Raw genomic sequence first — 55,316 nt, 5'->3', positions numbered from 1 at the left:
GATCGCGACGACCGGGAGGAGCAGCCACCACAGGGTGACCACCGGGTGCGGCATGTCCCCGGTGCACGGGCGGCACAGCGCCCGACCGCCCAGGCTGCGCATCTGGTCGTCGACGGCGATGTTCCAGCCGAGGCCGCCCTGGATCTCGGAGGCCCTCCGGAGCCGCTCCCCGAGCCCTCCGTACCAGGCGTACGCCTCCACCGCCCACTCCCCTCCCCCGGCCGCCAGACCGCCCGCGAGGGCGAGCAGCAGGGGCCAGTGGCGCCGGACGAGGACCAGGACCAGGAGAGGGAAGCTCACCCAGACGGCGTCGGTGGGCCGCATCAGCGCCATCAGCAGGGCCCCGGCGGCGACTGCCCACAGCGCGCCCCGGGCGGAGCGCCCCCGCCGGGGCCCCGGGGCGCCGAGGGCCCGCAGGGCGCAGCCCACGGTGATCAGGGCGCCGATCGCGACCCAGTAGTTGGGCATGGCCTGCGGGCCGTAGAAGAGGGTCACCCACAGGGTGGCGAAGAACGCGCCGGCCGTGGCGAGGACCCGGGACGGGAACAGGCCCTTCCAGGCGCGCAGGGCGAGGTACAGCCCCAGGCCGGAGAGCACGGCGAGGTAGACGCGCAGCAGTTCGGTGGAGGCCGACCAGGAGGCCACGGGCGCCACCAGCAGGGAGACGCCGCGGGAGCGGGGCGCGCTGAAGAAGGCGGCGGGGTGGTGGGTGGTGACCTGGCTGGTGTAGACGATCTCGTCCCAGCCGAGCCCCATCGAGGGGTGGACAAGGATCAGTTGGGCCAGGGTGAAGACGCCGGCCACCGCCGCGACCGGCGCGTCGCCGCGCAGCCGCCGCGGGATGCGGGATGCCTTCGCCGCCTCGTCACTGCGTCCGTCGACGAGAGTGGCGTCCACGCCGTCGGCCATCGTGCACCCCTCATCCCCCGCTCGTCGCGGGGCCGCTCGTTTCTCACCTCCTGCCGCCCGTGGCGGGAGCCCGGGTTCCCGGAAAACATGGTCAAACTAACCCGCGTGCCCCGGACCCGCAGGGCAGAACTCGGCCAGTCAGTACTCTCATTCCTCGCCGGGCCCCGGCCGGTCGGCGACGCCCGGGCGGCGGTGCGGGGGCTGCTCGGGCGTGGGCCGCCACTTCGGCGCGGGAATTTCGAGGGTGACGGGCTCGTCCCCGTCCACACGCACCTCGGTCCCGTGGTGATGGATCGTCAGCGGTGGTCCGGCCAGCAGCGAGTACGAGGCCCGGTGGGGGCCGATCTCCACCCGCAGGCACCGGCCGCGGAACTGGAGCCGAAAGGCGAGGCGGCTGAGCTTCTCGGGCAGGCGCGGCGTGAAGCGCAGCCTCTCGCCGTCCCGCCGGGTGCCGCCGAAGCCGGCGACCAGCGCCATCCAGGTGCCGGCCAGTGAGGCGATGTGCAGTCCGTCGCGGGTGTTGTGCTCCAGGTCCGCCAGGTCCATCAGCGCGGCCTCGGTCGCGTAGTCGTAGGCCAGCCGCAGATGCCCGGTCTGCGCGGCGACGACGGCCTGGCAGCACGCGGACAGGGAGGAATCCCGGACGGTCAGCGGCTCGTAGTAGGCGAAGTTGGCCGCCATCTGCTCCTCGTCGCAGTGGGCGTCGAACCAGCTGCCGCAGGTGTACATGGCCAGCACGAGGTCCGACTGCTTGATCACCTGTTTGCGGTAGATGTCGAAGTAGGGGAAGTGCAGCATCAGCGGGTACTGGTCGGCACCCGTGTTCGCGAAGTCCCAGCGCTGGTGACGGGTGAAGCCGGCGTGCTGCTCGTGGACCCCGATCTCCTCGTTGTACGGGATGTGCACGGCCTCGGCGGCGTCCCGCCACGTCGCGCTCTCCTCCTCGTCCACAGCCAGCCGGGCCGCCTCCTCGGGGTGGCGTTCGCACACGTCGGCCGCGGCGAGGAGGTTGGAGCGTGCCATGAGGTTGGTGTAGGTGTTGTCGTCGACGACGGCGCTGTACTCGTCGGGACCGGTGATGCCGTCGATGTGGAAGACGCCGTGGGGGTCGTGGTGGCCCAGCGAGCGCCACAGCCGGGCCGTCTCGACCAGGAGTTCCAGGGCGGTCTCGCGCTCGAAGTCGGTGTCGCCGGTCGCCGCCGTGTAGCGCACCGCGGCGTGCGCGATGTCCGCGGCCACGTGGAAGGCGGCCGTGCCGGCGGGCCAGTACGCGGAGCCCTCCGAGCCGTCGATGGTCCGCCACGGGAACGCGGCGCCGCGCAGCCCGAGCTGGGTGGCGCGGTCCCGGGCGGCGGGCAGGGTGGCCTGCCGCCAGCGCAGCGCCTCGGCGACGGCCTGGGGGGCGGTGTAGGTCAGCAGGGGCAGCACGAACATCTCGGTGTCCCAGAACGCGTGACCGTCGTATCCGGAACCGGTCAGTCCCTTGGCCGGAATCGCGCGCTGCTCGGCGCGGGCCCCGGCCTGCAGCACGTGGAACAGGGCGAAGCGGACGGCCTGCTGGACCTCCTCGTCGCCGTGCACCTCGACGTCCGCGCGGGCCCAGAAGTCGTCGAGGTAGTCCCGCTGTTCGGCCAGGAGTCCCTCCCAGCCGCCGTGTGCGGCGGCGGCCAGCGCGGCCTCGACCTGGTCACTCATCGCGGGGCGGGAGCGGGCACCCGACCAGCCGTGGGCGACGGTCTTCTGCACCCGCAGCCGCTGTCCCGGGTCCAGGACCGAGGTGATGGTCAGGCGGGAGACGTCCGTGTTGCTCTCGCTGCTGGTGGTGATCTCCCCGGGCGCGTCGACGACGTGGTCGGCGGCGACGGCGACCCTGAGGCCGCTGCGCCGGGTGCTGTGGACCAGCCGCAGCCGCGACCCGACGGCCAGGTCCTCCTCCGGCTCTAGCGGGGACCGCAGGGCCTTGGCGGTCCGCGGGTCGCCGTCGGAGGAGGGCAGGCTCTCGTTGGCGACCAGTTCCGACTGGATGACCACCCGCGTCCGGGCGTCGAGGGGCTCGACCTCGTACTCGACGGCGGCGATGGCGCGCTGGGTGAGCGAGACCAGGCGGGTGGAGCGCACCCGGACGGTCGTGCCCGCCGGGGAGGTCCACTCGCAGGTGCGTTCCAGCACGCCGCGCCTGAGGTCCAGGGTGCGTTCGTGCTTGCCGAGCCGCCCGTAGCGCAGGTCGAAGGGCTCGTCGTCGACCAGCAGCCGCAGCAGCTTGCCGTTGGTGACGTTGATGACGGTCTGGCCGGACTCCGGATAGCCGTAGCCCGCTTCGGCGTAGGGCAGCGGGTGGAGTTCGTGGACGCCGTTGAGGTAACTGCCGGGCAAGCCGTGCGGTTCGCCCTCGTCGAGGTTGCCGCGCCAGCCGACGTGCCCGTTGGACAGGGCGAAGACGGACTCGCTCTGGGCGAGGAGGTCGAGGTTGAGGGCGGTCTCGCGCACCCTCCAGGGCTCCACGGTGTACGTCCGGTTGGTGATCACGCGTGGCCCCCCAGCTCGGCGAGGTCCTTGACGACGCGGTCGGCGCCGTGGGCGTACAGGGCGTCGGTCTGGCCCACGCGGTCGACGCCGACGACGTAGCCGAAGTGTCCGGAACGACCCGCGTCCATGCCGGCCAGCGCGTCCTCGAAGACGGCGGCGCGGGACGCCTCGACGCCGAGGTCGCGGGCGGCGGCCAGGAAGGTGTCGGGACGCGGTTTGCCCGGCAGTTTCCGCTCCCGGGCCACCACGCCGTCGATCCGTACGTCGAACAGCCGCTCGGCGTCGATGGAGCGCAGCACGTCCCGGGTGTTGGCGCTGGAGGAGACGATCGCGGTGGCGAGGCCGGCGGCCCGGACGGCGTCGATGTAGCGCAGCGTGCCCTCGTAGGCCTCCACACCGTCGGTGCGGATCTTCTCCAGGAGGAGTTCGTTCTTGCGGTTGCCGACGCCGTTGACCGTCTGTGCGTCCGGGGGGTCGTCGGAGGTGCCCTCGGGCAGTTCGATGCCGCGGGAGGCGAGGAAGGATCGCACGCCGTCGGCGCGGGGGCGGCCGTCGACGTACTGGTCGTAGTCGGAGTCGGTGAAGGGACGGAAGCCCGCGCCGTCCCGCTCGCGCAGGAAGGCGTCGAAGGTCGCCCTCCAGGCGGCGGCGTGCACCACCGCGGTCCTGGTGACGACCCCGTCGAGGTCGAAGAGGCAGGCCTGGATGTCGTCGGGAAGTCCGAGCTGCGTCGTCATACCCCCCACAGTTCCCCGTCGGGGCGGCTCCGATCAGGTGACACACTGTGGGATGTGCCGCCGACGTTCGAGGACCTGCTCGCCCGTGCCCGTCGCCTGTCCCGGGGCCGGCGGCGCGCGATCCTGGGCATCGCGGGCCCTCCCGGGGCGGGAAAGTCGACGCTCGCCGGGAATCTGGTGCGGGAGCTGAACGGCACGGGCGAGCCCTGGGTGGCGCACGTGCCGATGGACGGCTTCCACCTGGCCGATGCCGAACTGGACCGGCTGGGCCGCCGGGACCGCAAGGGGGCGCCGGACACCTTCGACGCGGCCGGGTACGTGGCGCTGCTGGAGCGGTTGCGCGAGGAGGACACGGGGCCCGACGGCGACGTCGTGTACGCGCCCGGCTTCGAGCGGGTGCTGGAGCAGCCGATCGCCGGGGCCCTGCCGGTGCCGCCGGCCGCCCGGCTCGTCGTGACGGAGGGCAACTACCTGCTGCTGGACGGCGGGGCCTGGGCGCGGGTGCGGCCCCGGCTCGACGAGGTGTGGTTCTGCGCGCTGGAGGAGACGGAGCGCGTGCGGCGGCTCGTGGCGCGGCACGAGCGCTTCGGCAAGTCACCGGCGGACGCCGCCGCGTGGGCGCTGGGGCCCGACCGGCGCAACGCCGACCTGGTCGCCGCGACCCGGCACCGGGCCGACCTGGTGGTACCGGCGGACGCGGTGACCGGCCCGCCCCCGGGCGCGCGGGGACCGGCGCCCTCGACGCCCGTCTGAAACGGTCACGTAGGGTCGGTGTCCGAGGCGGTCACTTCTCGTCGTCGGTCAGTTCCCGTACAACGTCCGACGCGGTCACTTCCCGTCGACGGTCAGTTCCCGTACAACGTCCGACGCGGTCACTTCTCGTCGAAGTCGTCCGGGCGGACGTGGGCCTCCTCGAGGGCCTCGCGCAGGGTCCGGCCGGTGCCGCCGGGCGGGCGGGGTTCCTCCTCGCGGCGGCGTGCGGGTTGCTCGAGAACGTCGTCGGTGGTGTCGGTCTTCGGCCGGTTCTCTTCCGGGACGGTCATGACGTCGGCTCCTCGTCCGTGTCTGCGGGTCCTTGTGCCGCGCGGGTTCCCGGGCGACGCGGTGCTATCCCCGTCCGGGGCGGTGCGGTTCTCCTCCGGGCGGTGCGGCGCCGTCCGGGGCGTGCCGCGTGGGCGGTGGTCCGCCCTGGCCGGCGCGGGGGGTGAGCTATGTTGACCTCCGTGGGAGACATGGGAGACACCGGAGACGCACCCGTGCCATCGCCGCAGCAGGCACGCGCACAGGCGTCGGCGATCACGTCCGGACGGGCGGCCCCCGAGTCGGAGATCTCCCCCACCTCCCGGCTCAGGACGCTGTTCGACCGGCCCCGTCTCTCCCCGGGGCAGCGGCGCATCGCCCAGTACCTCATCGACCACCTCACCGAGGCGGCGTTCCTGTCGATCACCGACCTGGCCGACCGGGTCGGCGTGAGCCAGCCCTCGGTGACGCGGTTCGCCTCGGCGGTCGGCTTCAGCGGCTACCCGGCGCTGCGGGAGCGGCTCCAGGCGATCGCGCTCGGCGGCCGGGGCGGCTTCGCGGCCGAGGAGAGCCGCGGCAACGAACTCCAGGCGGCCGTGGACGCCGAGATCGAGAACCTGGAGAACCTGCGGCGCGACTTCGCCGACGCCGACCGGGTGATCGACGTCGGCCGCGAACTGGCCGCCTCCACGCCGCTGACCGTCCTCGGGCTGCGCATCTCCGTCTCGCTCGCCGAGTACTTCGCCTACGCGGCCCGCCGGATCCATCCCGACGTACGCCTGGTCACCCGGGGCGGCACCGTCGCCTACGACGCCCTGCTGCAGTCCAGGGAGGCCGGCGGCACCTGGGTGCTGGCCTTCTCCATGCCCCGGCACGCCCACGAGACGCTGGGCGCCGTGCGGGTGGCACGCGGTGCCGGACTGAAGGTGGCGCTGATCACCGACCTGGCGCTCGGCCCCGTCGTGGACGAGGCCGACGTCACCTTCGCCACGGGCACGGGGTCCCGGCTGGTCTTCGACTCCTACGCGGCGCCGGGCGTGATGTGCGCGGCGCTGCTCCAGGCCATGACGGACGCCGACCCCGAACGGACGCAGGCCCGGCTGGAGAAGTACGAGCAGGTCGCCGACCAGCACCAGTTCTTCCTGCGGGACTGAGCCGGCCCCGCCGGGACGCTCGGCGACGGCGCCGGGCGGTGCGCACAAGGGCTTTCCCGGTCAAAGCGGGAATGAATGTTTTCATACGCCTTGCAAAGCGGATGGCATATATAAATACTGCTCACGGATCGCGCCCCGGCCGCCCCGGAGCGCGTCCGCCTCTGCCGCGAACACTCGGCCGCCGACTCCTACCCGCTCCGGCGCCCCGGGTGTTCCGGTCGGGCATCGCCTGCGCGAGCGCCCGCGGCGGTCCCGGTCGTCCCCTGGACCGGGACCGCCCCCACCCGTCGCCCACCCCGTCGACGCCGCACCCCCGGAAGCGATGATCATGCCCCTGACGACCACGCGCACCAGCCCGGACTGGCCCTGCCAGGTCAAGACACCCGGCAGCTACGACTGGGAACGCTCGGCCACCAGGTGGCTGCGCGAGCTGGTGCCGGCGCGCTACGCCGGCTATCCGGCCCTGATCCGCCACCCGGTGCTGCTCGCCCGGCATGCGCAGATCCAGGTGCAGCACGAGATCCGGGTGGCCCGTACCGCGCTGCAGACCGCCCGCGCGGACCTGCCGCGGCTCGGGCTGCACGAGGCGGCCATCGAGCACACCATCAAGCTGTACGCGGCCGAGGTCCTCCAGTTGCAGCACATCGCGCGCAGCGTGCGGGCGGTCACCGAGGCACTGGCCGAGCGGGGCACCGCCGGACGCTGACCGGGCCCGGCCGCCTCAGTCGATTGGGTGTCCCGGCCTGATGGTGCGGGCGTCGGCGAGCCGCAGGAGGGGACCACCGCCGGTCTTCTCCCGCCCGCCCCACTCGACCGGCTCGAGGACGAAACCGGTGTGGTCGCCCCCCGGGACGCGCTCCAGGACCCGGCCGACGAACCACGCCTCGGCGTCCCCCAGCACGACGGCCCCGCCGTACGCCTCCCGCCAGTGGACCCGCCGGAACTTGTCCACGCCGTCGCCGCTGCTCCCACCGAACAGCTCCGCCGTCTCCCGCCGGTCGCGGGCGAGCAGATGGACCGCGAGGATATCGGCGGACCGTGCGACGCGGAAGGTCCGGTTGACGTCGGAGATCCATTCGACGTACCGCACGGGCCGGATGGAGCACTGCGAGGAGAAGCCGACCAGGCAGCCGGCCCGTTCCCCGTCCGCGGCGGCCGTGACGACGCACATGTCCGGGTCGAGCCGGTCCAGGAACACGTCCATGGCGGCCATGTTGGGCACGCCGGGACGGCACGGGCGGCTCAGCCGGCTCAGGTGGCGAGAAGGCGGCGCAGGGCCGCGCGCAGGGCGGTGACGAAGGCGTCGCGGACGGGCTCGTCGAGGGCGTCCAGGGACAGGTAGGGATTGAGGTCCTCCAGTTCGACCAGCAGCAGCTCACCGCCGGACGCACGGCAGGCGTCGACGCGCTGGATGCCGTGGTCGACGCCGTTCCACTCGATGAACCGCCGCGCGAAGTCGAGGTCGGCCACGGTGGCGTCGTACGGCTCCAGCTGCCAGCGGCGGTCGGGGTGCGGCGCGTGGAGGGCGTACTGGTAGTCCTGGTCGACGAAGTAGAAGGAGACCTCGTAGGCGAAGGCGACGCGCGGCTGGACGAGCAGGTCCCCGACGTCGCCCAGCGCCTGGCGCACGCCCGCCGCCGGGACGATCCGCAGCCCCGCCGAGTCCGCGCCGAGCCCGGGCTTGACGACGTACTCGTCCGCGACGGGCAGCAGGTGCAGGTCCTCGGCGCGGTCGACGGTCGGGATGACCGGGAATCCCGCCGCGGTCAGGTCGAGCAGGTACTGCTTGCCGAGCATGTCCGCCCGGCCGGTGAGCTGGTTGTAGACACGTGTTCCGCGCTCGGCCGCGCGCTCGCGGAAGGCGTCGTGGGCGGCCTTGTACTCCCGCACCGGACCGCTGTTGCGCACCACGACGGCGTCGAAACCGTCCAGCAGCGCGGCGGCGTCCCGGGGATGGCACAGGGCCAGGTCGAACTCCTCGCGGAGCCGGGAGGTCAGGAAGATGTCCTCGTCGCAGTAGCGCCGTCCGCGCGCCCGGTAGGCCAGGTCGGTGACGTACAGGATGCGGGGGCGGGCGAACGGCATGCGGGACTCCTCCGGGGCTGACCGGAAGTGATCGTATGCGATCGACGATGAGCGGACACGAGTGCACTCGGTTCCCCCCTATCGCTGCACTGAGTGCCACCAACCTGGCCGGGCTGCTACGTTCCCCTTCATGAGCACCAGCAGTGCGGCGCCCCGCCGCGGGGACGGGACGGATGCGGCACAGGTCCGGCCGCCGATGCGGGACGCACTGGTCGCGGCGGCGTTCCGGTTGTTCCTCGAGCGGGGGTACGAGCAGACCACCGTGGACGACATCGTCGCCCTGGCCGGCGTCGGACGGCGGTCCTTCTTCCGGTACTTCCCGTCGAAGGAGGACGTGGTCTTCCCCGACCACGAACGGTGCCTGACGGACATGAAGGCCTTCCTGGCCCGCTCCCCCGAGGACGCCGACCCGGTGCGGCGGGTCTGCGACGCGGCCCGGCTCGTCCTCGGCATGTACGCCGAGAACCCGGCGTTCTCGGTGCAGCGGTACCACCTCACGAAGAAGGTCCCGGGGCTGCGCGCCTACGAGTTGTCGGTGGTGTGGCGCTACGAGCGAGCGCTGGCCGAGTACCTGCGGGGGCGGCTGGGCGGTCGCCCGGACGGGATCCTGCGCGCCGACGTGATCGCGGCGGCGGTGGTCGCCGCGCACAACAACGCCCTGCGGTCCTGGCTGCGTTCGGACGGCCGCGACGACGCGGGCGCAGCGGTCGACCACGCGCTGGCCTACGCGCAGTCCGCGTTCGGCGACGTACCCGTGGCGCCCCGGCGCGAGTCGCCCGAGGACGTGGTGGTCGTGGCCGCGCGGCGCGGGACACCCCTGTGGCAGGTCCTGCGGGAGATCGAGTCCGCGTTCTGAATCCGGGGTACCGAGTGCCTTTACTGGTGACACTCAGTGCCATACGCTGAGGTGCGTGCACGGCGGCACGGTGAGCCGCGCACACGCGTGCCCGGTGACCGCGCACGCGGGATTCCGGCCCGAGTGCAGGGAGTTGACCAGCGTGTACCACTCAGGAAACGTCGCTCAGCAGGCGGCCGGCCCCGCGACGGGCCTGCTCGACCCGGGAGCCAAGGGTCGGAGCCCGGACACCGAGGCCGTCTTCTACCAGCGCTGCACCTGGTGCGGCACCGCCATGTACCACCGGGTGCTGTGTCCGGTCTGCCGCGGCAGCGAGCTGCGGACGGAACGGAGCGAGGGCACCGGGACGGTGCGCCACGCCACCGTGGTGCACCGCAACACCCCTGCCGCGCGCAACGTCTCGCTCATAGAGATGGCCGAGGGTTTCGTGCTGCGCGGCCGGGTGATGGGTCCGCTCATCGGCATCCACAGCGGTGACCGCGTCCGGCTGTCCACGGCCAAGGACCCGGTGCGGGGCGAGCCGGTCTTCCAGCTGGTCGACGAGCCCTACCGGGCCTGGACCTGAGCACCGGTCAGTCGTCGGCCACCGGTGCGGACGTCAGCGTGATGCGGATTCCCACGGTGCCGTCGAGTCCCCGGCGCAGCCGGCTGCCGAGGAGGGTGAGCAGGCCGACGAGGCCGTACTTGCCAATCAGCAGCTTGCGGTAGCGGGCCGTGGTGGCCGGGTCGCAGATCTCCGCCGTCCCCGGGACCCCTTCGCCGGTGGGCCGGCCGCGCACGTCGCAGGGGCCCACCAGGACGTCGGCGCGGTTGCGGACGCGTTTGACCTTCCAGGAGTCGGTCACCGTCCAGATCCCGAGCGCGTCCCCGTCCCGCACGACCCACACCGGGGTGGCGACCGGGGTGCCGTTCTTGCGGTAGGTCGTGACCAGCAGGTACTTGCCGGTGCCGAGCCTTTCCAGTGACGCGTCGTCGTCCATGATCCGGAAGTCTAGTCCCGTACGCGGACGAGCCGCGGCGCGTACGTACGGCCCCGCGGCGCCGCGCGTCACCTCAGGGCCGCCGCCATCCTCCCGACCGCCTCCGTGAGCACCTCCGGCGAGGTCGCCAGGTTGAGCCGTACGTGTCCGGCTCCGCCGCTGCCGAAGGGGAGGCCGGAGCTGAGGGCCACCCGGCCCCGGTCGAGGAAGACCTCCGCCGGGTCGTCGCCGAGATCCAGGGCACGGCAGTCGAGCCAGGCGAGGTAGGTCGCCTCCCCCGGGCGGTGGACGACCCCGGGCAGCCGCTCGGCGAGCAGGCCGGTGAGCAGCCGCCGGTTCCCGTCGAGCCCGGCGAGCACCGCGTCCAGCCAGGCGGTGCCGTCGCGCAGGGCGGCGGTGTGGGCGAGGACGCCGATGTGACTGGGTCCGTGCCCGACCTCCTCGGGCATCCGCGCCAGGTCGGCGGCGGCGCCGGGTCCCGCGAGGGCCAGGGCCGCCTTGAGGCCGGCCAGGTTCCAGCCCTTGGAGGCCGACATCAGCGCGAGGCCGCGCTCGGCGCCGGGCACGCTCAGGTAGGGCACGAACCGCGCGTCGGGCGCGGTGACGACGGGTGCGTGGATCTCGTCGGCGACGACCCGGACACCGTGGCGCTCCGCGAGGGCGGCGACGGCCGCCAGTTCGTCGGCGGTGTGCACGGTGCCGGTCGGGTTGTGCGGGCTGCACAGCAGGTAGGCGGCCCGGCCGCCGTCCGCGACGGCCCGCCGGAACGTCTCTTCCAGCACCCCGAGGTCGATCCGCAGGCCGGCGTCGAGCGGCGCCTCGACGACGCGCCGGTCCATATGGGTGACGAAGGCGTAGAACGGCGGGTACACCGGCGGGTTCACGATCACCGGGTCGCCCGGGTCCGTGACCAGTTTGAGCATCTCGACGACGCCGAGCATCACGTCGGGCACGATCGCCGTGCGCTCGACGGCCAGGTCGTCCCAGCCCCACCGCTTGCCGGCGAAGGCGGCCAGCGCCTCGGCGTAGGCGGTGCCGACGGGGTAGCCGGTGTCGCCGAGTTCCATGGCCCCGGTGACGGCGCGCACGACGGGCGGGGCGAGCGGCACGTCCATCTCGGCCACCCACAGCGGCAGTACGTCCGCGGGATGGGTGCGCCACTTCATGCTCGTACGGCGGCGAAGCTCGTCCAGGGTGAGCGCGTGCAGGGGGTTCGGTTCTCCGGACTGGTCCCGCGGGGTGCTGGTCATGGGCCCAAGATAGGACCCGTCGACGGGCGGGGTGAACACCGCGCGGCCCGCCGCCGTATGGGAGGAGGGCGCTCGACGTCCGGAGGCCCCCGCGGCGGCGACGCCGCGCGGTCGGGTTCGGGAGCGCACGCATGAGGCACGCACGACGACGCATCGTCCGGCGAGTGGCACGACTGGCGGCCGTCGGCGGGCTGCTGCTCGGGGGGACGATGGTCACCCGGGCGGTGGCGAGTGAACCTCCCGGTCCGTCCGCCGCGCCGCACACCCTCGCGCGGACCGCGTCCGGCGCCGGTGCCGGTCTCGTGGCCGGGCTGGGCGGCGACCGTACGGCGGGGCACTGGGTCGACGCCGACGGGCGGCCGGTCGTGGCGGTCACGGACCAGCCCTCGGCCGATGCGGTACGGCGGGCCGGTGCGAGGGCCAAGGTGGTGCGGCACAGCATGTCCGAGCTGAGGTCGGCGGCCGCGACGCTGCGTGCGGCGCCCCGGGTGCCCGGTACCGCGTGGGCGCTGGACTACCGGTCGAACGAGCTGGTGGTGCGCGGCGACCGCACGGTCTCCGGGGCCGACTGGTCGCGGCTGACGGGCGTCGCCGAGCAGATCGGGGAGTTCGTCCGCATGGAGCGCGTCGAGGGGACGTTCACCACCCGCCTGAACGGGGCGGAGCCGATCCTGTCCACGGCGGGACGCTGCTCGGCGGGGTTCAACGTGACGGACGGCACGAGGGACTTCATCCTGACCGCGGGCCACTGCGGGCCGACGGGCTCCGTCTGGTTCGCTGGCGGCGGGGGGAACCGGCAGGTCGGCGAAACGGTCGCCGGGAGCTTCCCCGGGGACGACTTCTCCCTGGTGGAGTACGCGGGCGGCAAGGCGGGCGACGACGCCGATGTGGTGGCGGTCGGCGACGGCAAGGGCGTGCGGCTCACGGGGACGGGCGAACCGGCGGTGGGACAGCGGGTGTTCCGCAGCGGAAGCACCAGCGGACTGCGGGCAGGCCGGGTGACGGCGCTGGACGCGACGGTCAACTACCCGGAGGGCACGGTCACCGGACTCATCGAGACGGACGTGTGCGCCGAGCCGGGGGACAGTGGCGGGCCGATGTTCTCCGAGGGCCTCGCGCTCGGCGTGACGTCGGGAGGCAGCGGTGACTGCGCCAAGGGCGGGACGACGTTCTTCCAGCCGCTGCCGGAGGCCATGAAGTCGCTCGGGGTCCGGCTGATCGTCTCCGGCCGGGAGGGTGCCGCGGCCGGTACGCCGGCGCCCTCGGCCTCGGGCGCCGCGGGAGCGGGGGCGTCGGCCCCGGTGGCGGGCGCGGACGGCACGCCGCTCCTGGCCCGGCTCACGGACCGCCGCAACGTCGGGCCGGGGCTGCTGGTGGTGGCGGGCAGCCTGGTCGCGCTGGTGGCGACGCGGTGGATCCGGACGGAACAGGACCGCAAGGCCTACCGGCGGCAGTACTCGGCGACATGGGGCTGACCCGGACCGGTACGAGGGCCGGCCGCGCTGCTGTCGGCGGGCCGGGGGCGAGGAGACCGCTGGCGCCGGTCAGGCGGCCTTCACGGACTCCGGGGCCGCGTTGGCCCACTCCATGACGAGCCGCTGGTACTCCGCGCGCTGCTCGACGCTCAGTGTCCCGCCCGACCGGAGCCACAGGGCCCGGATCTCCTCGTTGACCTCGGCAGCCGATCGCTCGGAGGAGGGTTCAACAGTGGTGGACATGATGTGAAGCATACGGCGCCCAGCGTGAAGACGATGTGAGTAATCGCGAGCCAATCGGACATATCGGACCGTGTTACTGATCACGTCGATCTTGCCATCTGTCAAGACCTGCGGGCGAGTTCGTTCTCCCCGATGTGCCCTGCCGCACACGGGCCGCCTGTCCGCCCCTCGCGCCTTCATCCCTGCGCCGCCCCCGGCACCAGCACCCGGATCGCCGGCACGGCGGCGCCGCGCGCCCAGTCGTGGAAGTCGGACACCCGGGTCTTCAGACCGACCGGCGCGGCCCGCGGAGGCCGGTTGTCGTGGACGGCCGCGTCCACCACGTCGGCTCCCGGACCCTGCCGTCCGTGAACGCGTGGGTCGCGGCCCGCTACACCCTGCCGGGCGTCGTCGCGCACGAGTCCGCCCGGCAGGGCGGGGTCCGGCTCGAGATCCCGGACTTCGGGGACGCCCCCGAGCTGCGAGGCGCCGCGGCGCGAGCCGGGCGCCCCGCCTCCGTCAGGTGCCGGGCTTACGGCCGTACACGTAGACGTCGTCGCCCTTCTTCAGCAGCGACCAGTACTTCTTGGCGTCGGCCTTCCGCATGTTCACGCAGCCGTGCGAGCCCGGCGGGTTCCACATGCTGACGCCGACGGAGTGGAAGGCCTGGCCGCCGTCGAAGAACTGGCTGTACGGCATCGGCACGTGGTAGATGGTCGAGACGTGGTCGATGTTGCGCCAGTAGACCTTCTTCAGGCCGGTGCGGGTCTCGTAGCCGTTGCGCCCGGTGCGGACCGGGACCGGCCCGTACACCAGCTTCTTGCCGTCCTGGATCCAGCTCAGCTGGAGGCTGAGATTCACACAGGCGATACGGCCCTTGTTGGTGGGGCACTTGCCGGATTTGTTCGGGTTCTTCCCGACGGCCTTTTGCTTCGTCATCAGGTCCATCACTCCCCAGGTGACGGGCCCCGCGTAGCCGGCGTTGGGCGTGATGCCGTGCTTGGTCTGGAAGGCGCGGATGGCCTTGCAGTCCGCGGTGGACTGCTTGCCGTCGGCCTTGCGGCCGAGGAACTTCTCCACCTTCTTCTGGTACGGGCCCGCCTTCGCGCCGCAGCCGGCGGCCTGCGCCGGTGCTGCCGTGAGCGCGAGCGTGAGCGGGGCCACCAATGCCGTGATCCCGAGTGCGACGGCTGCCCGTCTGCGTGTGTCCCCCATGGCCGGTCATGCCTTTCGCGTCGCGGCGGTGCGCCGAGTGGAGGGTCGCCTTCGTGCGACCCCGGCCTGCTAGACCGGCGTCCGGCGGCTTTGGTTGCGCGCCGCCCGCCGCCGCGACGCAACCGTGACAAACACCACCGGAGCGCCCGTGACCGTCAGTGCGAGCCCTCCGCCTCCGCGAGCGCCCGCCCGAAGCCCGTGTTGACCGCGGTCAGGCCGCCGTCGACGGCGAGGGCGGTGCCGGTGATCCAGGACGCGTCGTGCGAGGCGAGGAAGGCGACGGCCGCCGCGATGTCCTCGGGCTCGCCCACCCGCCCCAGCGGGTACAGTCCCCGCACCGCCGCCAGCTCCTCGTCCCGGCCCTCCCAGGCCGTGGTGCGCACCGTGCCCGGGGTCACGAGGTTGACGCGGACGCCGCGCGGAGCGGCATGCCCGGCGAGGGTACGGGTCAGCGAGGCGAGGCCGGCCTTGGCGGCGCTGTAGGCGTGGTTGCCGAAGTCCTGGACCCCGTTGACCGAGCCGACGCCGACGATCGCGCCGCGCCCCGAGGCGGCGAGGTGGGGCAGGGCGGCACGGCAGCAGCGGTAGGCGCCGGTGAGGGTGACGTCGAGGTCGCGGGCCCAGACCTCGTCCGGCTCGTCCTCGAACAGCGGGGCGTCGGGCGTGCACGCGTAGGCGTTGTTGACCAGGACGTCCAGCCCGCCGAAGGCGTCCACTGCATGGGCGACGGCCGCCTCGACGGACGCCCGGTCACGCACGTCGCAGGCGAACGCCGCGACGGTGAGCCCCTGTTCCGTCAACCGTGCCGCCGTGTGCCGCGCCGCGGCGAGGTCCACGTCGGTCAGCAGCACCCGCGCCCCCTCCGTGGCGAGCCGGCGGGCGACGGCCGCGCCGATGCCCCGGGCCGCGCCCGTCACGAGTGCCGTGTGGTCGGTGAAACGCTTGGTGTCCGTCATGGGCCGGACGGTAGTACCGCGAGGATCACCGGGGCAGATACCGTGCGGCCATGTCAGCGTTCCTGCAGCAACTCCCCGCGCTCCTGGGCGTCGTCATCGGCGCGCTCGGTTCCTACCTCGCCGTGGTCCGCAGCGACCGTGCCCGGTCCGACCGGGAGACGGCGGCCCGCTGGGAGGAGCGCAGGCTCGCGGTGTACGCGGACTACGCGCGGACTCTCAAGACGTCCATCACTCTGACGTACCGGGTGGCCGCCCACTTCGGGGCGATCCGCACCCGCATCCCTTGACCCCCCAGGAGGCCGCGCCGGCCCAGGCCGAGGCCACCGCCGCCCGGGACCCGGCCGGTGAGGCGTTGCTCCTGCTGGGCAGCAAGGAAGTGGTCGAGAAGGCGCGGGCCTGGGTGGTGGCGGTGATGGAGATGGAGCGCTTCCTGCGCGAGGAGACCCGCGACCCGGAGGCCTGGCGAGCCCTGCTGGAAGGCCAGCGCACCGCACGTGAGGGCTACTACGCGGCGATACGCAAGGACCTGGCCCTGCCGCCGGGGCACGGCGCCCGGTGGACAGTGCCGCCCGTCAGCGGTATCCCGTGACATCGGCCGGCTTGTCCGGGTCCTGTACCTCGACGAGGTAGCGCCAGGCGTCCGGGCGGCTGCCGTCGAGGTCGGTGAAGCCGTATTCCTGGGCGAGGGAGCCGCTGGAGAGGGACTGGCCGTTGAAGCGTGCCACGCGGGGGTCGGTGGCGAGTGCGGTGACCGCGCGGCCGACGTAGCGGGGCGTCTCGGAGATGGCGAAGTGCGGGACGCGGTCGAGGGCGTCGCGCCAGTTCTCCTCGCCTACGCCGAAGTGGTCGAGCATCATCTCCGAGCGCAGCCAGCCGGGGGTCAGCGCGACCGCCGTGGCGCCGCGGGGTCCCAGTTCGTGCCCGAGGGAGAAGGCCATGCGCAGGACGGACGTCTTGGCGAGGTCGTAGAAGAACGAGTTGCGGTAGTGGTCGCGGTTGTAGGCGTCCGTGCCGTCGGTCATCTCGACGACCAGTCCGCCGGCGCGGCGCAGCAGCAGCGGCAGGGCGTGGTGGCTGGTGATCACGTGGGTCTCGACGGCGAGCCGCAGCAGCCTCAGACCGTTGTCGAGGTCGTGCTCCCACACGGGGCTGTCCCACTCGAAGAGGTGCTCGCCGCCCCAGATGTCGTTGACGAGGACGTCGAGGCGGGCCTGTTCGCGGGCGATGCGGTCGACGAGGCCGGCGACCTGCGCCGGATCGAGATGGTCGACGGGTACGGCGATGCCGTGGCCGCCGGCTTCGGTGACCAGGTCGGCGGTGTCCTCGACGGTCTCGGGGCGGTCGTACTCCGAGCGCCGGGCGCGAGTGCTGCGGCCGGTGACGTAGACGGTGGCGCCGGCCGCGCCCAGTTCCACGGCGATGCCCCGGCCGGCGCCGCGGGTGGCCCCTGCGACCAGTGCGACCCTGCCCGTCAGCGGACCCTTCGGTGACCCTGTCATGTCCGGCTCCCGTTCCTCTCCCTCGTGCCGCGCACGGCTCACGCCCCGCACGGGCGATGTCGAGTTCGAGGGTGCCCGGGAAGCCGGACATCTTCTGTCACCTTTTACCGCGTGTCCGGAGCGTTCTTGAGGGAGACCGCCCCGGCCGCGGTCAGTGCCCGCGCTTGATCCACTCCTCCAGGTGCGGTGCCTCGGCGCCGATGGTCGTGGAGTCGCCGTGGCCGGTGCGGACCTCGGTCTCGGGCGGCAGGACGAGCAGCTTGTCGCGGATGGAGTCGATGATGGTCGGGAAGTGGGAGTAGGAGCGGCCGGTGGCGCCGGGTCCGCCCCGGAAGAGGGTGTCGCCGGTGAAGACGGTGCCGAGACCGGGGTCGTAGAGGCAGACCGCGCCGGGCGCGTGCCCGGGGGTGTGCAGGACGGTCAGGTCGGCTCCGGCGGCCTCGATGACGAGTTCGTCGGTCAGCCAGGCGTCCGGGTCCCGGTCGGGGTGGGTCTGCTGCCACAGAGGCAGGTCGTCGCGGTGCAGCCAGATGGTGGCGCCGGTGCGCTCGGCGAGCGCGGGCGCCGCGTTGACGTGGTCGTTGTGGGCGTGGGTGCACACGATCGCGGTGAGCCGGCGGTCCCCCACGGCCTCGGCGATGGCGTCGGCGTCGTGGGCGGCGTCGATGACGACGACCTCGTGGTCGTCACCGACGAGCCAGACGTTGTTGTCGACGTCCCAGGTGCCGCCGTCGAGGCTGAACTGCCCGGACGTGACGAGGCGTTCGATGCGGGGGGCCATCAGAGCACCACCACCGAACGCAGTACGTCGCCGGCGTGCATCCGGTCGAAGGCCTGCTCCACCTCGTCCAGGCGGATGGTCTCGGTGACGAACTTGCCGAGGTCCAGGCGGCCCTGGAGGTGGAGGTCGATGAGCATCGGGAAGTCCCGGGAGGGCAGGCAGTCGCCGTACCAGGAGGACTTGAGCGAGCCGCCGCGGCCGAACACGTCGAGCAGCGGCAGTTCCAGCTTCATCTCGGGGGTGGGGACGCCGACCAGGACGACGGTGCCGGCCAGGTCGCGGGCGTAGAAGGCCTGCCGGTAGGTCTCCGGGCGGCCGACGGCCTCGATGACGACGTCGGCGCCGAAGCCGCCGGTCAGTTCGCGGATCGCCTCGACGGGGTCGGTCTCGCGGGAGTTGACGGTGTGGGTGGCGCCCATCCCGCGCGCGGTCTCCAGCTTGCGGTCGTCGATGTCCACGGCGATGACCTTCGAGGCACCGGCCAGGTACGCCCCGGCGATCGCCGCGTCACCGACGCCGCCGCAGCCGATGACGGCGACGGTGTCGCCGCGGCCGACGTTGCCGGTGTTGATGGCGGCGCCGATGCCGGCCATCACCCCGCAGCCGAGGAGACCCGCCACCTCGGCGGAGACGGCCGGGTCGACCTTGGTGCACTGCCCGGCGGCAACCAGCGTCTTCTCGGCGAAGGCGCCGATGCCGAGGGCCGGGGACAGTTCCTGGCCGGTCGAGGCGAGGGTCATCTTCTGCTCGGCGTTGTGGGTGTCGAAGCAGTACCAGGGCCGCCCGCGCAGGCAGGCCCGGCACGTGCCGCACACGGCACGCCAGTTGAGGATCACGAAGTCGCCGGGGGCCACGTCGGTGACACCGTCGCCGACCGACTCCACGACACCGGCGGCCTCGTGGCCGAGCAGGAAGGGGAAGTCGTCACTGATGCCGCCCTGCCTGTAGTGCAGGTCGGTGTGGCACACCCCGCAGGCCTGGATCTTCACCACGGCCTCGCCCGGACCCGGGTCCGGCACGACGATCGTCTCGATCCGGACCGGCTCGTCCTTGCCCGGCGCGATCACGCCGCGTACTTCCTGCGCCATGCTCCTGACCCCTTCCTCGGCCGTACAGCGTTCCCCCAGACCCTACGCTCAAGTGATCGGAAAGGGGCAGGTGACAGGGCGGTTGCCGGGGTTCGGCCGGCCGTCCGTACACCGGCGGCCCGCCCGGCCGGGCCCCCACGTAGCCTGAGTGCCCCGCCCGCGTGCCGAAGGAGCGACGTGACCACCGCAGAGCCGGAGACCGGCACGCCCGCCTGGCGGCTGCTCCTGTCCTACATACGCCCGCACCGCGCGGCCCTGTTCGCGGGCGCCCTGCTCTCCCTGGTCACCGGCGCCACGGGGCTGTTGCTGCCGCTGGTGGCGCGGGAGCTGATCGACGACCTGGCGCACGACCGGGCCATCACCGGGGCACTGCTGGCCATGTCGGGGCTGGTGGTCGCCAACACGGCGCTGGGCGCGCTGGGTTCGTACGTGTTGCGGCGCACCGCGGAGTCGGTGGTGCTCGGCGCGCGGCGCACCCTGTCGTCGTATCTGCTGCGGCTGCGGATCACCGCCGTGGACCGCACGGAGCCCGGTGACCTGATGGCCCGGATCACCTCCGACACGACGCTGCTGCGCGAGGTCACCACGGACTCCCTCATCGGTCTGGGCACCGGCGGGCTGACGCTGGTGGCGACGCTGGTGATGATGGGCGTGGTCGACGCGGTGCTGCTCGGGGTGACGCTGGCGGTGGTCGTGGGGGCGGGCACGGTGCTGGGGCTGATCGTGCCGCGCATCAACCGCGCGAGCCGGCAGGCGCAGGACGCGGTGGGGCTGATGGGCGCCGCGCTGGAGCGGATCCTCGGGGCGCTGCGCACGGTGAAGGCGTCGGGCGCCGAGCTCCGGGAGGAGCGGGCACTGCACGACGCGGCCGAGGAGTCCTGGCGGCAGAGCGTGCGCGCCGCCAAGTGGTCGGCCGCCGCGGGCAACACGGCGGGCCTGGCGATGCAGATCGCCTTCATCACGGTGCTCGCGGTGGGCGGTGCGCGGGTGGCGACGGGGGCGATCGACGTGGGCACGCTGGTCGCGTTCCTGCTGTTCGTCTTCTATCTGATGTCCCCGATCCAGCAGGTCGTCGGCGCGATCACGCAGTACCAGACGGGCCGGGCGGCGCTGGACCGGATCCAGGACGCGCTGCGCCTGCCCGCGGAGCCGCCGGCCCGGCCGGTTCCGCTGCCGTCGCCCGGTGCGCGGCCGGCGTCCGTCGCCTTCCACGACGTCCGCTTCCGCTACGCCGACGACCTGCCGTACATCCACCACGGGGTGAGCTTCGAGGTGCCGGCCCGGGGGATGACGGCGTTCGTCGGCCCGTCGGGCGCGGGCAAGACCACCGTCTTCTCCCTGATCGAGCGGTTCTACGACCCGAGTGCCGGGAAGATCACGCTGGACGGCAGGAGCCTCGCCGAGTGGGAGCCGGCCTCGCTGCGGGCCGCGATCGGTTACGTGGAGCAGGACGCCCCGGTGCTCTCCGGTTCCCTGCGGGACAACCTGCTGCTGGGCAACCCGGAGGCGGACGAGGGCACGCTCACCGCGGTGCTGAAGACGACGCGTCTGGACTCCCTGGTGGAGCGGCTGCCGAGCGGCCTGGAGACGCTGGTCGGGCATCGCGGCACCAAGCTCTCCGGGGGTGAGCGCCAGCGGGTGGCCATCGCCCGTGCGCTGTTGCGTCGTCCCCGGCTGCTGCTGCTCGACGAGGCCACCTCGCAGCTGGACGCGGTCAACGAGGCGGCGCTGCGCGACACGGTGGCGGAGGTGGCCCGGACGACCACGGTGCTCGTCGTCGCGCACCGGCTGTCCACGGTGACGACGGCCGACCGGATCGTGGTGATGGACGCGGGGCGGGTGCGTGCGGTCGGCACCCACCGGGAGCTGGTGACCGCCGATCCGCTCTACGCGGAGCTGGCGGCCACCCAGTTCCTGGCGTCCGGCGGCTGACGCCGCCGGCGTCAGCCCAGGGCGGGGACGACGCCGAAGAGGGGCGAGACCAGGCCGGTGACCTGCTGCAGCTGCTGCAGGTCCTGGAGCCGGTTCAGCTGCTGGGACGGGAGCGGCATCTGCGCCCGGTCCTCGGCGGGCATGTCACCGACCGCGAGTGTGTCGAGGGTGTTCGTCACGCTGAGCTTCTCCGTGCCCAGCGGGCCACCGCCTGCCGCGCTCGCCATCGGGGCGGCGAGGCCGGTGACACCGGCGGCGAGCCCGACGACGGCGACGATACGTCGTGTTGAGATCATGTGCTGAGCAACGCCGTCGGGCCGGTGGCGGACACGGGCGGGCGGTGCCGGTCACCCGTGAGGACCATTCTCCCGGTCGGCGTTGCCCCGGGCGGTGAGACGGAGGAAGCTCGAAGGGAGAGGGCCGAGGCGGCCCGTCCCCGCTTTGGGCCGCGGCCTTCGACGTCCGAAGGAGGTCGTCATGAGCACCACGACAGGCCCCGGCTTCGACACCGAAGCCCTGCGCCGGGGCATCGAAGGAGAGACGGCGGCACCGCTGTTGTCGCTGTACGCGCAGGACGCGGAGGTCCGCATCGTCGACCGGTACGACCAGCCCAGCAGCCCGAAGGTCCTGCACGGCCGGGACGAGATCGCCGAGATGCTCGACGACGTCTACGGCCGCGACATGACCCACCGGATGGCAGGCTGCGTCGTCCAGGGCGACCAGGCCGCGTACACCGAGGAGTGCACCTATCCGGACGGTGTGCGGGTCCTCGCCGAGTCGATGCTGAGGCTGCGGGACGGCGAGATCGTCGAGCAGACCATGATCCAGGCCTGGGACGAGTAGTCCGGGGCCGTCACCGCGCGGGGGCGGTCAGCACCCCGGGTTCCAGCCGGGTGGGCGCAGCAGGGCGAGGAGCTGGTGGACCAGTTCCTCGACGACCTGGTCCAGGGTCGCGTCCACCCAGCCCGCGCTGTAGTCGTGCAGCAGGCCGTTGACCCCACCGATGAAGGCGGTGGCGGCCAGCCGGTAGTCACGGGGCGCCGCCTCCCCGCGCACCGCGGCCGCGTCGGCCTCGGCGCGGATGAGGTCCACCCAGCGGGCGCGGCGGGCCAGTCGCTGCTCCTCCAGGCGCGGGCTGACGCCGATGATCTCGACGAAGGTGATGCGGACGCGGCGTGGATCGGCGGTGACGTTGCCCGCGTAGGCGCGGAAGATCGCGGCGGCGCGGTCGGGAAGCGGCAGGTCGCGGGTGCCGTCGGCCGCGGTGCGGACGGCTTCCTCCGCCCAGTCGTTGACCTGGAGGTGCAGTGCGGCGAGCACGTCCTCCAGGGTGCGGAACTCCTCGTAGAACTGGCGAGTGGACAGGCCGGCGGCGTCGCTGAGGGCGGCCACCGTGGTGGCGCGGTAGCCGGGGGTGTCGCCGAAGAGCTGGAGGGCCGCGTCGAGGAAGCGCCGGCGGCGCTCGGCCTGGCGCTGTGCGGCCGACTTGCCGCCGTAGCGGCCCGTCGGTGCCCTGAGCCTGCCCGTCACCCGCTCTCCCTCTCTGCCTCTCTGCCTCTTCCGCGGCAACTCCTCACCGTGCAGCCGATTTTGTCGTGTCCGCGGCCTTGTGGAGAAGGGCGCTCTTTCCTTACTTTGCAGTAAGTTCACTCTGAAAGCGGCTGTGTTCAGATTGCGCGCTCCAGCACGCCACCGCCCCATGGCTCCAGCGCTCCATCGCCCCCACCACCCCCTTGCCGGAGGAGAGCAGCATGCCCGCCTTCACCACCAGGCACCTCGGCGCCGTCGCCGCCGCCCTCGCCCTCACCCTCGCCGCCCCCGCCGCCGCCTCGGCCGCCCCGGACGCCCCTGCCGACCTGCGCGAGGTGATGTTCGTGGGCAACAACTGGGACGGCACCGCGGACGTCATCCGGTCCACCGGCGACTTCGCGAGGATCGGCCGGATCGACGTCGTCCCCGACCGGGCCGAGCGGATGGCGGAGATCAACGCCGATCCGATCAGGTGGATCTACTTCCAGGCCATCCGCAACGGCGTCGGCGAGGGGCACGACCAGCTCGTCGACGACATGTACTCGACGCCGGACGGCACCTCGGTGGTCGTCTCCCGGCCGAGCTTCGCCGACGTGGTCTCCATAGACCTCGCCACCGGCGACATCGAATGGCGCTTCCCCGTCTCCGGATACCGCTCCGACCACATGGCGGTCTCCCCCGACGGCACCCGGGTCGCCGTCTCGGCCTCGACCTCCAACACCGTGCACGTCCTGGACATCGAGACGGGTGAGCAGGTCGGCTCCTTCGCCACCGGCGACAAGCCTCACGAGAACATCTTCACCCGCGACGGCAAGTACATCTGGAACATGTCCATCGGCGAGGTGAACACCGCGCTCGACGCTCCCTGGCTCGACTGGACGAAGGGCGACCGGCGCATCACGATCGTGGACGCGCGGACGTACGAGCGGGTCAAGGTGGTCGACATGCGCGAACGGCTCGACGCGATCGGCCTCGGCGACCACTCGGACGCGGTGCGACCCGCCGTCTTCTCGCCCGACGAGTCGAAGCTGTACTTCCAGGTCTCGTTCTTCAACGGCTTCTTCGAGTACGACGTGGCCACCGACCGGATCACCCGGACGAAGACCCTGCCGAAGAACCCCGCCACGAGCGAGGACCGCACCACGTGGGTCAACGACTCGCGGCACCACGGCCTGTCCATGAGCCCGGACGGCGCCAAGATCTGCGTGGCGGGCACGATGGACGACTACGCGACGGTGGTCGACCGCGACACCCTCCAGGAGGGTCCGCTGGTGTCCGCCGCCAAGCCGTACTGGGCCACGGTCAGCGGCGACGGCAGGCACTGCGTGGTCTCCGAGAGCGGCGCCGACCGGGTCACGGCCATCGACTTCGCCACCGGCGAGAAGTCGGTCTCCGTCCCCGTGGGCGACCACCCGCAGCGGGTCCGCATCGGTCATGTGGCGGCCGACTGGACCGGACCGTCGGCCCGCTGAGGCTCCGTGCCGTCCGGGCCCGTCACGTCGCGGGCGCACGCAGGTGTGCGCCCGCCCTTTCCCACCCTTCTCGTCAGCGCGGCGGCAGCCGGTGCAGCTCGACGCCCCCGAGCCGGCCGTCGGCGACCGTGACGGTCATGTAGGTGCGGTACGGCTGACGGCGACGGTCCGTGGGCGAACCCGGGTTGAGCAGCCGCAGGCCCGTCGCCGCGGTGGTGTCCCAGGGGATGTGGCTGTGCCCGAAGACCAGGACGTCCAGATCGGGGAAGCGGGCGGCGCAGCGTGCCTCCCGCCCCTGTGCGGCGCCGGTCTCGTGGACGACGCCGAAGCGCAGGCCGCCGAGCTCCGCGTACGCCACCTCGGGCAGCCTGGCGCGCAGTGCGGGCCCGTCATTGTTGCCGTACACCCCGACGAGTCGGCGGCTGCGGCTCTCCAGCAGGTCGAGGGTGGCCGTGTCGACCCAGTCCCCCGCGTGCAGGACGACGTCCGCACGCGGGAGCTCCGCCAGCATCGGCGCCGGCAGCTCCTTGGCGCGCTTGGGCAGGTGGGTGTCGGACGTGATCAGCAGACGCACGCACTCGAGTTTAATCGACAGGTAAAACTGTGCAGTTTCAGCTGGACAGCCTTACCTGTCGAATTTACGGTGGTACGGGACGTCGGCCGGCCGGCCCCGAACCGTCCGAGATCCGTCTGAGAGGCACCACCCCATGTCCGTCACCGCTCTGGACCCCCGCACCGCCCTCGTCGTGATCGATCTCCAGGCCGGTATCGTCGCCGCGCCGACCGAGCCGTACTGCGGCGCCGAGGTCGTCTCCCGGAGCGCCGAACTCGCCGAGGCCTTCCGGGCCCGCGGCCTGCCGGTGGTACTGGTCCGGGTCTCCTTCGCCGCCGACGGGGCGGACGCCGTGCCCGGTCGTACGGAGGCGGGGGGCGGCGGCGGTCCGCGGCCCGAGGGCTGGGACGTGATCGTCGACGAGCTGGCCGGGCATCCCGGCGACATCACCGTCACCAAGCGCAACTGGGGTGCCTTCCACGGCACCGGCCTCGATGTCCAGCTGCGGCGTCGTGGCGTCACCCAGATCGTGCTGACCGGCATCGCCACCAGCATCGGCGTGGAGTCCACCGCCCGCGCCGCCCACGAGCACGGCTACCACGTCACGCTCGCCACCGACGCGATGAGCGACATGAGCGCCGAGGCGCACCGCGGCAGCGTCGAGCGGATCTTCCCGCGCCTGGGCGAGACGGGTACGACGCGGGAGATCCTGGAGCTGCTCGCCAAGACGCACGACTGAGACACACGGCTGGGGCGCACGGCCGGCCGGTGGGACGCGCCGGCCGTCAGCCCACGTCACTGCGCCGCTTGAGCGGCTCCCACCAGGCCCTGTTGTCCCGGTACCAGGCGACGGTCTCGGCCAGCCCTGCCGCGAAGTCGCACCGGGGGCGGTAGCCCAGTTCCTCGCGGGCCTTGCTCCAGTCGACCGCGTAGCGCAGGTCGTGGCCCTTGCGGTCCTCGACGTGGTCCACCCGGTCCGGGCCCGCGCCGCAGGCGTCCAGGAGCAGGCCGGTGAGCTCGCGGTTGCTCAACTCGGTGCCGCCGCCGATGTTGTAGACCTCGCCGGCCCGGCCCAGGGTGCGGACGAGGTCGACGCCCCGGCAGTGGTCGTCGACGTGCAGCCAGTCGCGGACGTTGCGTCCGTCCCCGTACAGCGGGACCCGGCGGCCGTCCAGAAGGTGGGTGACGAACAGCGGCACGAGCTTCTCGGGGAACTGGTGCGGGCCGTAGTTGTTGGAGCACCGGGTCACCCGTACGTCGAGCCCGTGGGTGCGGTGGTAGGACAGGGCCAGCAGGTCGCCCGACGCCTTCGACGCGGCGTACGGGGAACTCGGCCGCAGCGGATGCTCCTCGGTGGCCGCGCCGGACTCCACCGAGCCGTAGACCTCGTCGGTGGAGACGTGGACGAAGGGCCCCACGCCGTGGCGCAGGGCGGCGTCCAGCAGGTTCTGGGTGCCGGCGACGTTGGTGAGGACGAAGTCGCAGGCGGCCCGGATCGAGCGGTCCACATGGGACTCGGCCGCGAAGTGCACCACCTGGTCCGCCTCGGCCGTCAGCTTGTCGACGAGCGCCGCGTCGCGGATGTCGCCGTGCACGAACTCCAGCCGGGGGTGGCCGATTTCGAGGTTGGCGGTGGTCCCGGCGTAGGTGAGGGAGTCCAGGACGGTCATCCGCGGTGACCCCGGCCCGTCGGAGGCGAGGAGGGTCCGGACGTACCGGGAGCCGATGAATCCGGCGGCGCCGGTGACCAGGATGTTCATGGGCGGTTCCGTGCCTTGCTGCGGTCGGGGACGGGCGGTGCGGGCGCCCGTGACGCTACCGGTGTGTCCACCGTCCGCGGTGACCGGCCCGGAACGCGCACCGCGCCGGCCCCGAGGCCGGCGCGCTGGGCGGTGTCACCGCCCTCGGGGCTCGTTCAGTCCTCGCCCCGGACGATGTTCGACTCCTGGCCCGGTTGCGGTGCGCGGGTGGTGCTCCCGTCCTCGACGGCCGGCACACAGGTGCGCGGCACACCCCTGCTCCGCAGGCGGCGGGCTTGCGACCAGCCGGTCTCCAACCGGCGGGCTACCGGTTTGCCGCTGGTTTCCGTGGTCACGAGCATCATCTTCCTTCTGGTTCTGCGTCCTCCGCGCCCGGTGCGCCTGGTGCGCTCGCCCTCTCGGGTCCCCGTGCGGCGCGCCGTGAAACACCGTGCGCAGGTGCCCAGCGGTGCCTACGGGTTGGGCCGGGCCACGCTGATGTCGCCGAGCGCCGATTCCGGGTCGCGCTCCATGGCCAGGTCCCCGAGGGAGACGATGCCGACCGGGTCGCCGTCGTCGTCGACGACCGGGACCCGGCGTACGGCGTGCTCGCGCATCAGCTCGACGGCGTGGCTCAGCTCCGTGTCGGAGCGCACGGTCACCAGGTCACCGCTGCACGCGCCGGCGACGGTGGTCTGCTCCGGGTCACCGCCCTCGGCGAGCGACCGGACCACCAGGTCACGGTCGGTGACCAGACCGCACAGCCGGTCATCCTCCGTGACCAGGGCGGCTCCGAGGTCCCGGTCGCGCATGAGACGGGCCACGGCCGTGACGGAGGTCAGCGGCTCGACGGTCACCGGGTCGCCGGTCATGATGTCGCGGACGTACTGGGTCATGGGCTGCTCACTCCTCGGTTCCCGGGTTCCGCACCCGCTCGTGGTCGACCGGGCGGGTTACCCGGCGCGGCGCCGCCCGCACGTCGGCGAGGGCGACCCCGTCGGGCTCGGCCCCCGGCGCTCAGCCGCCGCCCACCGGGATCTCGCTCCACACCTGCTTGCCCCCGCTGACCGGCAGCGTCCCCCAGGTCGCCGACATCGCCTCGACCAGGAGGATGCCCCGCCCGCCCGTGGCCTCCCAGCCGATACTGGTCGGCTTGACGGGTGTGCGCGGCGAGGCGTCGGCGACCGCGACGCGCAGCCGGCCGCTGATCAGGGTGAGGTCGAGCCGCACCTTGCCGTCGGTGTGCACCAGGGCGTTGGTGACCAGCTCGGAGACGATCAGCAGCACGCCGTCGACGGCGTCGTCGGGTACGCCCCAGGAGCGCAGGGTGCGCCGGGTGAAGCGGCGGGCGTGCCGCACGGCCTCGGGCAGCCGCCACACCGACCAGCTCTCGCGCAGCGGGCGCAGGGCCATGCCGTCGTAGCGCACCAGCAGCAGGGCGACGTCGTCGTTGCGGCGGGCGTTGCCCAGCAGGGCGTCGGCGACCAGTCCGAGGTGGGTGGGGTCGGAGACGGCCAGCGCGTGCGCGAACCGGTCCATGCCCTCGTCGATGTCGGCGCCGGGCGACTCCACCAGGCCGTCCGTGGTGAGGGCGATGAGCGTGCCGGGCCGCAGCCGCAGCGGGCTCATCGGGAAGTCGGCCTGGGTGACCACGCCGAGCGGCGGGCCGCCCTCCACCTCGGCGATCCCCGTGCTGCCGTCGGGGTGGCGCAGCACCGGCGGCAGATGCCCGGCGCGCACGCACCAGGCGGAGCCCTCCTCCATGTCGAGGTCGACGTAGACGCAGGTGGCGAAGAGGTCGGTCTCCATGCCGGTCAGCAGCCGGTTGGCGTGGGAGACCACCACGTCCGGCGGATGGCCCTCGACGGCGTAGGCGCGCAGGGCCGTGCGCATCTGGCCCATCAGGGTGGCCGCGCCGGCGCTGTGGCCCTGGACGTCGCCGATGACGAGGGCGACGTGGTGGTCGGGCAGCGGGATCACGTCGTACCAGTCGCCGCCCAGCTCGAGTCCGGCCGTGCTGGGCAGGTAGCGGGCGACGGCGACCGCGCCGGGCAGTTTCGGCAGCCGGCGCGGCAGCAGCTGGCGCTGGAGCATGCCGACCAGTTCGTGCTCGGCGTCGAAGGCGTGGGCACGCATCAGGGCCTGCCCGGCGAGGCCCGCCGAGGCGGTGAGCAGGGCGCGCTCGTCTGGGCCGAAGTCGTGCGGGGCGTCCCAGCCGATCAGGCAGGCTCCGGCCATGCGGCCGCCCGCGGGCAGCGGCAGTACGGCCAGACCGCCGGGGCCCACGTCGGCGAGTGCGGGCTCCAGGTCGCCGGTGCCCGCCGGCCAGATCCGGGCGCGTCCCTCGCGCAGCGCGGCGGCGAGGGTGGGCATCGCCCGCACCGGGGCGTCCGGCCACTCGGTGCGCCACTCCAGGCGCCACAGTTCGGGCCAGGACTCGGGATCGGGCGGATCCAGGACGGTGACGACGAGCCGGTCGTTCTCCAGCTCGGCCAGCGCGATCCGGTCGGCGCGCAGCGGTCGGCGCAGGGCTGCGACCACGGCCTGGCTGACGTCGCGCACGGTCCCGGCGGTGGCGAGCGCTGCGGCGAGCCGCTGGACGCGGGCGACGTCGGTCACGTCCGGACGCAGGGTGGAGGCGTCGGCGACGGTGCCGACCAGGCGGGCGGGCCGGCCGTCGCCGGCGGGCAGCAGGCGTCCGCTGAGCCGGAGCCACTTCGGCGGGCCGGTGGGCTGCAGCACCCGGAACTCCAGCTCGCGCTCGCCGATGGTCATGTGGTCGGACTCGGTCACCGACATCAGCGACGGCAGGTCCTCCGGCACGGTGAGCCCGAGCAGCGTCTCCACCTTGCCGTCGAACTCCTCGGGGGCGAGACCGAACAGGCGCAGGATGCCGTCGCCGACCTCCGCCCGGCCGGTGTCCATGGCCAGCGTGAAGGCGTCCGGCTGGAGGTCGCCGGAGTCGGTGGTGCCGACGGCCTCGGCCGGGGTGGGGCAGGTCATGGCCTCGGCGATCAGTTCGAGGCAGCTGCGGTCGTCGGCGTCGAACCCGCCGGGGCGCTCGGTCAGCACGAGGAGGCAGCCGCCGCCGTCCCCGCGCACGGGCAGCACCGCCAGCGAGAAGCCGCTGGACGGCACGTGCCGCGACTCGGCCGTTCCGGCGAACTCCTCCGGCCCGATCCACACCGCCTGGCCGGCGCGGTGGGCGTCGGCTACCGGGGAGCCGCCGGCCGCGGGATAGCTGTCCCGCACGCCGTACAGGGTGCGCGGCGCACCGGCCGACACTGCCAGACAGAGCAGCTCGGGGTCGTCGCCGGGTGTGTAGAGGGCGGCGAGGGACGCGCCCGCGAACACCAGTGCCTGCTCGAGGATCCCGCGCAGCCGCTCCCGGGGCTCCGGGCCGGCCGCGATCGCCTTCAGGGCACCCTCGGCACGCAGCGTCCTCGGTCCGCGTTCCGCAGTGCCCTCTTCGACCACGTCGCCATTACAGCGCTTGTGGGACATCTGCGCAGCCCCTACGGATCGGGTACCGGCGACCAGGAGCACATCGAGGGCTCGCGTACGGGCGCTTCCGCCGCAGGCGGGTGCGGGCGGAGCCCTGCCGGTGGCCACGGGGCGGACACGGTCGGTACGCGGGACGCGGAACGGACACGGCCGGTACGCGGGGACGCCGGACGGACACGGCCGGTACGCGGGGACGCCGGACGGACACGGCCGGTACGCGGGGACGCCGGACGGACACGGCCGGTACGCGGGGGCACGGGCCGGTGCCGCGGGTGAGACGGCGCGGGCCGGTGCCGCGGACGAGGTGGGCGCGACCGGGAGCGGATCGGCCGGGCAGCAGAGCGGACCGGGAGACCCGAGGCCGCGCGCCCTGCCGTCCGCACCTGCGGGGCGTCAACGCCCGCCACCGGAGGCCGCCCGCCAGGTCGGTACGTGTGCCGTACACCCGGACCGCCGTCCCGCCGGGGTCGGGACGGCGGTCCGGTGGACGTGCCGTCAGTCGTCAGCCCGTCAGCCCCGACCCGTCGTCGCCGACGCCCGCGCCCTCACCCGCGTCACCGGCACCATCCGAGCCTCCGGAACCGGCACCGGCACCCGCCCCACCCGCGTCACCAGCACCGGCAGCGCCGCCCGCGCCCTCGTCGCCGAGGGTGGCCCCGACCGCCTCCAGGGCAGTGGTGACCGGCTGGAAGAAGGTCTCGCCGCCCACCGTGCAGTCGCCGCTGCCGCCGGAGGTCAGGCCGATCGCGAGGCCGTCCCGGGTGAACAGGGAGCCGCCGCTGTCGCCCGGCTCGGCGCAGACGTCGGTCTGTATGAGGCCGGTGACGGTGCCCTCGGGGTAGTTGACGGTGGCGTCCAGGCCGAGGACCTGGCCGTCGGCCAGTCCGGTCGTGCTGCCCATGCGGAAGACCTCCTGGCCGACCGTCGCCTCGGCGGCCCGGCTGATCGGCAGGGTCTGGTCGCCGAGGTTGACCTCGCTCGGGGCCTCGGTCGCCGGATCGTCGTACGTGACGAGCGCGAAGTCGCCCCGGCCGGGGAAGACCGCCCGGTCGACGGTGGCGATCGGCCGGCCGCCCTGCGCGTCGGCCCACTGGTCGGCGGCGACCCCGCAGTGACCGGCCGTCAGGAAGGCGGGCGATCCGTCGCCCGCGGTGACGTTGAAGCCGAGCGAGCAGCGGGCACCGCCGCCGAAGACGGCGTCGCCGCCCGAGGCGAACGTCTTGAAGGTGCCGGCGGACTTCCTGACCGTCGCCATGCCGTCGCCGAGGCGCTCGACGGTGGACTCCAGGCGGTCCCACCGGTCGCCGGTCACGGTGCTGTCGGCGGTCACCAGGATCTTGTTGGTGCGCGGGTCGATCGCCCAAGAGGTGCCCGGGATGCTCGCCTCGGACTTCAGGGTCCGCGCGCCGCTGCGCAGTTCGCTCATGCTGTTGTCGACCTCGCGGACCTGGGCGCCCGCCTTCTTCGCCTGCACCACGACCTGGTTGTCGTCCCCGGGGACGACGTTGACGACGAGTTGCCGCGCGCCGGAGTCGTAGTAGGAACCGGCGAAGGTGTCGCCGAGCAGACCGGCGAGCCGTGAGGCGAGAGACGACGCGTCCGCCGCCTTGAGGGTCCTGGGCGCCGCGGCGGCGCCGTCCGGGGAGCCGCCCTCCTGCGAGGCGTTGGCGTTCGGCAGCAGGATGGCGGCCGCGCCGAGTGCGACCACGCCGCCCGCCGCCATCGCGGCCTTGCGCTTGGGGATTCGCTTGTGACTCAACCTACTCGACCTCCTGGGACCGGGGTTGATACCCGCCGGTCCAGCAGCTGTTGGGGGGCGCCTGGACGGCAGTTGGTACGCACGGGCCGGGCGGGGTGTTCAGACGGGCCCGTCGAGCCGCACACCGGCGCACTCGGTTCACGCCACCCTTCGACACCCTGCGCATTCGCGCCGTGACGCACTGTTCCGCCCACGGAGCGGAATGACTGCTTCAGTGAATCTGCACATCGAATGCCCAACCCGGTCACTCCCGCCCGGGCAGCTGCACAAGCCGGCGAGGGGCCGTACGTCTTTGGGGCCGGAGTGTCCCAATCGCCTCCGCACAGGCAAGGGATCGCACGAGCCGATGTCGCGCACCGTGTGAAGAAGTCACCGCGAAGGCGTGCGCGCTCCTGCACGCTTGGGTGCCCGGACGTCGCAAGTGCGCTGGTGGGAGGGGTGATTGATTGGAAGCCCGGACCGGCCGCGTGCTTTGATCCATCGCACCGCGGGGGCCGCGGAGGGCTCTGGAAACGGGCGCCCGGCACCCGTGGGCCGCGGCCGTCATCTGTCCCCAGAGGGGGCCGCTCCCCCCTTGTGAAAATGGCTATACGAAGGGAAGTTCCATCATGAACTCCACCCCCCGGGTTGAGACCGTCGAGATCTCGGACGCCGACCTCGACAACGTCTCCGGCGGCCTGAACGTGAACGCCGTCGGCACCGTCACCGGCCTGGTGGACGGCATCGCCCCGGTCTCCGGCCTGGTCAACACCGTGGTCGGCACGGTCGAGGGTGCCACCGGCCTGAACACGGCCCCGGTCACGGGCCTGGTCGCCGGTCTCTGATCGCGCCCTTGCGTCGCTGAGTCCCGGAGCCGTCCAGGCTCCGGGACTTTCGGCCGTTCTCCCGCGGCCGTTCTCGTCGAGCCCTGGATACGTCAGCCGTGCAGTTCCGCCAACAGGCCCTCGCAAAACTCCAGTCGCCGGAGGACCTCGATCTTCCGGTGCGTTTCGCCCGTCCCCAGGGCTGGCTGGTGCTGTCCGTGACCCTGGTCGCGATGGCCGCCGCGTCCCTGTGGGCGGTGGGCGGCTCGGTGACCTCGACGGTCTCCGCACCCGCCATCCTCACCCACGGACAGGGCAGTTACCTCCTCCAGAGCCCCGTCTCCGGGCAGGTCACCGCGGTCCTGGCCCGCCCGGGTCAGCGGCTCGCCGCCGACGCCCCGGTGCTGAAGGTCCGCACCGCCGAGGGCGAGAGCGTGGTCCGCACGGTCGACGCCGGCCGGATCAGCGCGCTCGCAGCCACCGTCGGGCAGATCATCAGCACCGGCGCCAACGTCGCCTCGGTGGAGAAGGTCGCCCACGCCGACGACCCCCTCTACGCCACCGTCTACGTCCCCGCCGAGAACGCGGCCGCCATCCCCGCGCACGCCTCCGTCGACCTGACCGTGCAGTCGGTGCCGACGCAGCAGTACGGCGTCCTGCACGGCGAGGTGAAGTCCGTGGACCGCTCGGCCCAGTCGGCACAGACGATCGGTGCCTTCCTCGGGGACGGCGCGCTCGGCGAGCAGTTCACCAAGGACGGCAGGCCGGTCGCCGTGACGGTGCGGCTGGACAGCTCCACGTCCACGAAGAGCGGCTACGAGTGGTCCTCGGCCGACGGACCGCCGTTCGAACTGACCTCCATGACCCTGGCCTCGGGCTCGATCCGGCTGGCCGACCAGCGTCCCGTCGATTGGCTGCTGCCGTGAGCACCGCACAGGAGACCCGGGGCAGGCGCCGCGCCGCCCCGCCGAGACGCAGCGTGCCCAAGAGCCGGGCGAGGACCGTCCGTACGCCCACCGTGCTCCAGATGGAGGCCGTGGAGTGCGGCGCCGCCTCCCTCGCGATGGTGCTCGGGCACTACGGCCGGCATGTCCCGCTGGAGGAGCTGCGGATCGCCTGCGGCGTCTCCCGCGACGGGTCCCGCGCGAGCAATCTGCTGAAGGCCGCACGAAGTTACGGGTTCACCGCCAAGGGCATGCAGATGGACCTGGCCGCGCTCGCCGAGGTGACGGCACCGGCCATCCTCTTCTGGGAGTTCAACCACTACGTCGTCTACGACGGCATGGGCCGCCGGTTCGGGCGGCGCGGGGTGTTCGTCAACGACCCGGGCAAGGGCCGCCGTTTCGTGTCCCTGGAGGAGTTCGACGGCTCCTTCACCGGTGTCGTGCTGACCATGGAGCCCGGTGACGACTTCACCCGCGGCGGCCGCAAGCCCGGTGTGCTCGGCGCGATGCCGGCCCGGCTGCGCGGAACCGCGGGCACGCTGCCCGCGGCCGTGCTGGCGAGCCTGCTCCTGGTGGCGGTCGGCGCCGCGGTGCCCGCGCTCAGCCGCACCTACATCGACATGTTCCTCATCGGCGGGCAGACCTCGCTGCTCGGCGTGCTGTTCGCGTCGATGGGCGCCTGTGTGCTGCTCACGGTGGCGCTGACCTGGCTCCAGCAGGCCAACCTGCTGCACGGCCGCATCATCTCCTCCACCCTCTCCAGTGCCCGGTTCCTGCGGCACCTGCTGCGACTGCCGGTGACCTTCTTCTCCCAGCGCAGCCCCGCCGACCTGGTGCAGCGCCTCCAGTCGAACGACGCGGTCGCCGAGACGCTGGCCCGCGACCTCGCCGCGGCGGGCGTGGACGCGATCGTGGTCGTCCTGTACGCCGTGCTGCTGTACACGTACGACCCGCAGCTCACCTTCGTCGGCATCGGGGTGGCGCTGCTCAACATCCTCGCGATGCGGGTCGTCATCCGGCTGCGCGCGACCCGTACGGCGAAGCTGCGGGCGGACACGGCGCGGCTGACCAACACCGCGTACACCGGCCTCCAGCTCATCGAGACGATGAAGGCGACCGGCGGCGAGGACGGCTACTTCCGCAAGTGGGCCGGCCAGCACGCCACCACGCTGGAGGAGCAGCAGCGGCTCGGGGTGCCGAGCGCCTGGCTGGGCGTGGTCGCGCCGACGCTCGCGACGCTGAACAGCGCGCTGATCCTGTGCATCGGCGGCATGCGCGCGGTCGAGGGCCACATCTCGGTCGGTCTGCTGGTCGCCTTCCAGGCGCTGGTGGTCCGCTTCACGGCCCCGCTGACCCGGCTGAACGGCGTCGCGGGCCGCATCCAGGACTTCGCGGCCGACGTGGCGCGGCTGAAGGACGTGGAGAACTTCCGGGCGGACCCGCTCCACGACCGCCCCGGCGGCGCCGACTCCACCCGTCGGCTGCACGGTCACGTCGAACTGCAGAACGTCTCCTTCGGCTACAACCCGCTGGACAAGCCGCTGCTCACCGGCTTCGACCTGACGGTCGGTCCCGGACAGCAGGTGGCCCTGGTGGGTGGTTCGGGCAGCGGCAAGTCGACGGTGTCGCGGCTGATCTCGGGCCTGTACGCACCCTGGGACGGGGTGATGCGCGTGGACGGGCAGCGGCTGGACGACATCCCGCGCGGGGCGCTGGCGTCCTCGGTCTCCTTCGTCGACCAGGACGTGTTCCTGTTCGAGGGCTCGGTGCGCGACAACGTGGCGCTGTGGGACCCGTCGATCCCCGACGACGCCGTGGTGGAGGCGCTCAAGGACGCGGCGCTGTACGACGTGGTGATGCGCAGGCCGGGCGGCATCCACAGCCCGGTCGAGCAGGACGGCCGCAACTTCTCCGGCGGGCAGCGCCAGCGTCTGGAGATCGCGCGGGCGCTGGTACGCCGGCCGAGCATCCTGGTCCTGGACGAGGTGACCAGCGCGCTGGACGCGGAGACCGAGCTGGTGGTCATGGACAACCTGCGCCGGCGCGGCTGCGCCTGCGTGGTGATCGCGCACCGGCTCAGCACCGTACGGGACAGCGACGAGATCGTCGTCCTGGAGCACGGCACGGTGGTGGAGCGCGGGCGGCACGCGGAGCTGTTGGCACACGGTGGCGCGTACGCGGCGCTGGTCAGGGAGCGGTGAGATGACGACCGTGCACGAGGGACAGGACGACCTGGTCCTGGAGGCGCTCGGCGCGCTGGGTACGCGCATCGACTGCGCCGGCTTCAACCGGCTCGGCCTGGAGGGGCCGCAGGTGCTGTGGCTCGTGGTGTCCGGGGCGGTGGACCTGTTCGCGGTGGACGCCGCGGAGCAGGGCCACTGGCACCACCTGGGGCGCCTGGAGGCGGGCTCGGTGCTGCTCGGGCCGGTCGCCGGGCCGCAGCACACACTGGTGGCACGTCCGCTGCGGGACTGCGTCGTGCACCGCATCGGGCTGCGCGAGCTGTACCACCCGGCGCACACCCAGACGTGGTCGTACGACGCGTACGGCAACCCGCAGTACGTTCCGCCGACGACGAGCCCGCTGGAGTACGCCCTCGCCCTCGGTGTGGGCCGGGGCCTCACCGTTCTCTTCCAGGCGCCGCTGGCCGGCGAGCGGGCCGACGCGCCCACGGACGACGACGTCTTCTGGATGCAGGTGCCGCCGGGCAGCGTGCAGTACGGGGCGGTGTACGGCGAGGAGGCTGCCGCCGACCTGCTGATGGACCCGGCGCTGTGGCAGAGCATGGTCGACCAGCAGTACCGGCTGCTGACCACCATGGACCGCTGGATCGAGCAGCTGGAGCGCACCCACGAGACACGTACCGCGGCCGGCATCAAGGCCGGTGAGGCGGTGCGCGCCCAGGCCGACCGGACACTGCTGGCCTCCATCGGCAAGCGGCCGGGGCAGCGCACCACGGCGGCCGACGCCGACGCCACGTACGCGGCCTGCAAGCTGGTCGCCCGCGCCGCCGGGATCCCGCTCGCCGAGCCGGCCCGGGGCGGCACGGAGAGCGACCGGCTCGACCCGGTGGAGCGCATCGCGCTCGCCTCGCGCGTGCGGACCAGGTCGGTACGGCTGGAGGACCGCTGGTGGCGGGAGGACGTGGGGCCGCTGGTCGGGCAGCGGACCCTGTCGGGGGCGCCGGTGGCGCTGCTGTGGCGGCGCGGCGGCTATGTGGCCGTGCATCCGGCGACCGGACGTGAGACGCCGGTGGAAGGGGCGAACGCCGGGGAGTTCGAGCCCCGCGCGGTGATGTTCTACCGTCCGCTGCCCGAGCGCCGGCTCGGTCCGCTGCGACTGCTGCGGTTCTGTCTGGCGGGCACCCGCGGGGATCTGACGGGCCTGCTGCTCGCCGGTCTGGTGACGGTGGGGCTCGGCGCGCTGGTGCCGATCGCGACGGGCAAGGTGCTCGGCGAGTTCGTGCCGAAAGCGCAGACCGGACTGATCGTGCAGGTGTGTCTCGCGTTGATGCTGAGCAGTGTCGTCGCGGCGGCCTTCATGCTGTTGCAGAACCTCACCATCCTGCGTCTGGAGGGCCGGATCGAGGCGACGCTGCAACCCGCCGTGTGGGACCGGCTGCTGCGGCTGCCGACGAAGTTCTTCACCGAGCGCTCCACCGGCGAGCTGGCCAGCGCGGCCATGGGCATCAGCGCGATCCGCCGGCTGCTGGCGGGGGTGGGTCCGACGGTGGCCCAGTCGGTGACCGTCGGGGCGGTGAACCTGGCGCTGCTGCTCTGGTTCAGCGTGCCGATGGCGCTGGCGGCGATCGGCATGCTGGTGGTCGTCGCCGGGGTGTTCCTGGGGCTGGGACTGTGGCAGGTGCGCTGGCAGCGGCGGCTGGTCAAGCTCACCAACAAGCTGAACAACCAGGCGTTCCAGACGCTGCGCGGGCTGCCGAAGCTGCGGGTGGCCGCGGCCGAGAACTACGCCTACGCGGCGTGGGCGGAGCGGTTCGCGCACAGCCGCGAGCTGCAGCGGCGGGCGGGGCGGATCAAGAACCTGAACGCGGTGCTCGGCGCGGTCTACCTGCCGTTGTGCACGCTGCTGATGTTCATGCTGCTCGCCGGTCCGGCACGCGGTTCGATGTCGGCGGCCGAGTTCCTCACCTTCAACGCCTCGGTGACGATGCTGCTGACCTCGGTCACCCAGCTGACCGGTGCGTTCGTGTCGGGGGTGGCGGCGCTGCCGCTGTTCGAGGAGATCCGGCCGGTGCTGGACGCGACGCCCGAGGTGCGCACGGCGAGCACCCGGCCGGGACCGCTGTCGGGGGCGATCGAGGCGCGCCGCTTGTCGTTCCGGTACACCGACGACGGTCCGCTGGTCCTGGACGACGTCTCCTTCGACGTGCGTCCGGGCGAGTTCGTCGCGGTCGTCGGGCCCAGCGGCTGCGGCAAGTCGACCCTGCTGCGGCTCCTGATCGGCTTCGACCGTCCGCTGTCGGGCAGCGTCCTGTACGACGGCCAGGACCTGGCCGCGCTCGACCAGTCGGCGGTGCGCCGGCAGTGCGGAGTGGTGCTCCAGCACGCGCAGCCGTTCACGGGCTCGATCCTGGACGTCGTCTGCGGCACGGAGCCGTACACGCCCGAGGAGGCGATGGCGGCGGCCGAGATGGCGGGGCTCGCGGAGGACATCAGGCGGATGCCGATGGGCCTGCACACCATCGTCTCGGGCAGCGGCGCGGTCTCCGGGGGCCAGCGGCAGCGGCTGATGATCGCGCAGGCACTGATCCGCCGACCGCGCATCCTCTTCTTCGACGAGGCCACCAGTGCCCTGGACAACGAGACACAGCGCACGGTGATCGAGTCCACCAAGGCGCTGAACGCCACCCGCGTCGTGATCGCGCACCGCCTGTCCACGGTGCTGGACGCCGACCGTGTGATCGTGATGGAGGACGGCAGGGTCGCCCAGCAGGGCCCGCCGGCCGAGCTGCTCGCCGACACGGGCGGCCGGCTGCACGAGCTGGTGCGGCGGCAGCTGGCCTGACAGGCGCTCGATTGGGTACCTGTTGCCCTCATGCGGATCAGCGTGGTGGATGTGGGGTCGAACACGGTCCGGCTCATGGTGGCGGACGCCGAGGGCGGGGTCGCGCTGCCGGTGCACACCGCCAAGTGGCGGCTGCGACTCTCCGAGCAGGTCAGGCCGGGCGCCCCGGTCCCCGATGAGGCGCTGGAGCGGCTCGTCGAGGCGGTCGCCGGCGCGAGCAGGACCGCGGACCGGTGGGGGGCATCGGAACCGCTGGCCTTCGCGACCGCCGTGGTGCGCGCCGCGCCGAACCGGCGTGAGGTGCTGCGCACCGTGCACGCCCGCACCGGCCTGCCGCTGTGCACCCTGCCGGGCGAGGTGGAGGCGGAGCTGACGTTCCTCGGGGCCCGGCGCTGGATGGGCTGGCGGTCCGGGCCGCTCGCCCTGCTCGACATAGGCGGCGGCTCGCTGGAGGTGGCGTTCGGGCGCGGTCGGCTGCCCGACTTCGTGGCCTCGCTGCCGCTGGGGGCGGCCCGGCTGACCCACGAGTTCCTGGCGGGCGGCACGGACCCGGCGTCGCGCGACCAGGTCAAGGCCTTGCGCCGCAAGGTCCGCCACCAGCTGCGGGACGTGGCGGCGCGGATCCGCTGGGAGGGGCCGCGGACCGCCGTGGCCACCTCGCGGACCTTCCAGCAGCTGGGACGGCTGTGCGGCGCTCCGCCGGGCCGGCACGGGCCCTTCACGGAGCGGCGGATGCTCTGCTCCGACCTGGGGGACGCGGTGAGCCGGCTCGCCGCGCTGTCCGCCGCCGAGCGGGCCCGGCTGCCGGGCATCTCCGCACCGCGCTCGGCGCAGAGTCTGGCCGGCGCCGTCGTGGGGCACACGGTGATGAAGTTGACCGGTCTGGAGTCGGTGACGCTGTGCCCCTGGGCGATCCGGGAGGGGGTCCTGCTGCGCCAGATCGAGGACGGCCCGTCCTGGTGGGCCGAGATGGTCCGCCGCAGCGACGAGGCCGCGGTCCCGGCGCCGGTACCGCTGCGCCTGGCGTCCACGTCGAACTGAACCGGCCGGACGTACGAACCGAGGACGAGAGCGGTCGTACGGAACCGTACGACGCGAAGCATGAAGGAGGATTCCGTGTCCCAGAACGGCGAACACGACCCCAAGCAGCCCGAGACCGCCATCGACGAGGTGCTGCGCGAGATCGAGGAGGCCAGGCCCCGCGACGCGGAGTCCGACGAGGGCGAGCACCGGGGCGAGGCGGGGGACGCCACCTCGCCGAACACCGGCGCCCAGGAGGACGTCGAGGGCGAGTGACGCGCCGCCGAACGCGGCCGGGGGTGCCACGGCGGCGTCCGGGTACCCGCGGCGCATGGAGTACGACCGTGAAGGACCACAGCTGCCGACGCCCCGGGGACCGGTCTCCGGGGCCGTCGGCGCTCATCTGCGCGGAACGGGCCCGCTGCCGGCCCCCGAGGCCGTCGCCGCCGCCCCGGTGTACGGCGACGACCTGCAGCTCGCCCTGTACCAGTGCTACGAGCTGCACTACCGGGGCTTCGCCGGGGTCTGTCCCGGCCTGGAGTGGGACCCCGGACTGCTGGGCGTGCGGGCCGCGCTGGAGCGGCGCTTCCTGGCCGCCCTGCGGGCCGGCACGCCGGTCCACGAGAGCGTCGCGGACGCGGTCGGGGCGCTGCTCGTCGAACCCGTGCACGGCGAGGGCGTGAGCCACTTCCTGCGGGACGCGGGCGAGCTGTGGCAGCTGCGCGAGTACGCGGCCCAGCGTTCCCTGTACCACCTCAAGGAGGCCGACCCGCACGCGTGGGTGCTGCCGCGGCTGTGGGGCCGCGCCAAGGCGGCGATGGCGGCCGTGGAGTTCGACGAGTACGGCGGCGGCCGCGCCGACCGGGTGCATGCCCGCCTGTTCGCCGACCTGATGACGGACCTGGGCCTGGACACGACGTACGGCGCCCATCTGGACGCCGCCTCGGCCGAGTGCCTGGCCACGGTGAACATGATGTCGCTGTTCGGTCTGCACCGGTCGCTGCGCGGCGCGCTGGTGGGGCACTTCGCGGCCGTGGAGATCACTTCGTCGCCCGGTTCCCGGCGGCTCGCCGAGGCGATGCGCCGCACCGGTGCCGGACCGGCCGCCGAGCACTTCTACGACGAGCACGTCGAGGCCGACGCGGTGCACGAGCAGATCGTGCGGCACGAGGTGATCGACGGCCTGCTCGAGCAGGAACCGCACCTCGCGGCGGACGTCGTGTTCGGCATCGACGCCACCGGGCACCTCGACGACCGCTTCGGCGCCCGGCTGCTCGCCGACTGGCGGGCGGGACGGTCGTCGCTGCGCACGGCGCTGCCGCCCGCGCCGCGCGCGCGTGAGGAGACTGCTCATACTTCGTGACCGCCGGGGTACCTGGGGTCCGTGAATTTCATGGTGCTACCGGGCGTGTACGCCCCTCAGGAGGACACCGCCCTGCTGGTCGGGGCGCTGTCCGACGAGTCGGTCCCGCCGGGCGCGGCCGTGCTCGACGTGGGCACCGGCACGGGCGCACTCGCCCTGGCGGCGGCGCTGCGGGGCGGTCGGGTGACCGCGGTGGACGTGTCGTGGCGGGCGGTGTGGGCCGCGCGGCTCAACGCCGCCCGGGCCGGGCTGCGGATCCGCGTCCGGCACGGCAACCTCTTCACTCCCGTCCGCGGTCAGCGGTTCGACCTGGTGCTGGCCAACCCGCCGTACGTGCCGGCGCCGGCCGGTGGCCGCCGGCCGCGGGGTGCCGCCCGGGCCTGGGACGCGGGCCGCGACGGCCGCATGGTGCTGGACCGGATCTGCCTGGAGGTGCCGGGGCTGCTGCGTCCCGGCGGCGTGCTGCTGCTGGTGCAGTCGGCGCTCAGCGACCCGGCGCGGACCGAGGCGCTGCTGCGCGAGGCGGGTCTGAAGGCCGCGGTGACCCGGCGGCGGCGGATCGCGTTCGGTCCCGTGGTGCGCGGCCGGGAGCGCTGGCTGCGGCAGCGCGGGCTGCTGTCCGGGGCCGAGCACGAGGAGGAGTTGGTGGTGGTCCGTGCCGAACTCCCCGTCTGACGCGCCCCGCCCGGCCGGTGATCCGCGCCCGGCGGACGCCCCGCGCCGGATCAAGGTCCAGCGCCGGGGGCCGATGCTGGTGGAAGGGCCGGTGGAGGTGGAGCTGGAGGACGGGACGACGGTGTCCTGCGACCGCTTCCGGGTGGCGCTGTGCACGTGCCGCCGCAGCCGGCGCTACCCCTGGTGCGACACCAGCCACCGCGCCCGGTCGTCCGGGACCGGTGAAGGGCGGGCCGGGACGGAGTGACCGGCGGTGCCGTGCGGACCACAAGTGGCGCGAACCGGGAGGACGGCGGACGGCCCCACTCCGTCCGCCGTCCCCGGTGCGGGCCCGCGGGACCCGTACGGCGGCCGCTCGCACTCCCCAGTAGCGAGCAGCCGGTCACGCCGCACGGTCCCGGCGGTCCCGGTCCCTCAGAACGTGAAGACGCTCGCGCTGCCCGCGTTCTTCACGCACTCGTTGGCGAAGGTGCGTTCGTAGGACAGGCGCCGGCCCTGCCAGACCCCGTCGACGGTGACGACCACGGGGGCGTACTCCCGGGTGCACATCATGGCGTCGTCGGCGGCCAGGGCGCTCGGGTCCCCGTGCGCGGCGCGCAGTTCGGCGCAGGCCGCGTCGGCCGCCGGGTGGGTGCCGGAGGCGGTCGGGGCGCAGGTCAGGGTGACCGCGCGCAGGGGTGCGGCGGTGGCAGCGCTCTCTCCGTGCCCCACGGTCAGCACCAGGGCCGAGGGAGCGTAGAGCGACGCGGGGGCGGTGGCCGGGGAGGCGAGGGAGGCCCCGGCGAGGGGCCCGCAGACGGCGGTGGCCGTCAGGCCCAGAGTCGCTGCCCAGCGCGCGGTGTTCCGCATTGTGTGCATCCTTCCGCTCGTTTCGAGGGTGGTGCCGGCCCGGCTCGGTCGGTGCCGGAACGGCGAGCGCGAGTCTGCCGAGTCCGGCACCGAAACTCATCTCGACCCCATGGGTTTCGGTAACCTTGGGTATTCAATCAGTGGCGCGAAGTTACGAAGTTAGAACGTTCCAAGTCCGGAACTGGGCGTTTCTTGATCGATTATTGAGAGCAGAACTGGCCGAATGGCGTGATCCGCTCGTTCGCCAATAGTCCTGAAACACCCCTGAAACAGCCCCGCCGCCCCTGACGGCCACCCTCCGCATACCGCCGGGTATGGTGCCCGCAGCGCGAGCTCGACGACGAGAGGCGGAGGTGGGATGCCGAAGCACTGGGCGGACTTCCAGTACGAGATCTACCTGAACGGCATGACGGGCGCGGTTCCGCGACTGCCCACCGACCTGACCCGGCTGGAGGAGCTCACCGAGCGGCGCCTGGGCCCGGGACCCTTCGGGTACGTGGCGGGCAGCGCGGGGGACGGCAGCACCGTCCGCGCCAACCGGGCGGCGCTGGCCCGGCGCCGGATCGTCCCGCGCATGCTGCGCGACGTGCACGAGCGCGACCTGAGCGTCGAGGTGCTGGGCCGCGACCTGCCCGCCCCGCTGGCGCTGGCACCGGTCGGCGTCCTGTCGATCATGCATCCCGACGCCGAGCCCGCCGCGGCCCGGGCGGCGGCCGCGCAGGGCGTGCCGTACATCCTGTCCTCCGCCTCCAGCACCCCCATGGAGCAGGTCGCGGAGACGATGGGCGACGCCGAGCGCTGGTTCCAGCTGTACTGGCCCAAGGACCGCGAGGTGGCGCGCAGCTTCCTGAACCGCGCCCGGGCGGCGGGCTACACGGCGCTGTTCGTCACGCTGGACACGCCCCTGCTGTCCTGGCGCCCGCGCGATCTCGACCAGGCGTACCTGCCGTTCCTGCACGGGGTGGGCACCGCCAACTACTTCTCGGACCCCGCGTTCCGGGCCGGTCTGGCCAAGCCCGTGCACGAGGATCCGAACGCGGCGGTGATGCATTTCGTCGGCATGTTCTCCGATCCCGCCAAGTCCTGGCCCGACCTGGCCTTCCTGCGGGAGAACTGGGACGGTCCGATCGTCCTCAAGGGCGTCCTGCACCCGGACGACGCCCGGCTCGCCGCCGACGCCGGGATGGACGGCGTGGTCGTCTCCAACCACGGCGGCCGGCAGGTGGCCGGTTCCGTCGCGGCGGCCGACGCCCTGCCGCGCGTGGCGGAGGCGGTCGGCGACCGGCTCACCGTGCTGTTCGACAGCGGAGTCCGCACCGGCGACGACGTCTTCAAGGCCCTCGCGCTCGGTGCGCGGGCGGTGCTCCTGGGCCGTCCCTACGTCTACGGCCTCGGCCTGGACGGACAAGCCGGCGTCGAGCACGTGATCCGCTGCCTGCTCGCCGAACTCGACCTCACCCTGGCTCTGTCCGGGCACGCCTCACCGGCCACGCCGGGTCCCGCCGACCTCGTCGAGGACCCGGCGTGAGGGGACGGCGACGCCGCCGTCCCCAGGAGGGTGCGGGTTCCGTCAGCCGGCGGACAGGTCCACGGCTCGCGCGCCCGGCACGTCGGCGCGGTCGATCGACAGGGAGCCCTCCGCCGCCGGTACCGGTTCGGTGCGCCAGTGCTGGTCGTCGGACCCGTCGTGCACCTTGACGACGACGTCGGCGTCTGGCGCACGGGTGGTGGGGGCGAGTGCGAGCAGTTTCTGCCCGCGCGGCACCAGCTCCTCCTCCTCGGTGAGGTCGTAGCGCACGTCGTCGCCCCGCTCGGTGCCCTCGTCGGCGCAGGTACCGAGAATGACGACTCCGGCGTCCGCCCGCGAGTCCAGGCACAGGCCCGGGTCGGCGACGCTGCGCAGCAGTCCGTCGTCCTCGTGGGTCCACTGCTGGGTCCACGCCTCGGAGCACTTCGCCAGCCGGGCGCCCGCTCCGGCCCTGGGCTCGCCGCGCACGTCGAGGCAGAGGTTCGCGGCGACGTTGCGCAGCCGTGTGCGGTCGGCGGACGTGGGCATCCCGGCAGTGCCGGGCGGTTTCGGGCGGCTCGTCGCGGACGTCTCGCCCTTGCCGTCGACGGCGCTGGTGGAGGCGGCCGGATCGGCCCCGTCCCCGTCGTAGGACCACACGCTCACCACCAGTACGACGGCCAGCACTCCGGCGGAGGCCGCACCGAACTGCCTCAGCACCGACCGCCCCGAGCGCGGTCGGCCCGGCGTCCTGCGCACCGGCACGGGGAGCCGGCCCAGCAGCCCGGGGCGTGAGCCGCGGTGCCGGGCGGCACCCTTGGCCAGTGCGCCCGGTGTCGCGCGCCCCGGACGGGAGTCGAGGTAGCGCCGGGCGCCCCAGCCGAGCACCGCCTCGGCGATCAGAGTACCCAACTCACTTTCGAAGCGGCCGAGTTGGTCGGCGGCGTGCCGACAGTGACGGCAGTCCGCCAGATGCTTGCGGACGTCCGGCAACAGGGCGCCGCCCCGGCGGATCGGGACGTCGAGCAGCCGGCTCTGGAAGCGGCACTCCTGACTCGGCGCGAGCTGCCGGTGGGCGTGCAGACAACCTTCGCGGAATTTCTCACGCGCCTGTTCGAGAGTGGCCGACGCGGTGTCGGTGTCCATGCCTAGCAGACCGGCCGGGACACTTATCGACTCCCCTTCGACCTCCGTGTGCCACAGCAAACACCGGGCCGGTCCAGGAAGAGAGGCGAATGCGCGGGCGGCCAGCGCGCGGTTTTCCGGGGTCATGGACTTCGCCGCCCGCATACCGCGCCCGCCGGCGGGTTTGAGCAACTGCGGCAGGACGCCGGAAATCGCATCGTCGGCGGACCACTGCCGGACCGTGTCGCGCACGGCCACCAGCAGCAGCGGGCGCAGCGCGGTGGCCGGTTCGCCCTGGGCCAGACGGGCCAGCACCCGGTGCCATGCGGCGGCGGTGACCATGCCGGTGACCTCGGCCGACGTGGCCAGGCAGATGGTCGAGTAGTCGTGCGCGGGCTGCCAGTGGCGGGCCATCAGCAGCGCGGCGATCCGGGGCGCCTCGCTCTGCGGACCGTCCCGGAGCCGTGCGGCCAGCAGCTCGTCGGACTCCCCGGGGTCCCCGCCGGAGGGCGGGTACGCGGGCCGAGGGGGGTGGGGGGTGGGCACTGAGATGTCTTCCTTCCCACGCGCAGGTGACTCAGATGTTCGGATCGCCGAAAGGACCCACGGATTGGTGTGTACCTCTTGGGCGTGGCACGGAAGGTGTGAATTCGCCATGGCGAAATCGGACCCGGCCCGTCAAAGCGCGTGCGAGACCCGGCCTTTACCCCCCGCACGGGTGCTTCACTCTCGCACAAACCACTCATGGTCAACAAGGCGAGCGGGCAACCTCGGCCGCCTTTGAAAGAAGGTCAGAATCCCGGCATGCCAAGAGGGCCGCACCTGCATTCCGCTTTTCTGCTGCGGAAACGGCGCGGCCCTCTACGGGGGGAGCCGGTCGGGTCGGTCGGTCGGTCAGCCCTGGTCCGCCACGAAGGAGGCCATGCGGGCCAGTGCGGCGTTCCAGTTGATGGTGTGCTCGTTGGTCGACCAGGACTGGATGTCGTCGATGTAGCAGAACTGGCCGACGCAGCCCTGGAGTTTGCTCTGTGCGTAGGGGTCCTGGATGCTCGAGTTCGGGCCGCCGGACAGGGTGCCGTCGGGCGGCGCGGGCAGCGCCGGGTCGAGCTGGTGGGCGTACCAGCGGCTGTGCTGGTTGTGCGCGTTGGCCTCGCCGTATCCGGTGACGTACGACATGTTCAGCGCGTTGCGGCCCAGGATGTAGTCCATGCTCTGGACGGCGCCGTCACGGTACTTGGAGCCGCCGGTGATGTCGTAGGCGGTGGCGATGACGACCGCGTTGTTCAGGATCTGGTGGCTGGAGCCCCAGTCGTACACGTTGCCGGCGGGGGCGTAGGGCATGCCGTACGGGTGCGCCTTCAGGGTGGCCAGGTAACCGTCGGCGCCCCGCACGACGGAGCGGCGGACCTTGTCCCGGCCGGGAAGGCGGCTGGGGACGGTCGCCAGGTCGAGGCGGGCGGGGACGGCCGTGCTCGCCCAGTCGAAGCTGATCGGCCCGAAGATGTCGGCGGTGTGCACCGGGGACTTCAGCACGTACTCCTCGAAGTCCCGCTCCCCCGTCGTCAGGTACAGCTCGGCCGCGGCCCAGTAGAAGTCGTCGGCGACCTTGGCGTCGGGGTAGGCGCCGCCGCCGATGCCGTCGTTCTCGTCGGCGAGCAGGTCCGGGTGGGCGAGCGCCGCCTTCCAGGCGGTACGGGCCGCGTCGAGCGCCTTCGCGGCGAACTCCCGGTCGTAGGGGCGGTACAGGCGGGCGGCCTGGGCGGCCGAGGCCGCGAGGTTGAGGGTCGCGGCGGTGGTCGGCGGGTGCAGTTCGCGCTTTTGCGGATCGTCGCTCGGCAGCAGCGGCAGCCCGGTCCACTGCTCGTCATGGATCTTGTGGTGGGCCATTCCGGCCAGCGGCTGCCCGTCCGGCACCTGCATCTTCAGCAGGAACTCCAGCTCCCAGCGGGCCTCGTCGAGGATGTCCGGCACCCTGTTGCCGCTCTCGGGGATGTCGAGCGAACCGTCGCCGAGCTTGCGGGGTTCCCCGGTGCGGGCGTGCAGCGAGCGCTCGTAGGTGCTGAGCAGCTCCCAGGCGGAGATGCCGCCGTTGACGACGTACTTGCCGTGGTCGCCCGCGTCGTACCAGCCGCCGGAGACGTCGAGGGTGTAGTCGCACACGCCCGGCTGACAGGGCACCTCGGTGTCGCCCTGGTTGGGTGCCGTGCCCACGTGGCCGGCCGGGCGGCCGTAGCCCGGGCGGAGTTCGTCGCTGATGGCGATGCCGCTGCGCTGGGTGTAGTAGTACTTCGCCGAGTCCAGGCGCAGCCGCTCGTAGGCGGCCGTCCCGATGTCGAACGGGCGGCTGGTCTCGCCGTCGGCGACGAGCGTGTAGCCCTCGCCGCGCTTCTTGTAACGTCCGAAGTCGATCGAGTGGACGTTCTGTCCGGACGAGGCGTCGACGCCGCGCGGCCTGCTCCAGCCGTGGGCGACGACCCGCCCGCGTTCGTTCTTCAACTGCCAGCGCAGACGCGAGGTCGCGTCGGTGACGAGGGTGGCGTTCTTCGGGCCGGACGGCAGGTAGGCGACCTGGTTGACCCGCACCCGCGGCCCGGTGTCCGGCACGTACGGCTCGGGCGCGACGCCGCCCAGCAGGGACACGTCGTCCACGCAGAACCGCCAGGCGTCGGGCGTGCCGCCCAGCTGGAAGCCGACCTGGCCCTGGGTCGTGTCGACGGGCGAGGTGAAGGTGTACGAGTAGGTGTTGCCGGAGACGCTCAGCTGCGGGCTGATCTCGTAGTAGGTGTCATACGGGGACACCGACAGGCCGACGATCGCCCGGACCACGTGGTCGGCGGGCGTACCGGTGGCGGTGAAGGAGAACTTGTACGACTCCCCCGCGACCAGTGTGACGTCGTTCTGGCCGAGGGCGGCGTCCCAGCGGTTGGTGGTGCCGCCGGGGGCGTCGGCGCACAGCCGGCCGTCGGTCACGGCCGCGGTGACGTTGCTGCTCGTCCACCAGGAGTCGGTGCCGTTGTCGAAGGTGCCGTTCCTGACCTGCTCGGTCTCCTCGGCGCCGGCCGGGGCGGCAGGCAGCGCGGTGACGGCCGCCGCCAGCAGGGCCGTCAGGGAGACGAGCGCGGTTCTGCGTCTTTTCACGTCCGGGCTCCTCGGGGGAGGTGGCGCTCGCGATGAAAATGGGAGCGCTCCCAAATGCGGTCGCAGGACATGCTTGTGGCAGACATGACATGCCGTCAACGGTTCGGACGGGACCGGTTTTCCAACCGGTCCCGTCCGGAGCGTGGTGGTGCGGCGGCTCAGGCGGCGGGCGTCTCCAGGCGGCTGACCCGGATCGCTCCCCGTGGCTCGCCGGGGTGGCGGCTGGTGAACGTGAGGCGGATGCGGGAGCCGCGCAGCCGGTCGAAGGTGAGGACCGTGGGCGCGTCGGACGCGGTGGCCCAGTCGGTCCGCATCCCCTCGACGGCACGCCAGGCACGGCCGTCCCAGACCGCGACCTCGACGGCGGCGGGCAGGCTGTGCCCGTCGTCCACGGAGAAGAAGACCGCGACCCGGTCGTAGCCGCGCGTGCGTCCGTGGTCGACCGAGAGCCAGTCATTGTCGAGTCCGGCCAGCGAGCCGCCCGCGACGTCGAAGGAGATCAGGTGCTCGGCGCCGGGCACCACCACGCCGTGCCGGTCGACCACCTCGGCGGTCGACCGGCGCGCCCGTCAAGGCCGCGGAAAGCACTTTCTGTCCTGCGCCCGCCGGACCGTCCGGTGGCCTGCGGGGCGGCCGCTCTCCGTGCGGCCGGTGGGTTCGGGTCCGCACCGGGCCCGAACCCACTAGGCTTGGAACAAGGTGACGCGCTGATCACTGTGGGTGTGCGCAATGGAGTGGCGACGATGAGTCCGGTCAACCCGTTCGACGATGCCGCCACGGCCCGCGCCGTCGTCGACGGCTCCGGCACCTTGCGGGAGTGGAACGAGGGGGCCCGTCTGCTGCTCGGTCATCCGGCCTCCGAGGTGGTGGGGCGCCCCGCCGCCGACCTGCTCGCCGACGACCGCGACGGCACACCTCCCGGGCGCGAGGACGACCGGTGGAGCGGCACCCTGGCCCTGCGGCACCGCGACGGACACACCGTGTCGGTGTGGGTGCTCGCGCACCGCAGACCGGCCGCGGACGACACCCCGGCCACGTGGCTCGCCGTCACCCCGCTGGAATCCGGTCCCGAGCCGGAGGACGACCCCCTGGTCAGGGCCGCCCTCACCCAGTCGCCCTGCGCCACCATGATCTTCGACGACCGGCTGCTGCTGCGCGGCGTCAACCACGCGATGGCAGGGCTGCTGGGGCTCCCGCCCGACCGCCTGCGCGGCCTGCGGGCCACCGACTTCGGCGACCGGCCGCAGAACGCGGAACTGGAACGCCAGATGCGGCGCGTGCTGGCCACCGGCCGCCGGCACGAGCTGCAGACCCGCCTCAGGGCGGTCGGCGAGAGCCGCGCCCACGCGTGGAACGCCCGGATCGCGCCGCTCACCGGCGCCGACGGCCGGGTGCGCGGCGTGTGTGTCAGCGCCCACGACTTCACGGAGCAGCACCGCGCCCGCGAGCGGCTGCAACTGGTCAACGAGGCCAGTGTGCGCATCGGCACCACCCTCGACGTCACCCGTACGGCGCAGGAGCTGGCGGACGTGTGCGTGCCCGCGCTCGCCGACTTCGTCAGCGTGGACCTGCTGGACCCGCACGAGCACGGCGGCGAGACCGCCGCCGTGGTCGAGCCGCCGGTCGGCCTGCGCCGCACGGCGCACCGGTCGGTCACTCAGGAGTGCCCGCAGTCGGTGTCCGAGATCGGGCGCCTGGACGTCTATCCGGCCGGCTCCCCCCAGGCCGAGTGCCTGCTCTCGGGGCAGGCGATCGTGGCCTCGGTGGCCTACGGCGACCTCGAACGCTGGCTGCGGTGGGACCCCGCCCGCCTGCGGCGGGTGGAGGAATACGGCATCCACTCCACGATGTCGGTCCCGTTGCAGGCCCGCGGCACCACCCTCGGTGTCGCGGTCTTCACCCGGTTCCGGCGTCCCGACCCGTTCACCCACGACGACGTGCTGCTGGCCCAGGAGGTCAGCGCCCGCGCCGCCGTCTGCATCGACAACGCCCGCCGGTACTCGCGCGAGCGCGAGGCGACACTGACCCTGCAGCGCAGCCTGCTGCCCCGGTGGCTGCCGCCCACCGCCGCGGTGCAGGCGGCCTCCCGCTACCTTCCGGCGGCGCGCTCGGGCGTCGGCGGCGACTGGTTCGACGTCATCCCGCTGTCCGGCATGCGGGTCGCCATGGTGGTGGGGGACGTCGTCGGCCACGGCATCCCGGCCTCGGCCACCATGGGCCGGCTGCGAACCGCCGTACGCACCCTCGCCGACATCGACCTGACACCCGAGGAGTTGCTCACCCACCTCGACGACCTGGTGGTGCGGCTGTCCGAGGAGTCCGGGGACGACCGGGCGGGCGAGGTCGGCGCGACGTGTCTGTACGTGGTGTACGACCCGGTGTCGCGACACTGCTCCATGGCCCGGGCCGGCCATCCGGCGCCCGTGCTGATCCCGCCGGACGGCCCGCCCGAGCAGGTCGAGCTGCCCTCCGGGCCACCACTGGGGGTGGGCGGGCTGCCGTTCGAGTCGGCCGAGCTGGAGCTGCGCGAGGGCAGTGTGCTGGCGCTCTACACCGACGGCCTGGTCGAGAGCCGGGACCGGGAGACCGACGCCGGCCAGGCGCTGCTGCGCGAGGCTCTGGCCGCGCCCGTCGATTCCCTGGACGCCGCGTGCGACCGCGTCCTGCACACGCTCCTCCCCGCGGGCAGCGCCGCCGACGACGTGGCCCTGCTGCTCGCCCGGACCCGGGGGCTGCCCGCCGGACAGGTCGCCACCTGGGACATCCCCGCCGATCCGGCACTGGTCGCGCCGGTACGCAAGCAGGTCCTCGACCAGCTGTCCGACTGGAATCTGCTGGAGGCGACGTTCACCGCCGAGCTGGTCGTGAGCGAGCTGGTCACCAACGCCATCCGGTACGGCTCCTCGCCGATCCGGCTCCGGTTGATCCATGACACGGCCACGCTGATCTGCGAGGTCTCCGACACCAGTCACACCGCCCCGCACCTGCGCCGGGCCAGGACCTGGGACGAGGGCGGGCGCGGCCTGCTCCTGGTGGCCCAGCTCACCCAGCGCTGGGGCAGCCGGCACACGACCGAGGGCAAGACGATCTGGGCGGAGCTGGGGCTGCTCGACGAGGAGGAGTGAGCCGGGCGTACGCCGGGGCGCGAGCGCCTCGCGTCGGCGCCCCGCTCCGATGCGGAGCGCGACCCCTCGTTTCCCGGACCGCGCGACGGGACACTCGAAGGGACGGACCGCACGGTGCCGTTCCCAGGGCCGTGTGCGAGAACCCGACGGAAGTGTGGAGAAGCGATGGCTGACACGTCACAGCCGCTGCGCCGGGCGGCTCTGCTCGCGAGCGGGGTCGCGCTGCTCGGACTGGTGACCGCCTGCGGCGGCGAGAGCGCCTCGTCGAGCGGCACGCCGGAGCCCGGCAAGGCCGCCCGCAGCAGCAGCGCGGACCCGGGCGGCGGCGCCTCGTCGCCCGGCGACACCGCCTCGGCGGTCGGCAGTGCGCCCAGCGACACCGCGGGCTCGGCCTCCGCCTCGGCCCGCACCGACGGCCGCTGCCACACCTCGGAACTGCGGGCCTCCGTCGGCCGCGTGGACCCGGGGGCCGGTCAGCGCAACTTCCCCGTCGTGCTGACCAACACCTCGGAGCGCACCTGCACGGTCTACGGCTATCCCGGCGCCGCGTTCGTGGACGCCTCGGGCAAGCAACTGGGCCCGGACCCCGAACGCGCGGCCGGCTCCCCGCGGACGGTCACGCTGACGCCGGGCAGGAGCGCGTGGTCCGGGCTGTCGTTCTCCAGTCCGCAGATCAGCGGCGCCCGCACGGCCACTCCGGCGGCGTTGCTCGTCACCCCGCCGGACGAGCGGGAGCCCTTGAAGGTGAAGTGGGTGGCCGGCGAGGTCCCGGTGGGCGGCAACGAGTCGTCGGTGACCGTCACCGCCCTGTCCCCGGGCACCGGCCCCTGAGGCGCGCCCCGACGGCGCCGGCCGGTGATCAGTGACCGGCGACGGGGTGCGGCGCGTAGGGCCGCTGCAGTTCCTCGATCTCCTTGTCGCTGAGCGGCAGTTCGACCGCCGCCACGGCGTCCTCGAGGTGGCCCGGCCTGGAGGCGCCGACGATGGGCGCGGTCACCGTGTCCTGGTGCAGCAGCCACGCCAGGGCCACCTGGGCGCGCGGGACGCCGCGCTCGCCGGCGATGCGGGTGACCGCCTCGACCACGGCGCGGTCGCCCTCCTGGTACAGGGTGCTGCCGAAATCGTCGGTGGCGCTGCGCTCGGTGGCGGTGTCCCAGTCACGGGTGAGCCGGCCGCGGGCGAGCGGGCTCCAGGGCAGCACCCCGACGCCCTGGTCCGCGCAGAGGGGCAGCATCTCGCGCTCCTCCTCGCGGTAGACGAGGTTGTAGTGGTTCTGCATCGACACGAACTTCGTCCAGCCGTGCCGCTCGGCGGTGTGCTGCATCTTGGAGAACTGCCAGGCGTACATCGAACTGGCCCCGACATAGCGGACCTTGCCCGCCTTCACCAGGTCGTGGAGGGCCTCCATCGTCTCCTCGACCGGGGTGTGCGGGTCGAAGCGGTGGATCTGGTAGAGGTCGACGTAGTCGGTGCCCAGGCGGCGCAGGCTGTGGTCGATCTCGGCCATGATCGCCTTGCGGGAGAGTCCGGCGCCGTTCGGCCCGGGGCGCATCCGGCCGTGCACCTTGGTCGCGAGCACGATGTCGTCCCGGCGCGCGAAGTCGCCGAGCGCCTTGCCGACGATCTCCTCGCTGGTGCCGTCGGAGTAGACGTTGGCCGTGTCGAAGAAGGTGATCCCGGCCTCCAGCGCCTGCCGGATCAGCGGGCGCGAGGCCTCCTCGTCGAGGGTCCACTCGTGCGTGCCGCGGTCGGGAACGCCGTAGGTCATGCAGCCCAGGCAGATCCGCGACACGTCCAGGCCCGTCGAACCGAGCTTCACATACTGCATCGTTGCCGCTCCTGTCTTCGCCGATCATCGGTACCGGAGCGAGCGTACGTCTTGGTGCGGGCTCGAACCGCGTGCGGGTCAGCGCCGTTCGAGCAGGTCCAGGGCGCTCTCCCAGCCGAAGTCCGGACGCCCCGCGCCCTTTCCCGCGGCTGCGGTGTACGGGGCGCCGAAACGCACCCCCATCCCGCGCAGCCGGGCCAGGCTCTCCCGGTAGGCGGGGTGGACGGCCAGCGCGTCGGCGACGCACGGCAGGACGGCGACGGGGACGCCGAGGCCGCTCGCCTCGCACAGGGTGGCCACGGCGAGGGTGTCGGCCAGGCCTGCGGCCCACTTGTTGATCGTGTTGAAGGTGGCGGGCGCGACCACGACGGCGTCGGGCGCCGGGAAGGGCCGCGGATCGTTTGGCGTGCGCCAGGCCGAGCGGATCGGGCGGCCGGTCCGCGCCTCGATGTCGGCCACGTCGAAGAAGCCGCCCACGGCGACCGGTGTCGCTACGACCCCGACCTCCCAGCCGCGCTCCCGCGCCGCATCGACCAGCCGGCCGACGCCGTCGGCCACGCCCGCGGCGCAGACGACGACGTAGAGGAACGGCCTTGCGACGTCGTCACTTCCCGCCTGTTCGCTCACCCCGGCACCCTACTCAACCGCCGGACGCCGGCGTCGGGCCGGGTGAGGCGGGGCGGGGCGGGATGCGGGCGCCGGGGTCAGCCCACCCGCTCCGACACGGTGATCGCCCGCACGGGGCACGCACGGGCCGCCTCCCGTACCAGCGCGCTGCCGCCTCCGTCCTCCCGGCCCGCAACGAGGGTGCTGTAGCCGTCGTCGTCCTGGGTGAAGACGTCGGGGGCGGTCAGGGCGCACTGGCCCGCGCCGATGCAGGTGTCCTTGTCGATGCCGATCCGCATGTCCGCAGCCTCCTACCAGGTCACGGGGAGTTCCAGCATCCCCTGGATCGTGTCGCCGGGCTTGAAGGGGATCTCCTGGGCCGGGGCGGCCAGGCGCAGCGTGGGCAGCCGCTCGAAGAGGGTGTGCAGGGCGATCTCCAGTTCGGCGCGGGCCAGGTTCTGGCCGAGGCACTGGTGGATGCCGAACCCGAAGGCGACGTGGTGGCGGGCGGGGCGGTGCCAGTCGAGGGCGTCCGGGTCCGGGTAGACGGACTCGTCCCGGTTGATGACCGAGGTCGAGAAGACGACCGCGTCACCGGCCCGGACGGTCTGCCCGTCCACGTCGATGTCCTCGGTGGCCAGGCGCAGCAACCCGTCCGCGATCGACAGGACCCGCATCAGCTCCTCCACGGCGCCGGGCAGCAGCGCGGGGTCCGCGCGCAGTTCGGCCAGCCGTTGGGGGTTGGTCAGGAGGGTGTAGGTGCCCAGCGAGATCATGTTGGCGGTGGTCTCGTGGCCCGCGACCAGCAGGATCACCGCGAACGAGACGAGCTGCTCCCGGTCGATTACGCCCTCGGCCGACTGTCGCCGGACCAGGTCGTCCAGCAGGCCCTCGCCGGGGGCCTTGAGCTTGCGGTCGATCAACTCGCCCAGATACGCCTCCAGTCGGTCACGGGCGTCGAGGGTGTCGGCGGGGAGGGGGCCGCGCAGCAGCCGACGGGACTGCTCCTCGAAGAACTCGTGGTCGGCGTACGGCACCCCGAGCAGGGCGCAGATCACCATCGAGGGCACGGGCAGCGCGAAGGCCGTCACCAGATCGGCGGGCGGGCCCTGCGCGACCATCGCGTCGAGCCGTTCGTCGACGATGCGGCGGATGTGCGGGCGCAGTGCGGCGGCGCGCCTCAGGGTGAAATCCGGCAGCACCATCTGGCGCTGGGTGCGGTGTTCGGGGTCGTCGACGCCGAGCAGGGCGGTCCTGCGTCCGCGTACGCCGGCCAGTCGCGCCGTGGTCACGGGGAAGTCGTCGCGGGTGCGGTCGGTCGACAGGCGCTGGTCGGCCAGCAGCCGGCGGGCGGCGGCGTGTCCGGTCACCAGCCAGGCCGGGCGGCCGTCGTAGAGCGTGATCCGGGCCAGCGGCCGGGCGGCGCGCAGCGGGTCGTAGGCGGCGGGCGGGTGGTAGGGACAGGTCCGGTCCTGCGGAAAGGCGACGGGGGACGCGGCCTTCTGGTCCGTTGCCGGGACCGCGTCCGTCGTGGGGGTGTCCGTCATGGAAGACCTCGCAGACGAAGAGTGCGTCGTGCCGATCTTCATTAGATGCCTCGGGCATCTATGGAGCGACGGCAAGTTCGGCCAGATCGGTGGCGCGAGCAGACTGGCCGGGGATCACCGCTCGGGGCGGCGGGAACACTGCGGTGCCGGTCGGAACGGCGGCGCGCGTGGCGCGATCGGGACCTCCAGAGGCCGCTGCCGGGCCCTGGAACTGGCCGAGCGGCACGGTGTGACGGCCGACGGGCGGAGCCGCTGCGTCCGGATCTCCTCATTTCCGCGGGGCAGCAGGGGAAGGATGCGGTAATGATGGTCACGCGCCGGTCGTCGGTGCTCACCCGACCGGCCTCAGGTCACGACGATTACGGACGGATGCACATGCCTCTTGACGGCGAGTACGAACCCAGCCCCACGCAGTGGGTGCGCGAACAGGTCGAGCTGTACGAGAGCTCGGGCGGCACCAAGGGCACGACGCTGAGGGACACCGGCCTGCCGGTGATCGTGCTGACCACCCGGGGCGCG

52 protein-coding genes and 4 pseudogenes (2 of these 56 running past the window's edge) are annotated in these 55,316 nt (G+C 73.0%); 25 read left to right on the top strand and 31 right to left on the bottom strand.

Annotated elements, in window-relative coordinates; all coding sequences use genetic code 11:
• From AB0P07_RS26860 to AB0P07_RS26850, 3 genes are all read right to left on the bottom strand, one after another.
• A protein-coding gene (locus AB0P07_RS26860; RefSeq protein ID WP_365555019.1) for a hypothetical protein crosses the window boundary here: on the bottom strand, positions 1 to 909 show its 5' portion. The gene continues 588 nt to the left of window position 1, outside the view; 909 of the gene's 1,497 nt are visible here — the first part of the coding sequence; its start codon is at positions 907 to 909; the stop codon falls past the left edge of the window.
• 147 nt (positions 910 to 1,056) lie between these two features.
• Entirely contained in the window at positions 1,057 to 3,435 is a 2,379-nt protein-coding gene (locus tag AB0P07_RS26855; protein ID WP_365555017.1) for a glycosyl hydrolase family 65 protein, read from the bottom strand.
• A complete protein-coding gene (locus tag AB0P07_RS26850; protein WP_365555015.1) occupies positions 3,432 to 4,172 on the bottom strand; it encodes a beta-phosphoglucomutase family hydrolase in 741 nt (246 codons plus the stop codon). The genes AB0P07_RS26855 and AB0P07_RS26850 overlap by 4 nt, the downstream gene beginning before the upstream one ends.
• Before the next feature lie 54 nt (positions 4,173 to 4,226).
• Between AB0P07_RS26850 and AB0P07_RS26845 the strand changes: the two genes are divergently transcribed.
• Positions 4,227 to 4,925, top strand: a complete 699-nt coding sequence (locus tag AB0P07_RS26845) for a nucleoside/nucleotide kinase family protein (RefSeq protein WP_365555013.1) — start codon at positions 4,227 to 4,229, stop codon at positions 4,923 to 4,925.
• A gap of 119 nt (positions 4,926 to 5,044) precedes the next feature.
• Here AB0P07_RS26845 and AB0P07_RS26840 read toward each other — a convergent pair whose 3' ends face one another.
• Positions 5,045 to 5,215, bottom strand: a complete 171-nt coding sequence (locus AB0P07_RS26840; RefSeq protein ID WP_365555011.1) for a hypothetical protein — start codon at positions 5,213 to 5,215, stop codon at positions 5,045 to 5,047.
• A 213-nt stretch (positions 5,216 to 5,428) separates the two neighbouring features.
• On the opposite strand from AB0P07_RS26840, the gene AB0P07_RS26835 reads away from it, so the two are divergent.
• Together AB0P07_RS26835 and AB0P07_RS26830 are read left to right on the top strand one after the other, a co-directional pair.
• Positions 5,429 to 6,346 carry a MurR/RpiR family transcriptional regulator gene (locus tag AB0P07_RS26835; RefSeq protein ID WP_365555064.1) on the top strand — a complete coding sequence of 306 codons (918 nt, stop codon included), beginning with the start codon at positions 5,429 to 5,431 and terminating at the stop codon, positions 6,344 to 6,346.
• 322 nt (positions 6,347 to 6,668) lie between these two features.
• Positions 6,669 to 7,052: a hypothetical protein gene (locus AB0P07_RS26830; RefSeq protein WP_176152828.1), complete on the top strand. Its 384-nt coding sequence runs from the start codon at positions 6,669 to 6,671 to the stop codon at positions 7,050 to 7,052.
• Positions 7,053 to 7,067: 15 nt separating this feature from the next.
• Here AB0P07_RS26830 and AB0P07_RS26825 read toward each other — a convergent pair whose 3' ends face one another.
• Both AB0P07_RS26825 and AB0P07_RS26820 read right to left on the bottom strand, forming a co-directional pair.
• On the bottom strand, positions 7,068 to 7,559 hold the full coding sequence (locus AB0P07_RS26825; RefSeq protein ID WP_365555062.1) for a flavin reductase family protein: 492 nt from the start codon (positions 7,557 to 7,559) through the stop codon (positions 7,068 to 7,070).
• Between the two features lie 38 nt (positions 7,560 to 7,597).
• Positions 7,598 to 8,431: a hypothetical protein gene (locus AB0P07_RS26820; RefSeq protein ID WP_365555009.1), complete on the bottom strand. Its 834-nt coding sequence runs from the start codon at positions 8,429 to 8,431 to the stop codon at positions 7,598 to 7,600.
• A 130-nt stretch (positions 8,432 to 8,561) separates the two neighbouring features.
• Between AB0P07_RS26820 and AB0P07_RS26815 the strand changes: the two genes are divergently transcribed.
• The gene (locus AB0P07_RS26815; RefSeq protein ID WP_365555007.1) at positions 8,562 to 9,287 is read left to right on the top strand and encodes a TetR family transcriptional regulator; all 726 of its coding nucleotides are present in this window, start codon (positions 8,562 to 8,564) and stop codon (positions 9,285 to 9,287) included.
• A 142-nt stretch (positions 9,288 to 9,429) separates the two neighbouring features.
• A complete protein-coding gene (locus AB0P07_RS26810; RefSeq protein ID WP_365555005.1) occupies positions 9,430 to 9,852 on the top strand; it encodes a zinc ribbon domain-containing protein in 423 nt (140 codons plus the stop codon).
• Between the two features lie 7 nt (positions 9,853 to 9,859).
• Here the strand turns inward: AB0P07_RS26810 and AB0P07_RS26805 are convergent, their stop codons facing one another.
• Together AB0P07_RS26805 and AB0P07_RS26800 are read right to left on the bottom strand one after the other, a co-directional pair.
• A complete protein-coding gene (locus tag AB0P07_RS26805) occupies positions 9,860 to 10,267 on the bottom strand; it encodes a PPOX class F420-dependent oxidoreductase (protein WP_365555003.1) in 408 nt (135 codons plus the stop codon).
• A gap of 68 nt (positions 10,268 to 10,335) precedes the next feature.
• Positions 10,336 to 11,517: an aminotransferase class I/II-fold pyridoxal phosphate-dependent enzyme gene (locus AB0P07_RS26800; protein ID WP_365555001.1), complete on the bottom strand. Its 1,182-nt coding sequence runs from the start codon at positions 11,515 to 11,517 to the stop codon at positions 10,336 to 10,338.
• A 131-nt stretch (positions 11,518 to 11,648) separates the two neighbouring features.
• On the opposite strand from AB0P07_RS26800, the gene AB0P07_RS26795 reads away from it, so the two are divergent.
• Positions 11,649 to 12,992, top strand: coding sequence for a S1 family peptidase (locus tag AB0P07_RS26795; RefSeq protein WP_365554999.1), 1,344 nt, complete (start codon positions 11,649 to 11,651; stop codon positions 12,990 to 12,992).
• A 69-nt stretch (positions 12,993 to 13,061) separates the two neighbouring features.
• Here AB0P07_RS26795 and AB0P07_RS26790 read toward each other — a convergent pair whose 3' ends face one another.
• Together AB0P07_RS26790 and AB0P07_RS26785 are read right to left on the bottom strand one after the other, a co-directional pair.
• Positions 13,062 to 13,247 carry a hypothetical protein gene (locus tag AB0P07_RS26790; RefSeq protein WP_365554997.1) on the bottom strand — a complete coding sequence of 62 codons (186 nt, stop codon included), beginning with the start codon at positions 13,245 to 13,247 and terminating at the stop codon, positions 13,062 to 13,064.
• A gap of 164 nt (positions 13,248 to 13,411) precedes the next feature.
• Positions 13,412 to 13,555: pseudogene (locus AB0P07_RS26785) on the bottom strand (MarR family transcriptional regulator); the annotation flags it as partial.
• Between AB0P07_RS26785 and AB0P07_RS26780 the strand changes: the two are divergent.
• Positions 13,535 to 13,693 (top strand): annotated as a pseudogene (locus AB0P07_RS26780) (gfo/Idh/MocA family oxidoreductase); the annotation flags it as partial. The pseudogenes AB0P07_RS26785 and AB0P07_RS26780 sit on opposite strands and share 21 nt — an antisense overlap.
• A gap of 40 nt (positions 13,694 to 13,733) precedes the next feature.
• Here the strand turns inward: AB0P07_RS26780 and AB0P07_RS26775 are convergent.
• Both AB0P07_RS26775 and AB0P07_RS26770 read right to left on the bottom strand, forming a co-directional pair.
• Positions 13,734 to 14,429 carry a L,D-transpeptidase family protein gene (locus AB0P07_RS26775; protein ID WP_365554995.1) on the bottom strand — a complete coding sequence of 232 codons (696 nt, stop codon included), beginning with the start codon at positions 14,427 to 14,429 and terminating at the stop codon, positions 13,734 to 13,736.
• A gap of 155 nt (positions 14,430 to 14,584) precedes the next feature.
• Positions 14,585 to 15,385, bottom strand: a complete 801-nt coding sequence (locus tag AB0P07_RS26770) for an SDR family NAD(P)-dependent oxidoreductase (protein WP_365554993.1) — start codon at positions 15,383 to 15,385, stop codon at positions 14,585 to 14,587.
• Positions 15,386 to 15,435: 50 nt separating this feature from the next.
• Here AB0P07_RS26770 and AB0P07_RS26765 point away from each other — a divergent pair.
• Positions 15,436 to 15,974 (top strand): annotated as a pseudogene (locus AB0P07_RS26765) (hypothetical protein).
• Here the strand turns inward: AB0P07_RS26765 and AB0P07_RS26760 are convergent.
• The 3 genes from AB0P07_RS26760 to AB0P07_RS26750 form a co-directional block, all read right to left on the bottom strand.
• Complete coding sequence (locus AB0P07_RS26760) at positions 15,958 to 16,884, bottom strand: SDR family oxidoreductase (protein WP_365554991.1); 927 nt, start codon at positions 16,882 to 16,884, stop codon at positions 15,958 to 15,960. The pseudogene AB0P07_RS26765 and the gene AB0P07_RS26760 overlap by 17 nt on opposite strands.
• Before the next feature lie 151 nt (positions 16,885 to 17,035).
• Positions 17,036 to 17,665, bottom strand: a complete 630-nt coding sequence (locus tag AB0P07_RS26755) for an MBL fold metallo-hydrolase (RefSeq protein ID WP_125627478.1) — start codon at positions 17,663 to 17,665, stop codon at positions 17,036 to 17,038.
• The gene (locus AB0P07_RS26750) at positions 17,665 to 18,753 is read right to left on the bottom strand and encodes an S-(hydroxymethyl)mycothiol dehydrogenase (RefSeq protein WP_365554988.1); all 1,089 of its coding nucleotides are present in this window, start codon (positions 18,751 to 18,753) and stop codon (positions 17,665 to 17,667) included. Before AB0P07_RS26750 ends, AB0P07_RS26755 begins: the two co-directional genes overlap by 1 nt.
• Before the next feature lie 177 nt (positions 18,754 to 18,930).
• On the opposite strand from AB0P07_RS26750, the gene AB0P07_RS26745 reads away from it, so the two are divergent.
• A complete protein-coding gene (locus AB0P07_RS26745; RefSeq protein WP_365554986.1) occupies positions 18,931 to 20,685 on the top strand; it encodes an ABC transporter ATP-binding protein in 1,755 nt (584 codons plus the stop codon).
• Between the two features lie 11 nt (positions 20,686 to 20,696).
• Here AB0P07_RS26745 and AB0P07_RS26740 read toward each other — a convergent pair whose 3' ends face one another.
• Positions 20,697 to 20,981: a hypothetical protein gene (locus AB0P07_RS26740; RefSeq protein ID WP_164416363.1), complete on the bottom strand. Its 285-nt coding sequence runs from the start codon at positions 20,979 to 20,981 to the stop codon at positions 20,697 to 20,699.
• A 181-nt stretch (positions 20,982 to 21,162) separates the two neighbouring features.
• On the opposite strand from AB0P07_RS26740, the gene AB0P07_RS26735 reads away from it, so the two are divergent.
• Positions 21,163 to 21,528: a nuclear transport factor 2 family protein gene (locus tag AB0P07_RS26735; protein WP_365554984.1), complete on the top strand. Its 366-nt coding sequence runs from the start codon at positions 21,163 to 21,165 to the stop codon at positions 21,526 to 21,528.
• 27 nt (positions 21,529 to 21,555) lie between these two features.
• Here the strand turns inward: AB0P07_RS26735 and AB0P07_RS26730 are convergent, their stop codons facing one another.
• Positions 21,556 to 22,215, bottom strand: coding sequence for a TetR/AcrR family transcriptional regulator (locus AB0P07_RS26730; RefSeq protein ID WP_365554982.1), 660 nt, complete (start codon positions 22,213 to 22,215; stop codon positions 21,556 to 21,558).
• A 221-nt stretch (positions 22,216 to 22,436) separates the two neighbouring features.
• On the opposite strand from AB0P07_RS26730, the gene AB0P07_RS26725 reads away from it, so the two are divergent.
• Entirely contained in the window at positions 22,437 to 23,687 is a 1,251-nt protein-coding gene (locus AB0P07_RS26725) for a YncE family protein (protein WP_365554980.1), read from the top strand.
• Positions 23,688 to 23,760: 73 nt separating this feature from the next.
• Here AB0P07_RS26725 and AB0P07_RS26720 read toward each other — a convergent pair whose 3' ends face one another.
• On the bottom strand, positions 23,761 to 24,261 hold the full coding sequence (locus tag AB0P07_RS26720; RefSeq protein ID WP_365554978.1) for a metallophosphoesterase: 501 nt from the start codon (positions 24,259 to 24,261) through the stop codon (positions 23,761 to 23,763).
• 133 nt (positions 24,262 to 24,394) lie between these two features.
• On the opposite strand from AB0P07_RS26720, the gene AB0P07_RS26715 reads away from it, so the two are divergent.
• Positions 24,395 to 24,979 carry a hydrolase gene (locus AB0P07_RS26715; RefSeq protein ID WP_365554976.1) on the top strand — a complete coding sequence of 195 codons (585 nt, stop codon included), beginning with the start codon at positions 24,395 to 24,397 and terminating at the stop codon, positions 24,977 to 24,979.
• 46 nt (positions 24,980 to 25,025) lie between these two features.
• Here the strand turns inward: AB0P07_RS26715 and rfbB are convergent, their stop codons facing one another.
• The 5 genes from rfbB to AB0P07_RS26690 all read right to left on the bottom strand — a co-directional run bounded on the left by rfbB (position 25,026) and on the right by AB0P07_RS26690 (position 31,242).
• Positions 25,026 to 26,000 carry a dTDP-glucose 4,6-dehydratase gene (rfbB, locus tag AB0P07_RS26710; protein WP_365554974.1) on the bottom strand — a complete coding sequence of 325 codons (975 nt, stop codon included), beginning with the start codon at positions 25,998 to 26,000 and terminating at the stop codon, positions 25,026 to 25,028.
• A gap of 155 nt (positions 26,001 to 26,155) precedes the next feature.
• Complete coding sequence (locus AB0P07_RS26705; protein ID WP_365554972.1) at positions 26,156 to 26,335, bottom strand: hypothetical protein; 180 nt, start codon at positions 26,333 to 26,335, stop codon at positions 26,156 to 26,158.
• 117 nt (positions 26,336 to 26,452) lie between these two features.
• The gene (locus AB0P07_RS26700; protein WP_365554970.1) at positions 26,453 to 26,875 is read right to left on the bottom strand and encodes a CBS domain-containing protein; all 423 of its coding nucleotides are present in this window, start codon (positions 26,873 to 26,875) and stop codon (positions 26,453 to 26,455) included.
• Between the two features lie 121 nt (positions 26,876 to 26,996).
• Entirely contained in the window at positions 26,997 to 29,483 is a 2,487-nt protein-coding gene (locus AB0P07_RS26695; RefSeq protein ID WP_365554969.1) for a SpoIIE family protein phosphatase, read from the bottom strand.
• 502 nt (positions 29,484 to 29,985) lie between these two features.
• Positions 29,986 to 31,242 carry a S1 family peptidase gene (locus AB0P07_RS26690; RefSeq protein ID WP_365554968.1) on the bottom strand — a complete coding sequence of 419 codons (1,257 nt, stop codon included), beginning with the start codon at positions 31,240 to 31,242 and terminating at the stop codon, positions 29,986 to 29,988.
• Positions 31,243 to 31,850: 608 nt separating this feature from the next.
• Here AB0P07_RS26690 and AB0P07_RS26685 point away from each other — a divergent pair.
• From AB0P07_RS26685 to AB0P07_RS26645, 9 genes are all read left to right on the top strand, one after another.
• On the top strand, positions 31,851 to 32,066 hold the full coding sequence (locus AB0P07_RS26685; protein ID WP_365554966.1) for a type A2 lantipeptide: 216 nt from the start codon (positions 31,851 to 31,853) through the stop codon (positions 32,064 to 32,066).
• A 98-nt stretch (positions 32,067 to 32,164) separates the two neighbouring features.
• On the top strand, positions 32,165 to 32,971 hold the full coding sequence (locus tag AB0P07_RS26680; RefSeq protein WP_365554964.1) for an HlyD family efflux transporter periplasmic adaptor subunit: 807 nt from the start codon (positions 32,165 to 32,167) through the stop codon (positions 32,969 to 32,971).
• Positions 32,968 to 35,190, top strand: coding sequence for an NHLP family bacteriocin export ABC transporter peptidase/permease/ATPase subunit (locus AB0P07_RS26675; RefSeq protein ID WP_365554962.1), 2,223 nt, complete (start codon positions 32,968 to 32,970; stop codon positions 35,188 to 35,190). The genes AB0P07_RS26680 and AB0P07_RS26675 overlap by 4 nt, the downstream gene beginning before the upstream one ends.
• A gap of 1 nt (position 35,191) precedes the next feature.
• Positions 35,192 to 38,014 carry an NHLP bacteriocin export ABC transporter permease/ATPase subunit gene (locus AB0P07_RS26670; protein WP_365554960.1) on the top strand — a complete coding sequence of 941 codons (2,823 nt, stop codon included), beginning with the start codon at positions 35,192 to 35,194 and terminating at the stop codon, positions 38,012 to 38,014.
• A 30-nt stretch (positions 38,015 to 38,044) separates the two neighbouring features.
• Positions 38,045 to 39,055, top strand: a complete 1,011-nt coding sequence (locus tag AB0P07_RS26665; RefSeq protein ID WP_365554958.1) for a Ppx/GppA family phosphatase — start codon at positions 38,045 to 38,047, stop codon at positions 39,053 to 39,055.
• 75 nt (positions 39,056 to 39,130) lie between these two features.
• Positions 39,131 to 39,310, top strand: a complete 180-nt coding sequence (locus tag AB0P07_RS26660) for a hypothetical protein (RefSeq protein WP_365555060.1) — start codon at positions 39,131 to 39,133, stop codon at positions 39,308 to 39,310.
• 55 nt (positions 39,311 to 39,365) lie between these two features.
• Entirely contained in the window at positions 39,366 to 40,397 is a 1,032-nt protein-coding gene (locus tag AB0P07_RS26655; RefSeq protein WP_365554956.1) for an iron-containing redox enzyme family protein, read from the top strand.
• Positions 40,398 to 40,427: 30 nt separating this feature from the next.
• Complete coding sequence (locus AB0P07_RS26650) at positions 40,428 to 41,072, top strand: HemK2/MTQ2 family protein methyltransferase (protein WP_365554954.1); 645 nt, start codon at positions 40,428 to 40,430, stop codon at positions 41,070 to 41,072.
• Positions 41,053 to 41,319 carry a CDGSH iron-sulfur domain-containing protein gene (locus AB0P07_RS26645; protein ID WP_365554952.1) on the top strand — a complete coding sequence of 89 codons (267 nt, stop codon included), beginning with the start codon at positions 41,053 to 41,055 and terminating at the stop codon, positions 41,317 to 41,319. Before AB0P07_RS26650 ends, AB0P07_RS26645 begins: the two co-directional genes overlap by 20 nt.
• Before the next feature lie 167 nt (positions 41,320 to 41,486).
• Here the strand turns inward: AB0P07_RS26645 and AB0P07_RS26640 are convergent, their stop codons facing one another.
• Positions 41,487 to 41,921, bottom strand: a complete 435-nt coding sequence (locus AB0P07_RS26640) for a protease inhibitor (protein ID WP_365554951.1) — start codon at positions 41,919 to 41,921, stop codon at positions 41,487 to 41,489.
• A gap of 358 nt (positions 41,922 to 42,279) precedes the next feature.
• Here AB0P07_RS26640 and AB0P07_RS26635 point away from each other — a divergent pair, with 358 nt between their 5' ends.
• Positions 42,280 to 43,449 carry a lactate 2-monooxygenase gene (locus AB0P07_RS26635; protein ID WP_365554950.1) on the top strand — a complete coding sequence of 390 codons (1,170 nt, stop codon included), beginning with the start codon at positions 42,280 to 42,282 and terminating at the stop codon, positions 43,447 to 43,449.
• Positions 43,450 to 43,491: 42 nt separating this feature from the next.
• Here the strand turns inward: AB0P07_RS26635 and AB0P07_RS26630 are convergent, their stop codons facing one another.
• The 3 genes and pseudogenes from AB0P07_RS26630 to AB0P07_RS26620 all read right to left on the bottom strand — a co-directional run.
• A complete protein-coding gene (locus tag AB0P07_RS26630) occupies positions 43,492 to 45,099 on the bottom strand; it encodes an RICIN domain-containing protein (protein ID WP_365554948.1) in 1,608 nt (535 codons plus the stop codon).
• Positions 45,100 to 45,447: 348 nt separating this feature from the next.
• Positions 45,448 to 47,691, bottom strand: coding sequence for a cellulase (locus tag AB0P07_RS26625; RefSeq protein ID WP_365554946.1), 2,244 nt, complete (start codon positions 47,689 to 47,691; stop codon positions 45,448 to 45,450).
• Between the two features lie 158 nt (positions 47,692 to 47,849).
• Positions 47,850 to 48,245: pseudogene (locus AB0P07_RS26620) on the bottom strand (hypothetical protein); the annotation flags it as partial.
• Between the two features lie 189 nt (positions 48,246 to 48,434).
• On the opposite strand from AB0P07_RS26620, the gene AB0P07_RS26615 reads away from it, so the two are divergent.
• A complete protein-coding gene (locus tag AB0P07_RS26615) occupies positions 48,435 to 50,816 on the top strand; it encodes a SpoIIE family protein phosphatase (protein ID WP_365554944.1) in 2,382 nt (793 codons plus the stop codon).
• Between the two features lie 165 nt (positions 50,817 to 50,981).
• Positions 50,982 to 51,647, top strand: a complete 666-nt coding sequence (locus AB0P07_RS26610) for a DUF4232 domain-containing protein (RefSeq protein WP_365554943.1) — start codon at positions 50,982 to 50,984, stop codon at positions 51,645 to 51,647.
• Between the two features lie 28 nt (positions 51,648 to 51,675).
• On the opposite strand, the gene AB0P07_RS26605 is transcribed toward AB0P07_RS26610, so the two are convergent.
• From AB0P07_RS26605 to AB0P07_RS26590, 4 genes are all read right to left on the bottom strand, one after another.
• Entirely contained in the window at positions 51,676 to 52,644 is a 969-nt protein-coding gene (locus tag AB0P07_RS26605; RefSeq protein ID WP_365554941.1) for an aldo/keto reductase, read from the bottom strand.
• A 78-nt stretch (positions 52,645 to 52,722) separates the two neighbouring features.
• A complete protein-coding gene (locus AB0P07_RS26600) occupies positions 52,723 to 53,271 on the bottom strand; it encodes a flavoprotein (RefSeq protein WP_365554939.1) in 549 nt (182 codons plus the stop codon).
• Between the two features lie 77 nt (positions 53,272 to 53,348).
• Entirely contained in the window at positions 53,349 to 53,549 is a 201-nt protein-coding gene (locus AB0P07_RS26595; protein WP_365554937.1) for a ferredoxin, read from the bottom strand.
• Between the two features lie 12 nt (positions 53,550 to 53,561).
• Entirely contained in the window at positions 53,562 to 54,797 is a 1,236-nt protein-coding gene (locus AB0P07_RS26590; RefSeq protein WP_365554935.1) for a cytochrome P450, read from the bottom strand.
• A 375-nt stretch (positions 54,798 to 55,172) separates the two neighbouring features.
• On the opposite strand from AB0P07_RS26590, the gene AB0P07_RS26585 reads away from it, so the two are divergent.
• Positions 55,173 to 55,316 carry the 5' end (the start) of a nitroreductase family deazaflavin-dependent oxidoreductase gene (locus AB0P07_RS26585; protein ID WP_365555058.1) on the top strand. Its footprint extends 306 nt past the window's final position, so 144 of the gene's 450 nt are visible here — the first part of the coding sequence; it begins with the start codon at positions 55,173 to 55,175; its stop codon lies off the right edge, out of view.

Origin of the sequence: Streptomyces sp. NPDC085944, assembly GCF_040686295.1 — a bacterium.
Taxonomy (GTDB): Bacteria; Actinomycetota; Actinomycetes; order Streptomycetales; family Streptomycetaceae; genus Streptomyces; species Streptomyces salinarius.
This window is presented reverse-complemented; position numbering and strand designations above follow the sequence as displayed.

Coding starts and splice junctions, on each gene's coding strand:
- AB0P07_RS26850 (WP_365555015.1), bottom strand. CDS start 4,172: ATGACGACGCAGCTCGGACTTCCCGACGACATCCAGGCCTGCCTCTTC.
- AB0P07_RS26840 (WP_365555011.1), bottom strand. CDS start 5,215: ATGACCGTCCCGGAAGAGAACCGGCCGAAGACCGACACCACCGACGAC.
- AB0P07_RS26830 (WP_176152828.1), top strand. CDS start 6,669: ATGATCATGCCCCTGACGACCACGCGCACCAGCCCGGACTGGCCCTGC.
- AB0P07_RS26825 (WP_365555062.1), bottom strand. CDS start 7,559: ATGGCCGCCATGGACGTGTTCCTGGACCGGCTCGACCCGGACATGTGC.
- AB0P07_RS26820 (WP_365555009.1), bottom strand. CDS start 8,431: ATGCCGTTCGCCCGCCCCCGCATCCTGTACGTCACCGACCTGGCCTAC.
- AB0P07_RS26815 (WP_365555007.1), top strand. CDS start 8,562: ATGAGCACCAGCAGTGCGGCGCCCCGCCGCGGGGACGGGACGGATGCG.
- AB0P07_RS26805 (WP_365555003.1), bottom strand. CDS start 10,267: ATGGACGACGACGCGTCACTGGAAAGGCTCGGCACCGGCAAGTACCTG.
- AB0P07_RS26800 (WP_365555001.1), bottom strand. CDS start 11,517: ATGACCAGCACCCCGCGGGACCAGTCCGGAGAACCGAACCCCCTGCAC.
- AB0P07_RS26795 (WP_365554999.1), top strand. CDS start 11,649: ATGAGGCACGCACGACGACGCATCGTCCGGCGAGTGGCACGACTGGCG.
- AB0P07_RS26790 (WP_365554997.1), bottom strand. CDS start 13,247: ATGCTTCACATCATGTCCACCACTGTTGAACCCTCCTCCGAGCGATCG.
- AB0P07_RS26775 (WP_365554995.1), bottom strand. CDS start 14,429: ATGGGGGACACACGCAGACGGGCAGCCGTCGCACTCGGGATCACGGCA.
- AB0P07_RS26770 (WP_365554993.1), bottom strand. CDS start 15,385: ATGACGGACACCAAGCGTTTCACCGACCACACGGCACTCGTGACGGGC.
- AB0P07_RS26760 (WP_365554991.1), bottom strand. CDS start 16,884: ATGACAGGGTCACCGAAGGGTCCGCTGACGGGCAGGGTCGCACTGGTC.
- AB0P07_RS26755 (WP_125627478.1), bottom strand. CDS start 17,665: ATGGCCCCCCGCATCGAACGCCTCGTCACGTCCGGGCAGTTCAGCCTC.
- AB0P07_RS26750 (WP_365554988.1), bottom strand. CDS start 18,753: ATGGCGCAGGAAGTACGCGGCGTGATCGCGCCGGGCAAGGACGAGCCG.
- AB0P07_RS26740 (WP_164416363.1), bottom strand. CDS start 20,981: ATGATCTCAACACGACGTATCGTCGCCGTCGTCGGGCTCGCCGCCGGT.
- AB0P07_RS26735 (WP_365554984.1), top strand. CDS start 21,163: ATGAGCACCACGACAGGCCCCGGCTTCGACACCGAAGCCCTGCGCCGG.
- AB0P07_RS26725 (WP_365554980.1), top strand. CDS start 22,437: ATGCCCGCCTTCACCACCAGGCACCTCGGCGCCGTCGCCGCCGCCCTC.
- AB0P07_RS26715 (WP_365554976.1), top strand. CDS start 24,395: ATGTCCGTCACCGCTCTGGACCCCCGCACCGCCCTCGTCGTGATCGAT.
- rfbB (WP_365554974.1), bottom strand. CDS start 26,000: ATGAACATCCTGGTCACCGGCGCCGCCGGATTCATCGGCTCCCGGTAC.
- AB0P07_RS26700 (WP_365554970.1), bottom strand. CDS start 26,875: ATGACCCAGTACGTCCGCGACATCATGACCGGCGACCCGGTGACCGTC.
- AB0P07_RS26695 (WP_365554969.1), bottom strand. CDS start 29,483: ATGTCCCACAAGCGCTGTAATGGCGACGTGGTCGAAGAGGGCACTGCG.
- AB0P07_RS26685 (WP_365554966.1), top strand. CDS start 31,851: ATGAACTCCACCCCCCGGGTTGAGACCGTCGAGATCTCGGACGCCGAC.
- AB0P07_RS26670 (WP_365554960.1), top strand. CDS start 35,192: ATGACGACCGTGCACGAGGGACAGGACGACCTGGTCCTGGAGGCGCTC.
- AB0P07_RS26665 (WP_365554958.1), top strand. CDS start 38,045: ATGCGGATCAGCGTGGTGGATGTGGGGTCGAACACGGTCCGGCTCATG.
- AB0P07_RS26655 (WP_365554956.1), top strand. CDS start 39,366: ATGGAGTACGACCGTGAAGGACCACAGCTGCCGACGCCCCGGGGACCG.
- AB0P07_RS26650 (WP_365554954.1), top strand. CDS start 40,428: ATGGTGCTACCGGGCGTGTACGCCCCTCAGGAGGACACCGCCCTGCTG.
- AB0P07_RS26640 (WP_365554951.1), bottom strand. CDS start 41,921: ATGCGGAACACCGCGCGCTGGGCAGCGACTCTGGGCCTGACGGCCACC.
- AB0P07_RS26635 (WP_365554950.1), top strand. CDS start 42,280: ATGCCGAAGCACTGGGCGGACTTCCAGTACGAGATCTACCTGAACGGC.
- AB0P07_RS26615 (WP_365554944.1), top strand. CDS start 48,435: ATGAGTCCGGTCAACCCGTTCGACGATGCCGCCACGGCCCGCGCCGTC.
- AB0P07_RS26610 (WP_365554943.1), top strand. CDS start 50,982: ATGGCTGACACGTCACAGCCGCTGCGCCGGGCGGCTCTGCTCGCGAGC.
- AB0P07_RS26605 (WP_365554941.1), bottom strand. CDS start 52,644: ATGCAGTATGTGAAGCTCGGTTCGACGGGCCTGGACGTGTCGCGGATC.
- AB0P07_RS26595 (WP_365554937.1), bottom strand. CDS start 53,549: ATGCGGATCGGCATCGACAAGGACACCTGCATCGGCGCGGGCCAGTGC.
- AB0P07_RS26590 (WP_365554935.1), bottom strand. CDS start 54,797: ATGACGGACACCCCCACGACGGACGCGGTCCCGGCAACGGACCAGAAG.